Annotated in this window: 58 protein-coding genes, 1 other RNA gene and 1 pseudogene (2 of these 60 running past the window's edge); 18 read left to right on the plus strand and 42 right to left on the minus strand. The window is 62.1% G+C overall.

Translation table 11 applies throughout. The annotated features are described in order from the left end of the window. A protein-coding gene (zapD, locus tag ACLHZ1_RS03685; RefSeq protein WP_408793886.1) for a cell division protein ZapD crosses the window boundary here: on the plus strand, positions 1-31 show its 3' portion. The gene continues 692 nt to the left of window position 1, outside the view; 31 of the gene's 723 nt are visible here — the last part of the coding sequence; the start codon falls outside the window, past its left edge; the stop codon is at positions 29-31. A gap of 61 nt (positions 32-92) precedes the next feature. After that, a complete protein-coding gene (gene yacG / locus ACLHZ1_RS03690) occupies positions 93-287 on the plus strand; it encodes a DNA gyrase inhibitor YacG (protein ID WP_427261026.1) in 195 nt (64 codons plus the stop codon). A gap of 42 nt (positions 288-329) precedes the next feature. On the opposite strand, the gene mutT is transcribed toward yacG, so the two are convergent. The 21 genes from mutT to rsmI all read right to left on the minus strand — a co-directional run bounded on the left by mutT (position 330) and on the right by rsmI (position 24,483). After that, positions 330-737 (minus strand): 8-oxo-dGTP diphosphatase MutT, encoded by a 408-nt coding sequence (gene mutT, locus ACLHZ1_RS03695; RefSeq protein WP_042001705.1) that lies wholly within the window; start codon positions 735-737, stop codon positions 330-332. 8 nt (positions 738-745) lie between these two features. Then, positions 746-1,930, minus strand: coding sequence for a tetratricopeptide repeat protein (locus ACLHZ1_RS03700; protein ID WP_427261027.1), 1,185 nt, complete (start codon positions 1,928-1,930; stop codon positions 746-748). 74 nt (positions 1,931-2,004) lie between these two features. Further along, a complete protein-coding gene (secA, locus tag ACLHZ1_RS03705; protein ID WP_427261028.1) occupies positions 2,005-4,725 on the minus strand; it encodes a preprotein translocase subunit SecA in 2,721 nt (906 codons plus the stop codon). Positions 4,726-4,782: 57 nt separating this feature from the next. Beyond that, positions 4,783-5,688, minus strand: coding sequence for a M23 family metallopeptidase (locus ACLHZ1_RS03710; protein ID WP_427261029.1), 906 nt, complete (start codon positions 5,686-5,688; stop codon positions 4,783-4,785). A 140-nt stretch (positions 5,689-5,828) separates the two neighbouring features. Beyond that, on the minus strand, positions 5,829-6,752 hold the full coding sequence (lpxC, locus tag ACLHZ1_RS03715) for a UDP-3-O-acyl-N-acetylglucosamine deacetylase (RefSeq protein ID WP_427261030.1): 924 nt from the start codon (positions 6,750-6,752) through the stop codon (positions 5,829-5,831). Between the two features lie 95 nt (positions 6,753-6,847). After that, a complete protein-coding gene (gene ftsZ, locus ACLHZ1_RS03720; protein WP_042001693.1) occupies positions 6,848-7,999 on the minus strand; it encodes a cell division protein FtsZ in 1,152 nt (383 codons plus the stop codon). A 40-nt stretch (positions 8,000-8,039) separates the two neighbouring features. Next, complete coding sequence (gene ftsA, locus ACLHZ1_RS03725; RefSeq protein ID WP_042001690.1) at positions 8,040-9,299, minus strand: cell division protein FtsA; 1,260 nt, start codon at positions 9,297-9,299, stop codon at positions 8,040-8,042. Further along, a complete protein-coding gene (locus ACLHZ1_RS03730; RefSeq protein WP_427261031.1) occupies positions 9,280-10,032 on the minus strand; it encodes a cell division protein FtsQ/DivIB in 753 nt (250 codons plus the stop codon). Before ACLHZ1_RS03730 ends, ftsA begins: the two co-directional genes overlap by 20 nt. A gap of 96 nt (positions 10,033-10,128) precedes the next feature. Next, positions 10,129-11,583 (minus strand): UDP-N-acetylmuramate--L-alanine ligase, encoded by a 1,455-nt coding sequence (murC, locus tag ACLHZ1_RS03735; RefSeq protein ID WP_427261032.1) that lies wholly within the window; start codon positions 11,581-11,583, stop codon positions 10,129-10,131. Between the two features lie 106 nt (positions 11,584-11,689). Further along, on the minus strand, positions 11,690-12,778 hold the full coding sequence (gene murG / locus ACLHZ1_RS03740; protein WP_427261033.1) for an undecaprenyldiphospho-muramoylpentapeptide beta-N-acetylglucosaminyltransferase: 1,089 nt from the start codon (positions 12,776-12,778) through the stop codon (positions 11,690-11,692). After that, positions 12,775-13,959, minus strand: coding sequence for a cell division protein FtsW (ftsW, locus tag ACLHZ1_RS03745; protein WP_427261034.1), 1,185 nt, complete (start codon positions 13,957-13,959; stop codon positions 12,775-12,777). Before ftsW ends, murG begins: the two co-directional genes overlap by 4 nt. Beyond that, a complete protein-coding gene (gene murD / locus ACLHZ1_RS03750; protein WP_427261035.1) occupies positions 13,956-15,239 on the minus strand; it encodes a UDP-N-acetylmuramoyl-L-alanine--D-glutamate ligase in 1,284 nt (427 codons plus the stop codon). Before murD ends, ftsW begins: the two co-directional genes overlap by 4 nt. Before the next feature lie 2 nt (positions 15,240-15,241). After that, positions 15,242-16,324: a phospho-N-acetylmuramoyl-pentapeptide-transferase gene (mraY, locus tag ACLHZ1_RS03755; RefSeq protein WP_408793875.1), complete on the minus strand. Its 1,083-nt coding sequence runs from the start codon at positions 16,322-16,324 to the stop codon at positions 15,242-15,244. Further along, on the minus strand, positions 16,318-17,673 hold the full coding sequence (locus ACLHZ1_RS03760) for a UDP-N-acetylmuramoyl-tripeptide--D-alanyl-D-alanine ligase (protein WP_427261036.1): 1,356 nt from the start codon (positions 17,671-17,673) through the stop codon (positions 16,318-16,320). Before ACLHZ1_RS03760 ends, mraY begins: the two co-directional genes overlap by 7 nt. Further along, on the minus strand, positions 17,670-19,166 hold the full coding sequence (gene murE, locus ACLHZ1_RS03765) for a UDP-N-acetylmuramoyl-L-alanyl-D-glutamate--2,6-diaminopimelate ligase (protein WP_427261037.1): 1,497 nt from the start codon (positions 19,164-19,166) through the stop codon (positions 17,670-17,672). The genes ACLHZ1_RS03760 and murE overlap by 4 nt, the downstream gene beginning before the upstream one ends. Further along, entirely contained in the window at positions 19,150-20,895 is a 1,746-nt protein-coding gene (locus ACLHZ1_RS03770) for a penicillin-binding transpeptidase domain-containing protein (RefSeq protein WP_427261038.1), read from the minus strand. The genes murE and ACLHZ1_RS03770 overlap by 17 nt, the downstream gene beginning before the upstream one ends. Further along, the gene (gene ftsL / locus ACLHZ1_RS03775; RefSeq protein WP_042001660.1) at positions 20,892-21,206 is read right to left on the minus strand and encodes a cell division protein FtsL; all 315 of its coding nucleotides are present in this window, start codon (positions 21,204-21,206) and stop codon (positions 20,892-20,894) included. Before ftsL ends, ACLHZ1_RS03770 begins: the two co-directional genes overlap by 4 nt. Positions 21,207-21,209: 3 nt before the next feature. Further along, a complete protein-coding gene (gene rsmH, locus ACLHZ1_RS03780) occupies positions 21,210-22,148 on the minus strand; it encodes a 16S rRNA (cytosine(1402)-N(4))-methyltransferase RsmH (protein ID WP_408793867.1) in 939 nt (312 codons plus the stop codon). Next, the gene (gene mraZ, locus ACLHZ1_RS03785) at positions 22,149-22,607 is read right to left on the minus strand and encodes a division/cell wall cluster transcriptional repressor MraZ (RefSeq protein ID WP_042001653.1); all 459 of its coding nucleotides are present in this window, start codon (positions 22,605-22,607) and stop codon (positions 22,149-22,151) included. A gap of 469 nt (positions 22,608-23,076) precedes the next feature. Next, positions 23,077-23,462: RNase P RNA component class A (gene rnpB / locus ACLHZ1_RS03790), an RNA gene on the minus strand. A 187-nt stretch (positions 23,463-23,649) separates the two neighbouring features. Beyond that, positions 23,650-24,483 carry a 16S rRNA (cytidine(1402)-2'-O)-methyltransferase gene (gene rsmI, locus ACLHZ1_RS03795; RefSeq protein ID WP_427261039.1) on the minus strand — a complete coding sequence of 278 codons (834 nt, stop codon included), beginning with the start codon at positions 24,481-24,483 and terminating at the stop codon, positions 23,650-23,652. 85 nt (positions 24,484-24,568) lie between these two features. On the opposite strand from rsmI, the gene ACLHZ1_RS03800 reads away from it, so the two are divergent. Genes ACLHZ1_RS03800 through dolP form a run of 4 tightly spaced genes read left to right on the plus strand, consistent with a single transcriptional unit; the run spans position 24,569 to position 27,987 of the window. Further along, positions 24,569-26,497 carry a penicillin-binding protein activator gene (locus ACLHZ1_RS03800; protein WP_427261040.1) on the plus strand — a complete coding sequence of 643 codons (1,929 nt, stop codon included), beginning with the start codon at positions 24,569-24,571 and terminating at the stop codon, positions 26,495-26,497. Beyond that, positions 26,418-26,810, plus strand: a complete 393-nt coding sequence (locus ACLHZ1_RS03805; protein ID WP_408793861.1) for a YraN family protein — start codon at positions 26,418-26,420, stop codon at positions 26,808-26,810. The genes ACLHZ1_RS03800 and ACLHZ1_RS03805 overlap by 80 nt, the downstream gene beginning before the upstream one ends. 9 nt (positions 26,811-26,819) lie before the next feature. Then, positions 26,820-27,410, plus strand: coding sequence for a D-sedoheptulose-7-phosphate isomerase (locus tag ACLHZ1_RS03810; RefSeq protein WP_042001540.1), 591 nt, complete (start codon positions 26,820-26,822; stop codon positions 27,408-27,410). A gap of 16 nt (positions 27,411-27,426) precedes the next feature. Continuing rightward, entirely contained in the window at positions 27,427-27,987 is a 561-nt protein-coding gene (gene dolP / locus ACLHZ1_RS03815; protein WP_427261057.1) for a division/outer membrane stress-associated lipid-binding lipoprotein, read from the plus strand. Positions 27,988-28,044: 57 nt separating this feature from the next. Here dolP and ACLHZ1_RS03820 read toward each other — a convergent pair whose 3' ends face one another. The 8 genes from ACLHZ1_RS03820 to zapE all read right to left on the minus strand — a co-directional run bounded on the left by ACLHZ1_RS03820 (position 28,045) and on the right by zapE (position 34,212). Next, positions 28,045-28,470, minus strand: a complete 426-nt coding sequence (locus ACLHZ1_RS03820; protein WP_408793857.1) for a ClpXP protease specificity-enhancing factor — start codon at positions 28,468-28,470, stop codon at positions 28,045-28,047. Continuing rightward, complete coding sequence (sspA, locus tag ACLHZ1_RS03825; RefSeq protein WP_042001535.1) at positions 28,467-29,096, minus strand: stringent starvation protein SspA; 630 nt, start codon at positions 29,094-29,096, stop codon at positions 28,467-28,469. The genes ACLHZ1_RS03820 and sspA overlap by 4 nt, the downstream gene beginning before the upstream one ends. Before the next feature lie 87 nt (positions 29,097-29,183). After that, a complete protein-coding gene (locus ACLHZ1_RS03830) occupies positions 29,184-29,918 on the minus strand; it encodes a cytochrome c1 (RefSeq protein ID WP_408793855.1) in 735 nt (244 codons plus the stop codon). Then, on the minus strand, positions 29,915-31,132 hold the full coding sequence (locus ACLHZ1_RS03835; protein WP_042001529.1) for a cytochrome b: 1,218 nt from the start codon (positions 31,130-31,132) through the stop codon (positions 29,915-29,917). Before ACLHZ1_RS03835 ends, ACLHZ1_RS03830 begins: the two co-directional genes overlap by 4 nt. Positions 31,133-31,134: 2 nt before the next feature. Then, on the minus strand, positions 31,135-31,725 hold the full coding sequence (gene petA / locus ACLHZ1_RS03840) for a ubiquinol-cytochrome c reductase iron-sulfur subunit (protein WP_408793853.1): 591 nt from the start codon (positions 31,723-31,725) through the stop codon (positions 31,135-31,137). 288 nt (positions 31,726-32,013) lie between these two features. Further along, positions 32,014-32,406, minus strand: coding sequence for a 30S ribosomal protein S9 (gene rpsI, locus ACLHZ1_RS03845; RefSeq protein ID WP_005336286.1), 393 nt, complete (start codon positions 32,404-32,406; stop codon positions 32,014-32,016). A 15-nt stretch (positions 32,407-32,421) separates the two neighbouring features. Next, positions 32,422-32,850, minus strand: coding sequence for a 50S ribosomal protein L13 (gene rplM, locus ACLHZ1_RS03850; protein WP_005336289.1), 429 nt, complete (start codon positions 32,848-32,850; stop codon positions 32,422-32,424). Positions 32,851-33,117: 267 nt separating this feature from the next. Next, the gene (gene zapE, locus ACLHZ1_RS03855; protein WP_427261041.1) at positions 33,118-34,212 is read right to left on the minus strand and encodes a cell division protein ZapE; all 1,095 of its coding nucleotides are present in this window, start codon (positions 34,210-34,212) and stop codon (positions 33,118-33,120) included. A 139-nt stretch (positions 34,213-34,351) separates the two neighbouring features. Between zapE and ACLHZ1_RS03860 the strand changes: the two genes are divergently transcribed. The 4 genes and pseudogenes from ACLHZ1_RS03860 to ACLHZ1_RS03875 form a co-directional block, all read left to right on the plus strand. After that, positions 34,352-34,732 carry a YhcB family protein gene (locus ACLHZ1_RS03860; RefSeq protein WP_408793849.1) on the plus strand — a complete coding sequence of 127 codons (381 nt, stop codon included), beginning with the start codon at positions 34,352-34,354 and terminating at the stop codon, positions 34,730-34,732. Between the two features lie 81 nt (positions 34,733-34,813). After that, on the plus strand, positions 34,814-36,172 hold the full coding sequence (locus ACLHZ1_RS03865) for a DegQ family serine endoprotease (RefSeq protein WP_427261042.1): 1,359 nt from the start codon (positions 34,814-34,816) through the stop codon (positions 36,170-36,172). 109 nt (positions 36,173-36,281) lie between these two features. Next, positions 36,282-37,403 carry an outer membrane-stress sensor serine endopeptidase DegS gene (gene degS, locus ACLHZ1_RS03870; protein ID WP_427261043.1) on the plus strand — a complete coding sequence of 374 codons (1,122 nt, stop codon included), beginning with the start codon at positions 36,282-36,284 and terminating at the stop codon, positions 37,401-37,403. Positions 37,404-37,541: 138 nt separating this feature from the next. Next, a pseudogene (locus ACLHZ1_RS03875) lies at positions 37,542-38,233 on the plus strand (PTS sugar transporter subunit IIA); the annotation flags it as partial. 9 nt (positions 38,234-38,242) lie between these two features. On the opposite strand, the gene npr reads toward ACLHZ1_RS03875, so the two are convergent. The 10 genes from npr to ACLHZ1_RS03925 form a co-directional block, all read right to left on the minus strand. Further along, entirely contained in the window at positions 38,243-38,515 is a 273-nt protein-coding gene (gene npr / locus ACLHZ1_RS03880; RefSeq protein WP_042001480.1) for a PTS phosphocarrier protein NPr, read from the minus strand. 19 nt (positions 38,516-38,534) lie between these two features. Then, positions 38,535-39,401 (minus strand): RNase adapter RapZ, encoded by an 867-nt coding sequence (gene rapZ / locus ACLHZ1_RS03885; RefSeq protein WP_042001477.1) that lies wholly within the window; start codon positions 39,399-39,401, stop codon positions 38,535-38,537. A 47-nt stretch (positions 39,402-39,448) separates the two neighbouring features. Next, a complete protein-coding gene (ptsN, locus tag ACLHZ1_RS03890; protein WP_408793827.1) occupies positions 39,449-39,895 on the minus strand; it encodes a PTS IIA-like nitrogen regulatory protein PtsN in 447 nt (148 codons plus the stop codon). A 2-nt stretch (positions 39,896-39,897) separates the two neighbouring features. After that, entirely contained in the window at positions 39,898-40,185 is a 288-nt protein-coding gene (gene hpf, locus ACLHZ1_RS03895) for a ribosome hibernation promoting factor (RefSeq protein ID WP_042001473.1), read from the minus strand. 21 nt (positions 40,186-40,206) lie between these two features. Continuing rightward, the gene (locus ACLHZ1_RS03900; protein ID WP_427261044.1) at positions 40,207-41,646 is read right to left on the minus strand and encodes an RNA polymerase factor sigma-54; all 1,440 of its coding nucleotides are present in this window, start codon (positions 41,644-41,646) and stop codon (positions 40,207-40,209) included. A 64-nt stretch (positions 41,647-41,710) separates the two neighbouring features. After that, positions 41,711-42,436 (minus strand): LPS export ABC transporter ATP-binding protein, encoded by a 726-nt coding sequence (gene lptB / locus ACLHZ1_RS03905; protein ID WP_111873076.1) that lies wholly within the window; start codon positions 42,434-42,436, stop codon positions 41,711-41,713. Between the two features lie 3 nt (positions 42,437-42,439). Beyond that, on the minus strand, positions 42,440-42,964 hold the full coding sequence (lptA, locus tag ACLHZ1_RS03910; RefSeq protein ID WP_408793823.1) for a lipopolysaccharide transport periplasmic protein LptA: 525 nt from the start codon (positions 42,962-42,964) through the stop codon (positions 42,440-42,442). Next, positions 42,951-43,511, minus strand: a complete 561-nt coding sequence (lptC, locus tag ACLHZ1_RS03915; RefSeq protein ID WP_427261058.1) for an LPS export ABC transporter periplasmic protein LptC — start codon at positions 43,509-43,511, stop codon at positions 42,951-42,953. The genes lptA and lptC overlap by 14 nt, the downstream gene beginning before the upstream one ends. Beyond that, positions 43,511-44,065, minus strand: a complete 555-nt coding sequence (gene kdsC, locus ACLHZ1_RS03920) for a 3-deoxy-manno-octulosonate-8-phosphatase KdsC (protein ID WP_427261045.1) — start codon at positions 44,063-44,065, stop codon at positions 43,511-43,513. Before kdsC ends, lptC begins: the two co-directional genes overlap by 1 nt. Beyond that, on the minus strand, positions 44,065-45,060 hold the full coding sequence (locus ACLHZ1_RS03925) for a KpsF/GutQ family sugar-phosphate isomerase (RefSeq protein ID WP_427261046.1): 996 nt from the start codon (positions 45,058-45,060) through the stop codon (positions 44,065-44,067). Before ACLHZ1_RS03925 ends, kdsC begins: the two co-directional genes overlap by 1 nt. Positions 45,061-45,266: 206 nt before the next feature. On the opposite strand from ACLHZ1_RS03925, the gene mlaF reads away from it, so the two are divergent. The 7 genes from mlaF to murA are packed head-to-tail and all read left to right on the plus strand — an operon-like array spanning position 45,267 to position 49,788. Beyond that, positions 45,267-46,067, plus strand: coding sequence for a phospholipid ABC transporter ATP-binding protein MlaF (gene mlaF, locus ACLHZ1_RS03930; RefSeq protein ID WP_427261047.1), 801 nt, complete (start codon positions 45,267-45,269; stop codon positions 46,065-46,067). Then, the gene (gene mlaE / locus ACLHZ1_RS03935) at positions 46,067-46,846 is read left to right on the plus strand and encodes a lipid asymmetry maintenance ABC transporter permease subunit MlaE (RefSeq protein ID WP_408793817.1); all 780 of its coding nucleotides are present in this window, start codon (positions 46,067-46,069) and stop codon (positions 46,844-46,846) included. The genes mlaF and mlaE overlap by 1 nt, the downstream gene beginning before the upstream one ends. Positions 46,847-46,854: 8 nt before the next feature. Further along, positions 46,855-47,346 carry an outer membrane lipid asymmetry maintenance protein MlaD gene (gene mlaD / locus ACLHZ1_RS03940; RefSeq protein WP_408793815.1) on the plus strand — a complete coding sequence of 164 codons (492 nt, stop codon included), beginning with the start codon at positions 46,855-46,857 and terminating at the stop codon, positions 47,344-47,346. 9 nt (positions 47,347-47,355) lie between these two features. Next, on the plus strand, positions 47,356-47,988 hold the full coding sequence (gene mlaC / locus ACLHZ1_RS03945; RefSeq protein ID WP_427261048.1) for a phospholipid-binding protein MlaC: 633 nt from the start codon (positions 47,356-47,358) through the stop codon (positions 47,986-47,988). Continuing rightward, a complete protein-coding gene (locus ACLHZ1_RS03950; RefSeq protein ID WP_427261049.1) occupies positions 47,985-48,257 on the plus strand; it encodes an STAS domain-containing protein in 273 nt (90 codons plus the stop codon). Before mlaC ends, ACLHZ1_RS03950 begins: the two co-directional genes overlap by 4 nt. Further along, positions 48,257-48,514, plus strand: coding sequence for a BolA family iron metabolism protein IbaG (gene ibaG / locus ACLHZ1_RS03955; RefSeq protein ID WP_042001440.1), 258 nt, complete (start codon positions 48,257-48,259; stop codon positions 48,512-48,514). The genes ACLHZ1_RS03950 and ibaG overlap by 1 nt, the downstream gene beginning before the upstream one ends. A gap of 17 nt (positions 48,515-48,531) precedes the next feature. Continuing rightward, positions 48,532-49,788: a UDP-N-acetylglucosamine 1-carboxyvinyltransferase gene (murA, locus tag ACLHZ1_RS03960; protein WP_042001437.1), complete on the plus strand. Its 1,257-nt coding sequence runs from the start codon at positions 48,532-48,534 to the stop codon at positions 49,786-49,788. A gap of 87 nt (positions 49,789-49,875) precedes the next feature. Here murA and pmbA read toward each other — a convergent pair whose 3' ends face one another. Then, entirely contained in the window at positions 49,876-51,219 is a 1,344-nt protein-coding gene (gene pmbA / locus ACLHZ1_RS03965; protein ID WP_427261050.1) for a metalloprotease PmbA, read from the minus strand. 112 nt (positions 51,220-51,331) lie between these two features. On the opposite strand from pmbA, the gene yjgA reads away from it, so the two are divergent. Further along, on the plus strand, positions 51,332-51,856 hold the full coding sequence (gene yjgA / locus ACLHZ1_RS03970; protein ID WP_408793805.1) for a ribosome biogenesis factor YjgA: 525 nt from the start codon (positions 51,332-51,334) through the stop codon (positions 51,854-51,856). Positions 51,857-51,920: 64 nt separating this feature from the next. Here yjgA and ACLHZ1_RS03975 read toward each other — a convergent pair whose 3' ends face one another. Next, entirely contained in the window at positions 51,921-55,019 is a 3,099-nt protein-coding gene (locus tag ACLHZ1_RS03975; RefSeq protein WP_427261051.1) for a transglycosylase domain-containing protein, read from the minus strand. 201 nt (positions 55,020-55,220) lie between these two features. Beyond that, on the minus strand, positions 55,221-55,285 hold the 3' portion of the coding sequence (gene tmaR / locus ACLHZ1_RS03980; RefSeq protein WP_427261052.1) for a PTS system regulator TmaR. It continues 253 nt past the right edge of the window; 65 of the gene's 318 nt are visible here — the last part of the coding sequence; its start codon lies off the right edge, out of view; its stop codon occupies positions 55,221-55,223.

A 55,285-nucleotide genomic window follows, 5' to 3' on the forward strand; every position in this document is an offset into this window, starting at 1 on the left:
CGATGTGCCCTTCCAGCTCGCCTGCTGCTAAACCGCAGGCGGGAGCCCGGCTCCCGCCTGCTCTCCTTCATCTTTTGTCTGCCGAGGAGCCCATGGTCACCAAGGTCAACTGCCCAATCTGTCAAACTCAAGTGGAATGGGGGCCCCAGAGCCCGTTTCGTCCCTTCTGCAGCAAGCGCTGCCAGCTGATCGATCTCGGTGAGTGGGCCGATGAAGAGAAGCGGATCCCGGGGGAGATCAACCCGGATCTGCTGCCGGACCCGGATGCCGGAGAGGAGTGGCGCTAAGCACTGCCGACCACAAAAAAGGGCCCATGGCCCTTTTTTGTTTCACCCTCTCGCCGCGCCCTGCAGCCGCGCGACTATGGGGCCGTTGGCATCGGGGAACTGGTACTCGGCCAGTTCGGCCAGCGGTACCCAGCGGCACTCCTGACCCTCCTTGCCAAACGGCTCGCCGCGAAAGCGGGTCACCTTCCAGATATCCAGCAGCACCTGCTTCTCCGGGTAGTCGTGATGGAGCTCCATGAAGGGGGCGCAATCCTCGACCCGGATGCCGATCTCCTCCCACAGCTCCCTGTCCAGGGCCGCCAGCAGATCCTCTCCCGCCTCCACCTTGCCCCCCGGGAACTCCCAGCGATCCCCCTGGTGGCGATCCGAGGAGCGCTTGGCGATGAAGATGTCGCCCCGCTCGTTCTCGATGACGCCGACCGCCACCCATATCCGCTTCTTCTGTTCCATCTCAATCCTCAACCTAAGCACGACAACCTGGCGATCCAGGGGGCCAGGCGCCGGGCCTGGCGCTCCCTCTGCGCCGTGAACATATCCTGACCCACATGCTCGCTCCCCTCCGGGGCGGGCAGTGGCCATGGTTGGGCCCCCGGGGGGCTGAAGCAGCGATCCTGGATCAGGCTGCTCTGGCGCAGATAGCGCCACAGACAGTCCCGCAGGAACCACTGGTCGATATTGGGCGTCTCCATGACGCCGGGGCGATACGCCTCGAGCAGGGGCGCCAGGGGCGGCAACACCCCGGCCACCCCGCCCCACATGCCCGCCAGCACCAGATCGGTGTGGCTCCACCAGTCACGCATGATATGAAACCAGCGCCCCGATGCAAGCCAGCCATCGACGGCGACCCGCTCGCGCACGCTCGGCACCGAGTCCACGTCCCGCACCAGGAAGCGGCCAACCCCGGGATCATTGGCCACCTGAAAACGCCAGCACAGACGCTGGCGCAGGGACTGGCCATCGGGCTGCACCTTGATCTCGGCGCCCTGCTCCTGCAGGCAGCTCAGCAGCTCCGCCGGCACGCTCTCATCGACGTAGAAGCGCAGCCGCCAGCCGGGGTAGAGGTAGGGGGCGGCCAACACGTTGTCGAGCGCACCCCGCAAGTAACGGGCCTGCCTGCCCCACAGGGAGAAGGCGATGACCAAGGGCTTGTCGCCCTGCCCGGCCAGCCAGGCGTCCGGCCCCTCTGCCGGCAGCGCCCACCCCTCGACGGGCTGCGAGACGGCCTCATCCTTGAGACACAGTGCCCGGGTCCCCGCTTGCGCCGCCTCTTCATGGCGTCCGAGCTTGGCAAGGGAGGTGCAAAGCCCGTCATGGACCAGATAATCATCCGGTTCGCGCACCGCCAGTTCGGTCAGGTGCGCCACCGCCCTCTCATGCTGGCCCGAGCGCGACAGGCAGACACAGAAATTGTGCAGCACCTCGTCGTTGTCGGGGGCGGCCTGATGGGCCAGGGCCAGCACCTGGGCGGCCGAGGCCGGATCCCCGGACAGGAAGAGGTAATAGGCAAACTGCAGTTGCAGGGGAACCGGTTTGAGCGGCTCCTCGTTCAGCCGTGCCAATACCCGCTGGATCGCCTCCTGGCGATGGCCCCGCAGCCAGTCGGCCTGCGCCTCCCCGTCCCATCCCGTCGGCAGTTTGCTCATCCTCAGCCCTCCTCCTTGCTGACCCTCAAATGAATGCACCGCCCGGAGGCGGTGCATTCATCAGCATAGCGCGATCAGGTCAACTGACCGTGACAGTGCTTGTATTTTTTACCCGAACCACAGGGGCAGGGGTCGTTGCGACCTATCTTCTGCTCGTCGCGCACGAAGGTGGTCCTGGCATCCCCCTCCTCGGCCCCTTCCTCCGCCAGCGGATCCCCGGCGCTGGCATGGGTGTAGGTGCGGGGAGCGGCTTGTGCCTGCTGGCGCTGCTGCTCTTCCAGGGCTTCCACGTCGCGCTCCTGCACCTGGACTCGGCTCAGGATGCTGACCACGTCGCGCTTGAGGGTCTCCAGCATCTGGGTGAACAAGTCGAAGGACTCGCGCTTGTACTCCTGCTTGGGGTTCTTCTGGGCGTAGCCGCGCAGATGGATGCCCTGACGCAGGTGATCCATGGCCGCCAGATGCTCCTTCCACAGGCCATCCAGGGTCTGCAGCATCACCGCCTTCTCGAAGTTGCGCAGCACCTCGAAGCCGACCAGCTCTTCCTTGCGGGCGTAGAGCTTGGCCGCCTCTTCCAGGATGCGCTCGCGCAGCTTCTCTTCATACAGCTTGTCATCCGCCGCCAGCCACTGCTGGATGGGCAGGACCAGGCCAAAGTCAGAGGCCAGGCGGGTCTCCAGGCCCGGCACGTCCCACATCTCTTCCAGGGACTGGGGCGGGATGTATTCGTCGATGACGGCGCCATAGACGTCGTCACGGATGATGCGGATGGTCTCGGAGATGTCGTTGGTCTCCAGCAGTTCGTTGCGCTGCTCGTAGACCACCTTGCGCTGATCGTTGGCCACGTCATCGAATTCCAGCAGATTCTTGCGGATGTCGAAGTTGCGACCCTCCACCTTGCGCTGGGCGTTCTCGATGGCCTTGGTCACCCAGGGGTGCTCGATGGCCTCGCCCTCTTCCATGCCCAGCTTCTTCATCATGCCGGTGACGCGGTCGGAGGCGAAGATCCGCATCAGCTGATCTTCCATGGAGAGATAGAAACGGGAGGAGCCCGGGTCACCCTGACGACCGGAGCGGCCGCGCAGCTGGTTGTCGATCCGGCGCGATTCGTGACGCTCGGTGCCGATGATGTGCAGACCACCGGCCTCGAGCACGGCGTCATGACGCAGCTTCCAGGCGGCCTTGATCTCGTTGACCTGTGCCTCGCTCGGAGACTCCAGCGCGGCTATCTCCGCCTGCCAGTTGCCCCCCAGCACGATATCGGTACCCCGACCGGCCATGTTGGTGGCGATGGTGACGGCGCCGGTCTGGCCCGCCTGGGCGACGATCTCCGCCTCCATGGCGTGGAACTTGGCGTTCAGCACCTTGTGGGGGATCTTCTCCCTGGTCAGGATGCCGGACAGCAGCTCGGAGTTCTCGATGGAGACGGTCCCCACCAGCACCGGCTGGCCGCGCTCGACGCAGCCACGGATGTCTTCGACGATGGCGGCATACTTTTCTTGCGCCGTCAGATAGACCAGATCGCCCATGTCCTTGCGCACCATGGGACGGTTGGTCGGAATGACCACGGTATCCAGGCCATAGATCTGCTGGAATTCGAAGGCTTCGGTATCCGCCGTCCCCGTCATGCCCGCCAGCTTGTCGTACAGACGGAAGTAGTTCTGGAAGGTGATGGAGGCCAGGGTCTGGTTCTCGTTCTGGATCTTGACCCCTTCCTTCGCCTCCACCGCCTGGTGCAGGCCGTCGGACCAGCGACGACCCGGCATGGTACGGCCGGTATGCTCGTCGACGATGACGATCTCGTCCTTCTGGACGATGTAGTCGACGTTGCGCTCGAACAGGGTGTGGGCCCGCAGACCGGCGTTGACGTGGTGCAGCAGGCTGATGTTGGTGGCGGAGAACAGGGAGTCCTCCTCGGCCAGCAAGCCTTCCTTCTTGAGCAGCTCTTCCACGAAGATCTGGCCGTTCTCGGTCAGCAGCGCCTGGCGGTTCTTCTCGTCCACCGTGTAGTGGCCGTCGCCGGTGTACTCTTCCGAATCTTCCTTGTCCTGCTTGACCAGCAGCGGGATCAGCTTGTTGATCTGGATATACATGGCGGAGCTGTCCTCCGCCGGGCCGGAGATGATGAGCGGGGTGCGCGCCTCATCGATGAGCACGGAATCCACCTCATCCACCAGGGCGTAGTTGAGCGGACGCTGCACCCGCTGCTCGGGCGAGAACGCCATGTTGTCGCGCAGGTAGTCGAAGCCGAATTCGTTGTTGGTACCGTAGGTGATGTCGGCGGCATAGGCGTCGCGCTTCTGGGACGCATCCATGCCGGGCACGTTGCAGTCCACGGTCAGGCCGAGGAAGGTGAACAGGGGGCGGTTCGCCTCCGCATCACGCTTGGCCAGATAGTCGTTCACCGTCACCACGTGCACACCGCGACCGGTCAGGGCATTCAGGTAGGCCGGCAGGGTCGCGGTGAGGGTCTTGCCTTCACCCGTCTTCATCTCGGCGATGCGGTTGGAGTTGAGCACCATGCCACCGATCAGCTGGACATCGAAGTGACGCATGCCGAACACCCGGCGAGACGCCTCGCGCACCGTGGCGAAGGCTTCCGGCAACAGCTGCTCCAGGGTCTCACCCTGCTCCAGGCGCTGACGGTATTCGGCCGTCTTGGCCTGCAGCTCGGCATCGGACAGCGCCTCGAACTGAGGCTCCATCGCATTGATCTGTTTTACAATTTTGCGCAAAGCCTTGAGCGTTCTGTCGTTCCGGCTGCCGATAATCTTGGTAAGCAGTGTGCTAATCATGGGTACCAACTATTTCTGGTTATAAGGTTCCGTCACTGGAACTGGAGAGAAAAAAACCTAACCCCGTCTGGCATTGAGAAATCGACTGGGGTTGACCTGACGACCATCTTTCAACACTTCGTAATGCAAATGGACCCCGGTCGCGCGACCGGTGCGTCCCATCAGGGCTATCTTCTGGCCCTGATCGACTAGCGTGCCCACTTCCACCAGCAGCTTGGCGTTGTGGGCATAACGAGTCACCAGGCCGTTGCCGTGATTGACCTCGACCATGTTGCCAAATTCCGGGTGGCGTCCTGCCCAGCTGACGATCCCCTTGCCGGTCGCCAGTATGGGGGTGCCCGGCTTGCCACGAAAATCCACACCCTTGTGCATCTTGGCGCGGCCGTTGAACGGATCGACCCGGCCACCAAAGCCAGAGCTGATCCAGACCCGCTCCTGCTGCACCGGCGAGCCGGAGATGAAGCCCGCGTCAGTGATATGGTGATTGAGCACGAAGGATTCAAGTACCGACAGCTGTTCTTCGCGGCTGCTGAGCTGTTTGCTGAGGTGGGCCATGGAGCTTTGCAGCTCATCCAGGTTCACTTCGAGATCGGCATCATAGGAGGGGCCGCCCATGGGAGGCAGCTCTTTGAAATTGAATTCGTCCGGATCGAGATCCGCCTGTTCGGTCAGGCGCTCGCCGAGGGCATTGAGCCGGCCGAGCTGACCCTGCATGGTGCCGACCTGAGCCGCCAGCATGGCGAGTTGCTCGCGGGCCTGTTCGGTGGTCTGGGTCACCTGTTGCTGCTCGGCCTGGGCCAGTGCTAGCTCGAGGGCCGCCATCTTCTGGTGCCAGCTCTGCCACAGCAGCACGCCTGCCAGCATCAGGGTGGAAAAGAATAAACCGCCGACCCAGGCCAGACGCTGTTTGGGGAAGTGCAGCTTGCGCCGCTGCTTGCCATTGAGGATCAGGGTAATGCTCATAGAAATCTGTCTTCTCGGTCAGGTGAGGCCAGCAGCCTGCACGGGCAATAAAACCGGGAGATAATCGGTATTAAAGGATGGAATAAACAAATGACAGGACGTCGGCGCGGAGAGGAGACCGACGTCCTGTTGCACAGCTATCAGGCCAGAACCAGACCGTTGTCGTAGTAAGCGATGGGCGCTTTGTCGCCCTCCGCCTCGAAGGTCACCAGTTCCCATGCCTCCTGCTGGACCAGCAGGGCACGCAGCAGCTTGTTGTTCAGGGCATGGCCCGTCTTGTAGGCGCGAAATTCGCCGATGATGCTGCGGTTGCACATGTACAGATCACCGATGGCATCCAGCATCTTGTGTTTGACGAACTCGTCCTCGTAGCGCAGACCATCTTCGTTCAGCACCCGATAGTCATCCAGCACCACGGCGTTTTCCAGGCTGCCGCCCAGAGCCAGGTTCTGGGAACGCAGGTACTCGATGTCGCGCATGAAGCCGAAGGTACGGGCCCGGCTGATCTCTTTGACGAAAGAGGCGCCGGAGAAGTCCAGTACGCAACGCTGGTTGCGGCCTTCGAACACCGGATGCTGGAAGTCGATCTCGAGATCCATTTTGAAGCCGTTGCGATAGGGGTGGAATTCCGCCCACTTGTCGCCGTCTTCCACCCGGATGCTCTGCTTGATCCGCACGAACTGCTTGGGCGCATTCTGTTCACGGATCCCGACTTCCTGCAGCAGGTAGATGAAGGGGTGTGCACTGCCGTCCATCACCGGAATTTCGGGGGCATCAACCTCGACGTAGAGGTTGTCGATCCCCATCCCGGCCAGGGCAGCGGAGAGGTGCTCTATGGTGGAGACACGCACACCGGCCTCATTGACCAGAGCGGTACAGAGTACGGTATCACGCACCTGGTCGGCATTGGCTGGCAGCGCAACCACAGGATTCAGATCGGTACGCAAGTAAACGATCCCTGTGTTCACAGGTGCCGGACGGAACGTCATCGTGACTTTCCGGCCCGAATGCAGGCCTACACCAGTGGCCTGGACACTCGTTTTCAAGGTTCTTTGTCTAATCATGGGCGTATCCACAGCTAAATTCCGGACCAGATGGTCGTTGACGGGCCATCTTAGCACATTCCTTAAACAACAAACAAACCAGCCTCGTTAGAGGCTTAGTCTGCCTGCTTGCGCAGGAAAGCCGGAATATCCAGATAATCCGGTTCGCGACGAGCTTGCGGCTCGGCGTTCACCACCTTGGCCGGGGCCTCTTCCATCACGCGAGACTGCAGGGCTTCGCTGATCAGGGGCTGACGGGCCGGACGCTCTTGGACCATGTTGTTTTTTACGAGCGTGATGTCGCTCTTGCGCTCGGCACCGATACCGGTCGCCACCACGGTCACCCGCAGTTCGTCCTGCATTTCCGGGTCGATTACAGTACCCACCACCACGGTGGCGTTCTCGGAGGCGAAGGCCTTGACCGCGTTGCCCACGGTCTCGAACTCTTCGATGGTCATGTCCATGCCGGCGGTGATGTTGACCAGGATGCCACGGGCACCGGCCAGATCCACGTCTTCCAGCAGCGGGCTGGAGATGGCCTTCTCGGCCGCTTCCTCGGCGCGATCGTCACCGGAGGCGGAACCCGTCCCCATCATGGCGGTGCCCATCTCGCGCATCACGGTACGCACGTCCGCGAAGTCGACGTTGATGAGGCCAGGACGGGTGATCAGCTCCGCAATGCCCTGCACCGCGCCCAACAGCACGTCGTTGGCCGCCTTGAAGGCGTCCAGCAGGGAGATGCCGCGACCCAGCACCTTCAGCAGCTTGTCGTTGGGGATGGTGATCAGGGAGTCGACGTTCTTGGACAGCTCCTCGATACCGTGGGCGGCGAAGCCCATCCGCTTCTTCCCTTCGAAGGAGAACGGCTTGGTCACGACGGCAACGGTCAGTATGCCCATCTCGCGGGCCACCTCGGCCACGATGGGGGCGGCGCCGGTACCTGTACCGCCCCCCATGCCGGCGGCGATGAACACCATGTCTGAACCGGTCAGCAGCTCACGCAGCGCTTCCCTGTCTTCCATGGCGGCATCGCGACCCACTTCCGGGTTGGCCCCGGCACCCAGACCCTTGGTGATGCCACCGCCGATCTGCAATGTGGTGTTGGCACTGGAGTTGCGCAGTGCCTGGGCGTCGGTGTTGACGGTAATGAACTCAACACCCTCGATGTTTTGACGAACCATGTGTTCGACGGCGTTACCACCGCCGCCACCCACGCCAATCACCTTGATGACGGCTTCGTCCGTGTGGCTATCCATAAATTCAAACATGTTGTCTCTCCGCTTTATTTGCCTGACTCAGCAAAATCTTTTAGAACTCGCCGCGCAACCAGTTGCTGACCCGTTTGACCAGCCCACCGACGCTTGCCTTGGCGGTGTAATCGTTGCTACTGCCTGTGGATTGATGGGTACGGCCGTATTGCAGCAACCCGACCGCGGTCGAGTAGACTGGCGCCTGCACGTAATCGCTCAATCCGCGCACATTCATGGGTTCACCGACCCGGACCTGGCACTGGAACAACTGCTCTGCGCACTCCACTATGCCTTCGATCTGGGCAGCACCGCCTGTCAGTACTACGCCGGCGGCCAGCTGATGCTTGACCCCCTGCTGTTTCAATTCACTCTGCACCTTCACCAGCTCGTCATTGATCATGGAGAGCAGCTCGGTGTAGCGGGGCTCGATCACCTCGGCCAGGGTCTGCCGTTGCAGACTGCGGGCCGGGCGTCCGCCGACGCTGGGCACCTCTATGTTGTCTTCCTTGCTCACCAGACGGCCGAGGGCGCAGCCGTAGCGCACCTTGATGGCCTCGGCGTCCAGGGGCGGCGTGCCGAAGGCGTAGGCGATGTCGCTGGTGACAGTGCTGCCGGCGTATGGGATCACCTTGGTGTGACGCAGGGCACCGCCGGTAAACAGCGACATGTCCATGGTGCCGCCACCTATGTCCACCACGCAGACACCCAGCTCTTTCTCGTCTTCGGTCAGCACCGCATAGCTGGAGGCCAGGGCCGAGAAGATCAGCTGATCCACCCGCAAGCCCACCTTCTCCACACATTTCTCGATGTTGCGAGCCATGTCGTTGTGGCAGGTGATCAGGTGCACCTTGGCGGCCATCCGCACCCCGGACAGACCGACCGGGTTCTTGATACCCTCCTGATAGTCGATGGCGAACTCCTGGGGCAGCACGTGCAGCACCCGCAGTTCGTCAGACAGACGCACCGACTTGGCGGTATGGATGACGTTGTCCACGTCCTCCTGGGTCACCTCCTCGTCGGAGATGGGCACCATGCCGGTCTCGTTGCGGCAATCGATGTGCTTGCCGGACAGCCCCAGATAGACGGAGCTTATCTGGCAGTCTGCCATCATCTCGGCCTCTTCCACCGCACGGCGCAGGGACTTGACCACGGAATCCAGATCGTTGACCCCGCCCTTGTCCATGCCGCGGGAGGTATGGCTGCCCATGCCGATGACATTCAGCTCACCGTCCGGCAGCACTTCTCCCACCAGAACCGCCACCTTGGTAGTGCCGATATCCAGCCCAACAATCAGATTTCTATCTGCGGTTTTGGTCATGCGCTTTCTCTTCGTTCTTCTTCCAGCCAACCGCCATCCCGGTGTCGTATCGAAGGTCCACATAAGCCACTTGCTCACGGGGTTCGATGACAGGGAAGACATCGATAAATCGCTGCAGACGGAGCGCCATATCCGAGCGCCCCACAAACAGTTGAATATTGTTATCCAGCGTCAGCTCCCAGCCGTAACGGGGGGTCAGATTGACCGCCTCCAGCTGGTAGCCACGCTCTGCCAGCTGCGCCTCAAACTGACGGCTGGTCTCCAGTACCTTGGCCGCCTGGTCATCCGGACCGGACAGCTGCATCAAGGGGCTCTTCACCCTGTTGGGGGCGCTGAACACCTCCCCCTTGGCATTGACGAAGCGGTTGCCGTTCCAGCGGGCCGCCACCGCCTGCTCGGTGAGGTAGACCTTGATCTTGTCTGGCCACTTCTTGCGTACCGACACCTGGGCTACCCAGGGCAGGGCCGTCAAGCGCTCCTGCAGTTCATTCACATCCAGCTCGAAGAAGTTGCGCGGCGCATCGCCATCGAGCACGGCGCTGCGCAACTCCTCCGCCTTGATATATTGGTGTTGCCCCTGTACCAGCAAGGCACTGATGGGCAACCGGTTGGCATCTGTCAGCCACTCTTTAACATCCAGCGCACTCTGGTAGAGCCCCATCATCACCAGGAGGAAAAACATGACCCCTATGATGAAGCCACCCTTGGTGCGCCCTTGTGCCCTTGCCTCCACCCGTCATATCCCCGTAAAACGCGGCCAGGCCGCCTGCCGGGCCGGGTGCGCCATTATATAGGCCCCGGCTTGGCGGTCAAAATACTCATTAGGCCCTCAGGCGCCGGATTTCATGCTCTCTATGCTCAATTTCATCTCCCCCAGACGGCGGGCGAGGGCACCGACGTTGCCGGCGCCCTGGGTCAGCACCAGATCCCCCTCGCCGATGAGGTCCGCGAGCACGGCGGGCACATCCTCCGGGGTGGCGACAAACACCGGCTCCAGGCTGCCACGGGAGCGGATGGAGCGGCACAGGGCGCGGCCATCGGCCCCGGGGATCGGCTCCTCGCCGGCGGCATAGACCTCCAGCATCACCAGCACATCCACCTTGGAGAGCACGTCGGCGAAATCTTCGTAGAGATCCCGGGTACGGCTGTAGCGGTGGGGCTGGAACACCATCACCAGCCGTTTCTCGGGCCAACCGGCGCGGGCGGCATTGATGGTCACCTTCACCTCGCTCGGGTGATGGCCATAGTCGTCCACCAGCATGGCCTTGCCACGCCCGGTCTCGAATTCCCCATATTGCTGGAAGCGGCGCCCCACCCCTTCGAACTTGGCCAGGGCATTGATGATGGCCTCATCGCTGACGCCATCTTCGGTCGCGACCGCGATGGCGGCGGCGGCGTTGAGGGCGTTATGAACACCCGGCAGATTCAGGGTGACGGTCAGCTCGCCGGCCTCTTTGCGACGCACCCGGAAGCGGCTGCGATTGCTGGTCTGCACGAAGTCCAGCACCTGTACGTCGGCATCGTCGCACAGACCGTAGGTCAGGGTCGGGCGCGCGATCTCAGGCAGCATGCCACGGATCACGGGATCGTCAACACATACCACGGCCAAGCCGTAAAAAGGCAGGTTGTGGAGGAACTCGATGAAGGTGGCCTTCAACCTGGAGAAGTCGCCGCCATAGGTGTCCATGTGATCCGCTTCGATGTTGGTCACGATGGAGACCATGGGTTGCAGATGCAGGAAGGAGGCATCGCTCTCGTCCGCCTCGGCGATCAGATAACGGCTGCTGCCCAGGCGCGCATTGGTGCCTGCGCTGTTGAGCAGGCCGCCGATGACGAAGGTGGGATCCCGGTCCGCTTCGGCATAGATGCTGGCCACCAGACTGGTGGTGGTGGTCTTGCCATGGGTGCCGGCGATGGCGATGCCATGACGAAAACGCATCAGCTCCGCCAGCATCTCGGCGCGGCGCACCACGGGGATGCGCTGCTCCCGGGCGGCCAGCAGTTCGGGGTTGTCGGCCTTGATGGCGGTGGAGACCACCACCACGCTGGCACCATCCACATGCTCGGCGCTGTGGCCGATGCAGATCTGGGCCCCCAGGCTGGCGAGCCGCTCGGTCACCCCGTTGATGGCCAGATCCGAGCCGGAGACCTGATAGCCCTCGTTGGCCAGCACCTCGGCAATGCCCCCCATGCCCGCGCCACCTATGCCGATGAAGTGGATGCGGCGCACGCGGCGCATTTCGGGGATCACGGTACGCAGTTTTGCCAGTTCAACCTTGTTCATATTTCTCTCTTTACTCTGCCGTCAGTCCTGCGCGCATCTGCGACGGGGTCTGCGGCCTCAATACATTGAGGGGTAAGACGGCACGGCTTGGCCTGTGCTGTCTTGATCAGCATGCCTTGTCACCGCTGGCGAGCCGTTTGCACTCATCGGCAACCCGCTCTGCGGCATCGACGATGGCGACGCGCCGCGCCGCCTTGGCCATGTTCAACAATATGTCCCTGCGTCCGGCCAGCCAGGCGAGGCGCGCCGCCAGGGTCGACGGGCTCAGCTCGGACTGGGGCAGAAACTCTGCCGCCCCGCCATCGACCAGGGTCAGGGCGTTGCGGGTCTGGTGATCGTCCACCGCATGGGGCAGCGGCACGAAGATGGCGGCCACACCGGCGGCGGCCACCTCGGAGACGGTCAATGCGCCGGCGCGGCACACCACCAGGTCCGCCCAGGCGTAGGCATCGGCCATCTCCTTGATGAAGTCGCTCACCTCCGCCTCCTGACCCAGGGCAGCATAGGCAGCGGCGACGGCGTCCCGGTTGCCCTTGCCGGTCTGGTGACGCACCGCGATCGGTACGCCGGCGGCGGCGACCGCGGCGGGCACCTGTTCGTTGAGCACCCGGGCCCCCAGGCTGCCCCCGATGACGAGCAGGCGCAGTGGCGCGGCCCGGGTGCCGATGCGGCTGGCCGGATCCGGCAGGGTGACCACCTCGGGCCGTACCGGGTTGCCCACCACGGCGGTGCGACGACCGGGGGCAAAGGCCCCCGGGAAGGCCATCAGGACGCGACTGGCGATGCGGGCCAGCAGCTTGTTGGTCATGCCGGCGGCGGCGTTCTGCTCATGGAGCAGCAAGGGGATGCCAGACAGCCAGGCCGCCACACCGCCGGGACCGGAGGCGAAGCCCCCCATGCCGAGCACCACGTCCGGCTTGATCGTCTTCAAGACCTGACGGGCCTGCAGGATGGATTTCACGATGCGATAGGGGGCCACCAGCAGCCGCTTGAGGCCATTGCCACGCACCCCCTGAATATCGATGAAGGAGATGGGGTAGCCGTGGGCCGGCACCAGCTCGGCCTCCATCCGGTCGGCGGTACCGAGCCAATGGATGCGCCAGCCCTGGGCCCTGAGCCTGTCGGCCACCGCCAAGCCGGGGAACACATGGCCCCCGGTACCACCGGCCATCACCAACAACGTCTTGCTACTCACACAACCTCCCGCACGCGCGCCTGGGCACTGGCCTGACGCAATTCGAAATCGATCCGGATCAACATGCTCACCGCCACCGTCATGATGATGAGACTGGAGCCGCCATAGCTGACCAGGGGCAGGGTCAGCCCCTTGGTGGGCATCATGCCGCTGGCGGCGCCGACGTTGACGAAGGTCTGAAAGCTGAACCAGATGCCAATGCCGATGGCCAGATAACCCTCGTAGAGCTTGTCGGCCACCAGGGCCTGGTGACCCAGCTTGAGGGCCTTGATCGCCAGGGCAAAGATGAGGAAGAGGGCGCCGAGCACGCCGAGGTAGCCCAGCTCTTCCCCCAGGATGGCGAACACGAAGTCGGTGTGGGCCTCCGGCAGGTACTCCATCTTCTGGATGGAGTTGCCGAGCCCCTCTCCCAGCCAGCTGCCGCGGCCGAACGCCATCAGGGACTGGGTGAGCTGATAGCCGCTGCCGAAGGGATCGGCCCAGGGGTCGAGGAAGGAGGTGACCCGCCGCATCCGGTAGGGTTCGGCGATGATCAGGGTCACCACTGCGCTGATCCCCACTAGGATGAGGCCGATGAACTGCACCAGGCGCGCCCCGGCCAGGAACAGCATGCCCAGCGAGGTGACGAACATCACGATCACCGAGCCCAGATCGGGCTGGGCCAGCAGCAGCACGGCCACCAGGAACAGCACCGCCATGGGTTTCATGAAACCGATGAAGCGCTCGCGCACCTCGCTCTGGCGCCGCACCAGATAGCCCGCCAGGTAGACGAACAGGGCCAGCTTGCCGAACTCCGCCGGCTGCAGGTTGAAGGGGCCGAGCGGCAACCAGCGCACCGAGCCGTTGACGCTGCGCCCCACCAGCAGCACCAGCACCAGCATCAGGATGGCGAGCAGCAGCATGGGGCCGTTGTAGTGTTGCCAGCGGGCCATGGGCACCTGCAGCACGAACCAGGAGATACCCAGCGCCATCACCAGGAACATGCCGTGACGCTTGACGAACATGAAGGGATCCCCTGCCAGGGCGATCCCTTCCGGAATGGAGGCGGAGGCCACGATCACCAGCCCCACCGTCATCAGGGAGAGGGCCAGCACCACCAGCTGCCGATCGTAGAGCGCACCGGGCCTGGCGGGAAGCAGGAGCCGCTGCAGCAAGCCGAGGGTCGCGCGCAGGGCGTTCATAGGGCCATCACTCGTTCGGTGAAGCGATCGCCGCGGGCTTCGAAGGAGGCGAACTGATCCAGGCTGGCGCAGGCGGGGGCCAGCAGCACCCAGTCACCTGGTCTGGCGTCCAGCGCCGCCTTGGCGACGGCGGCATCCAGGTCCGCCACCTGCTCGGTCTGCTCGCCCAGGGCCAGCAGCCGCTCGGCATCCTGGCCGAAGCAGTACATGTGATCGATCTGGTGGCCGAGCAGCGCCTGGATGGGGCCGAAATCCTGTCCCTTGCCCTGGCCACCGGCCAGCAGCAGCAGACGCCCCTTGACGGCTTCACGCACCCCGGCCACGGCGGCCAGGGTCGCGCCCACGTTGGTGGCCTTGGAGTCGTTGATCCAGCGTACCCCGTTCACTTCGCGCACGAAGCGGGCACGGTGGGGCAGGCCCTCGAAGCGGCGCAGCACGGCGAGCTGGGGTTCACGGGGGATGCCGACCGCATCGCACAGGGCCATGGCCGCCAGGGCATTGGCCTGATTGTGGGCGCCGACTATCTTCATCTCGCTCACCGGGATGAGCGGTTCGCCGTGCAGGGTCAGCCACAGCTCGCCATCGAACTCGCCGCGGCCATAGGCATTGCCGTCGAGGCCGAAGCTGCTCCAGAGCGCTCCCACGTCGGGCAGGGTCAGGGCATCGTCCCGGTTCACCAGGATGTGCTGGGAGTGCTGATGGATCTCCTGCTTGGCGGCGCGGTAATCGGCCATGCCGGCATAGCGATCCATGTGATCCTCACTGAGATTGAGTACCACGGAGGCGGCGGCGCGCAGGCTGTGGGTGGTCTCGAGCTGGAAGCTGGAGAGCTCCAGCACGCAGAGATCCATGGGCTGCTTGAGCAGGCTCAGGGCCGGGGTGCCGATATTGCCGCCCACCCCCACCTTGAGGCCCGCCTCGGCGATCATCTCGCCCACTAGCGTGGTGACCGTGCTCTTGCCGTTGGAGCCTGTGATGGCGATGACGGGGGTACTGGTCTCGCGCACGAACAGCTCTATGTCACCGACGATGTCGATGCCGCGCTCGGCGGCGGCTTTCAGCGCCGGGGTCGCCAGGGCGATGCCCGGGCTCGCGACGATGAGGTGTGCCTGGGTGAGCAGGGCTTCATCCAGCCCCTCGCGCAGCTCGACCCCGGCCGGCAGCTGGTCGCGGCCGGGGGGATGCTGGCGGGTGTCCATCACCAGGGGCGTCACGCCACGGCCGAGGAAGTAATCGACGCAGGAGAGACCGGTTTTGCCCAAACCCAGGATGATGACCATGATCAACGCACCTTCAGGGTGGCGAGACCCAGCAGCACCAGCATCAGGGTGATGATCCAGAAGCGCACTATGACGCGCGGCTCGGGCCAGCCCTTCTTCTCGTAGTGGTGGTGGATGGGCGCCATGCGGAAGATACGCACCCCGCGTAGCTTGTAGGATCCCACCTGCAGGATCACCGAGACCGTCTCCATCACGAAGACACCGCCCATGATCACCAGCAGAAACTCCTGGCGTACCAGCACGGCGATGGTGCCGAGGGCTCCGCCGAGGGCCAGGGAACCCACGTCCCCCATGAACACCTGGGCCGGATAGGTGTTGAACCAGAGAAAGCCCAGGCCCGCCCCCACGATGGCGGTACAGACGATCACCAGCTCGGAGGTGTAGGGCACATAGGGAATGTGCAGGTAGTTGGCGAAGTTGACGTTGCCGGTGGCCCAGGCGATGAGGGCGAAGCCCCCCGCCACCATCACGGTGGGCATGATGGCCAGGCCATCCAGGCCATCGGTCAGATTGACCGCGTTGGAGGTACCGACGATGACGAAGTAGGTCAGTATGATGAACATCAGGCCGAGCTGGGGCATCACGTCCTTGAGGAAGGGCACCACCAGCTGGGTCTGGCCGTCGTGGGTCGCGGTGGCATAGAGGAAGACCGCCACGGCCAGGGCGACCGCCGACTGCCAGAAGTACTTCCAGCGGGCGATCAGGCCGTCGGTGTTCTTGCGCACCACCTTGAGGTAGTCGTCGGCAAAGCCGATGGCGCCGTAGGCGCCAAGCACGAACAGCACCAGCCAGACATAGGGGTTGTCGAGGCGGCTCCAGAGCAGCACCGAGATGAAGATGGCGGCGATGATCATCAGGCCGCCCATGGTCGGGGTGCCCCGCTTGCTGAGATGGGACTCTGGGCCGTCGTTGCGGATCACCTGGCCGAATTTCAGGATCTGCAGGCGGCGGATGAGGCGCGGCCCCATCCAGAGCGCCACCACCAGGCCGGTGATGATCGACAGGATGGCGCGAAACGTCAGGTAGGAGAAAACGTTGAAGAAGGTGAAGTGCGGGGTGAGCAGTTCTGCCAGCCAGACTAGCATGAGGCTTGCTCCTGATGGTCGGCGACCATGTTGACGATATCTTCCATGCGCGAACCCCGCGCCCCTTTCACCAGAATGGCGATGCTTTGTTCTGTCGTGATCATCTGTGCCAGCACGTCATAGAGAGACGCCTTGTTATCGAAATGTCGGCCGCCCGCGGCGTCTGCGGTATGGCGGCTCTCCTCGCCGACCGTGAGCACGGCATCCAGCCCGCACGCGCGGGCATGGCGGCCGACCCGGGCGTGCTGCTCGGCCGAGCCCTCGCCCAGTTCTCGCATGTCGCCGAACACCAGCACCTTGTAGCCGCCCATGGCGGTCAAGGCATCGATGCCCGCCAGCACGGACTCCACGCTGGCGTTGTAGGTGTCATCTATCAGGGTCAGGCCACCCCAGCGGCGCACGCAGAAGCGCCCCTTGACCGGTGCCATCTGCTCCAGCCCCGCCTTGACTGAGGCAAGCGAGGCCCCCAGCGCCAGACAGCCGGCCGCGGCGGCCAGGGCGTTGGCCACGTTGTGGCGACCGGGAATGGCCAGGGTCAGGCCCACTTCCCCCTGGGGGGTCACCATGACGAACTCGGCACACCCTTCCTGGTTGAGCACTATGTCGCGGGCGTGGAAGGGCTGGCTCGGGTCCTCGAGGGAGAAGGCGCAGCGGATGCCCTTTTCACGCCACTTCGGCCAGAACGCGTTGTCGGCATTGACGATGGCGCTGCCGCCCTCGCCGAGGCCCTCAAAAATTTCGCTCTTGGCGTGGAACACCCCTTCCAGGGAGCCGAAGCCTTCCAGATGGGCCGCCGCCACGTTGTTGATGATGGCGGCATCGGGCCGGGCCAGGGAGGTGGTCCAGGCGATCTCGCCCGGGTGGTTGGCCCCCAGCTCCATCACCGCAAACTGGTGCTGCGGCTCGAGGCGCAGCAGGGTGAGCGGCACCCCCACCTCGTTGTTGAAGTTGCCGGCGGTGGCCAGCACCTCCCCCTCACAGCGCAGGATGGCGGTCGCCATCTCCTTCACCGTGGTCTTGCCGCAGCTGCCGGTGATGGCGAGCACTTTCGGGTTGATGCGCTGGCGCACCAGCTTGCCGAGGCGCCCCAACCCCTTGAGGCTGTCGTTCACCACCAGCTGGGGAATGGCCAGGGGCAGTTCACGCTCCACCAGCAGGGCAGAGGCCCCCGCCAGCACCGCCTGATCGCAGAAATCGTGGGCGTCGAACCGCTCGCCGCGCAGGGCCACGAACAGGGCACCGGCGCCCAGGGTGCGGGTGTCGGTGCTGACGGCGGTGACCTCGCCGTCTTCACCGATCAGACGGGCATCGAGCGCCCGGGCCAGTTCGGCAAGCCTGAGGGTCATCATCTGAATGACTCCATTAATGTGTGCAACGCGGCCGCGACGGTTTCCCGGTCGCTGTAGTGCCGCTTGTCTTTGCCAATGATCTGATAATCCTCGTGGCCTTTGCCGGCCACCAGGATGATGTCCTCTTTGCTCGCCTGCACCAGCGCCAGCCCTATGGCCTTGACCCTGTCGTGCTCTATGGTCACGGCGCCAGGATCGGCAAGACCCGCCACCATGTCGGCCATGATGCAGGCCGGCGATTCGGTACGGGGATTGTCATCGGTCAGGATCACGCAGTCCGCATGCAGCTCGGCCACGGCGGCCATCATGGGACGCTTGCCGCGATCGCGGTCGCCACCGCAACCGACGATGCACCACAGCCGCCCCTCGCAGTGCACCCGCAGGGCCTGCAGCGCCTTCTCCAGCGCATCCGGGGTGTGGGCATAATCGACCACCGCCAGCGGCGCATCGCCGCCGCCGAAACACTCCATGCGACCCGTTACCCCCTGCAGGCGGGGGGCGGTGGCGATCAGCTGCTCGAACCCGTGGCCGAGCACCAGCATGACCCCCATGGCCGCCAGCACATTGCTGACGTTGAAGCGGCCGAGCAAGGGGGCGGATAATACACCATTCCCCCAGCTGGAGTTAATGGTTGAACTGAATCCCTGCTGATGAAATTGGGGATGCTGCGCCGTCAACTGTCGCCCTGGATGGTTTTCAATCGGGCCATTGGTGCCGAAGGCCACCGCCTGGGGATAACGGGCCAGCCATTCGCGGCCCAGCGGGTCGTCGTCATTGATGACGGCACAGTGCTCATCGACCTGCTTGAGCAGCAGCGCCTTGGCCTCGCCATAGGCGGCCATGGAGCCGTGATAGTCGAGATGATCCCGGCTCAGGTTGGTGAAGACGGTGGCGGCGAAGTGGAGATCCGCCACCCTGTGCTGCACCAGACCATGGCTGGAGACCTCCATGGCCACCAGGCTGGCGCCCTGGTCTCGCAGGGCGGCCAGATTGGCCTGCACCTCGAGGGCGCTGCCGGTGGTGTTGGCGGCTTCCACCAGCTCGCCGAACAGGCCATTGCCTATGGTGCCCATCACGGCCGCCTTGCCGGCCCCGCTCTGCTCGGCGAGCAGGCTGTGCCAGTTGGCCACCAGCAGCGCCGTAGTGCTCTTGCCATTGGTGCCCGTGATGCCGATCAGTTGCAGCGCCCTGGCCGGATCGCCGAAGAAGTGCCCGGCCAGGACACTGAGCCTGGCGGGCAGGTCGGCCATGCCGATGCAGGGGATCGCCAGCGCCGGGGGCAGGAAGGCGCCGTCGTCTTCGAACAGCACGGCGCTCGCCCCCCGGGCCGCCGCCTGCTCGATGAACTGCCTGCCGTCGGCCTGATGCCCCTTGAGTGCCACAAACAGGCAACCCGGGCCGACCCGTCGGCTGTCGAGCTGCATGTCGGTCAGGGGGAGCGCCTGGGCTTCGATGCCGAAGGGGCGCACCAGCGCATCAAGTGTGAGGGACAACGGCGGCCTCCAGTCGGGCGAGTGAGGGGGGCGGCGCATTGGGCACCGCATCGGGACGAATGTTGTAGAGCTGCAGCACGCCGCCCATGGCTTCGGCGAAGGGCGGGGTCGCCACGGCACCGCCGTAATAGGCACTGCCCTTGGGCTCGTTGACCACCACCACCATGACGAAGCGGGGGTTGCTGGCCGGGGCGAAGCCGGCAAACCAGGCCATGTAGTCCTTGCCATAGCCACCGGCGACGGCGACCTTGGCGGTGCCGCTCTTGCCGCCGACGCGGTAGCCGGGCACCTTGGCCTTGGGAATGGCGTTGTCGACCACGAACTCCAGGGCCTGCATCATGGCCTTGGCATTGTTGTGGTCGATGACCTGCTCACCCTGGGGCGCCTTGTCCAGCTTGATAGTGGAGATGGGCACCCGCTTGCCCTGGTTGGCCAAGGTGGCATAGGCGGAGGCCAGCTGCAGCGGGGTGACCCGCAGGCCGTAGCCGAACGACAGGGTGGCCCGCTCGATGTCGGACCAGCGCCGGCGCTGGGGCAACATCCCCAGGCTCTCGCCGATCAGGCCGCTGCCGGTGTCATTGCCAAAGCCGAACAGGCTGAGGGTGTTGATCATCTCCTGGGCCGGCATGCGCAGGGCGATGCGGGACATGCCGATGTTGGAGGAGTAACGCAGGATGTCGAACAGGTTGTTGGCGCTGTGGATGCTGACATCGCGGATCTGCTTGGCCCCGATATAGAGGGGGCCGCCCTGGATGTGATCCTTCCAGCTCGTCACCCCGGCCTGCAGGGCGCTGAGCAGGATCAGCGGCTTGACGGTGGAACCCGGCTCATAGGTGTCCGTCACCACCCGGTTGCGCACCCGGAAGCTCTGGTACTGGCCACGGTTGTTCGGGTTGTAGGAGGGGGTGTTGACCATGGCCAGCACCTCCCCTGTCTTCACATCCAGCATCACCAGGGAGCCGGACGTGGCCTTGTTCTCGTCGGTGGCCCGTTTCAGGGCGCGATAGGCCAGGGCCTGCACCCGCTGATCGATGCTCAGGGCCAGGTTGTTGGCGTTCTTGCCCTCCTTGACCACGCCGAGCCGCTCTATGACCCGGCCCTGTCTGTCCTTGCGCACCCGCTGCTCGCCCGGGGTCGCGCTCAGCCACTGATCGTAGCTGCGCTCGATCCCCTCTATGCCATGGCCATCTATGTTGGTCACCCCCACTAGGTGGGCGCTGATCTCCCCCGTGGGGTAGAAACGGCGCGACTCGGGACGCAGGAAGACGCCCCCCAGCTTGAGGCCCTTGATATACTCGGCCACGGCCGGGGTCACCTGACGCTGCAGATAGACGAAGCGCTTCTTGGGGTTGGAGATGCGGTGCTTGAGGGTGTTGATATCGACCTTGAGCACGGCGGAGAGGGCCAGCCAGGCCCGCTCGTTGTGGATGGAGCCGGACTCGTGCACCGTCTTGGGATCGGCCCAGACCGCCTCGACCGGCACCGAGACCGCCAGCTGCTCGCCGTTGCGATCCGTGATCATGCCGCGCACCGCCTGGGTCGAGGTGGTGCGCAGGGAGCGCATGTCTCCCTCCTGGCGCAACCGGTCCGGGCTTATGACCTGGATCCAGGCCAGACGCAGGATCAGGCCGACAAACGCTATCCCGATGAACAACACCAGGGTGCGAAAACGCCATGGGTAGAGTGACGGGGCTTTGACCTGCGCCTTGGCGGGCGTCTTGCGTTTCATGGTTGGCTGATTACCTTCTCGGTGGTCACCAGGGGGCGAGCCATCTGCAACTTGTCCATGGCCAGTGCCGCCACCCGGGAGTGCTCGGCCAGGGTGCCCTGCTCCAGCAAGAGGTGGCGCCACTCTATGTTGAGCCTGTCCTCCTCGGCCATGAGATCGTTCTGGGTCGAGGTCATCACCCGGGTCATGTTGGTCACCAGGATCACCGCGAAGCAGGTGACCAGCACGGCAATGGCCAGGGCCAGCTGCAGCTTGTGACGCCAGAGGTCCTGCACTATCTCCTTGCCGAGGTGGACGCGAAATTCACTCATGACTCACTCCGCCAGCCGCTCTGCGACCCGCAACACAGAGCTGCGGGACCGGGTGTTTTCGGTGATTTCGTGTTCCGACGGCTTGAGCGCCTTGCCCACCGATTTCAGCTTGCGGCCACCGGCCAGCTGGGCTTCGGTCAGGGGGATGCCCCGCGGCACCTCCGGCCCCTTCTCATGCTTGCGGATGAAGTGTTTGACCAGCCTGTCTTCCAGGGAGTGGAAGCTGATGACGGAGAGGCGCCCCTCGGGGGCCAGTGCCTGCAGGGCACCATCCAGCGCCGTTTCTATCTCGTCCAGCTCGCTGTTGATATAGATGCGGATGGCCTGGAAGCTGCGGGTGGCCGCGTGCTTGCCCTTCTCCTTGCTCGGGTTGACCCTGGCAATCATCTCCGCCAGCTGGCGGGTGCGCACATAGGGTTCGGTCGCCCGATCGTGGACGATGGCGCGGGCTATCTTCTTGGCGAAACGCTCCTCGCCGAAGGTCTTCAATACCCAGGCGATGTCATCCACGTCGGCCTTGGCCAGCCACTGCGCCGCGCTCTGGCCCGTGGTGGGGTCCATGCGCATGTCGAGGGGGCCGTCCTTCATGAAGCTGAAGCCGCGCTCGGCATCGTCCAGCTGGGGGGAAGAGACCCCCAGATCCAGCAGGAAGCCGTTGACCTTGCCCAGCAGACCGCGATCGGCCAGGTAGCCGGTGATCCCGGAGAAGGGACCGTGCACTATCTCGAAACGGGGATCCTGGATCTTGGCGGCTTCGGCGATGGCCTGAGGATCGCGGTCAATCGCGATCAGACGGCCATTGGGGCCGAGTTTTTGCAAGATGAGACGGGAGTGACCGCCACGGCCAAAGGTGCCGTCGACGTAGATGCCGTCCGGCTGGATGGCCAGACCTTCGACGGCTTCGTGCAACAGCACTGTGATATGTTCAGCGGCTTGGCTCATTTATAGCGAGAAATCCTGTAAGCGATCCGAGCCGGCCCAGTCATCCTCGGGCAGGCTCGCGATATCGGTATCGATCTGATGTTGCCAGCGGGCTTCGTCCCACAGCTCAAACTTGTTGAGCTGGCCCACCAGCATGATTCTCTTGTCCAGCCCGGCATGGGTGCGCAAGGGCTGGGAGAGCAGAAGACGGCCATTGCCGTCCAGTTCACATTCGGTCGCGTGCCCCAGCAACAGGCGCTGCAGACGGCGCTGCGCGGGATCCATGCTGGAGAGCGTCTTCAGCTTGCGTTCTATCTCCTCCCATTCATGCAGGGGGTAGAGCAGCAGGCAGGGGTGGGCAATATCTATGGTGCAGACCAGCTGGCCGTCGCATTCGTCGCGCAGCCAGTCACGGAACTTGGTCGGAATCGCCAATCGCCCTTTGACATCCAGGCTGATGGCGTGAGCGCCACGCAACAAATTTGCCATCCCCGATGAATAAATGGTGGGTCTCTGCCCAGAAAAACCACTTTGATCCACTTTTCTCCACTGTGAAGTTTAAGGACGAGTAAAGGGCTTTTCAAGCAAGGATCCTTGTGGCGGGGAACATATTGACGCAGCGTTTGGCAGGCTCGGATTAAGCGGGTTGATTTTCCACGAGTTATTTCAGGGAAAGCCGATGCGATTAATGTGAGTCCCCATGAAAGAGGCCCGCGATTCAGGGGGAAATAATAAAGCGATAGAGGATCAAGGTACACTCGAAGCCTATTTATACCCGGATGACGGGACGGGCAAGACGAGGGGACCAGTCGAGTTGAAGCGACCAAAATGGGCGGGAACTGTATTACAAAATCGAAAAAGGCGCCATCGGGCCGAACCGGGCCCATAAAGAAAAATCCCGGACCAGAAGGTACCGGGATTCTTGTGGGTAGCATCTACCCTGGAATAAGGTCGGAGTCGGCCTGTAAGCCGGGTTCTGTACCGGGTTGCCCCGGTGACAATCATTCCTCTAGGCCAGCAATCGCTCACTGGCTCCAGCAACCTACCCGCCCCCAACGCGGGCCGCGCCAATAGGGGCCTATTTGGTCTTGCTTCGGGTGGAGTTTACCGTGCCACGAACTGTTGCCAGTCGCGCGGTGCGCTCTTACCGCACCCTTTCACCCTTACCTGATCCCTTGCGGGCCATCGGCGGTTTGCTCTCTGTTGCACTGGTCGTAGGCTCACGCCCCCCAGGCGTTACCTGGCACCTTGCCCTATGAAGCCCGGACTTTCCTCCCCTCCGCCCGTCTGTCCCGAGGGACACAACGACGAAGCAGCGATTGTCCGGCCGACTCCGAGGCGCGGATTATAGCCCTGCCCCGCCGCCCGGGTAAACCGGCAATTGCCCTTTCGCCGGATTAATCGTGCCCGAGACCATATTGGCAGAGGAGATTCGCCTTCATCCTGTGGATGCCGGCGGTCAGGACTGCTCTCTTTGTGTTCGAATGATGTTCGGATGGAGCACCCCTGCCTTCAATCGGGCTCAATAATGCTCCAGGCCGTATTTGTAGAGGGCGTTCTTCTTCACGCCGTGGATGTCGGCGGTCAGGGCAGCCGCTTTTTTCAGGGGCAGCTCGGCTACCAGCAGTCCCAGGGTGCGGATCGCCTCGGCAGGCAATGCTTCATCCAGCTTGCTGGCACCGGCGACCACCAGCACGATTTCGCCGCGGCAACGGTTCTCGTCCTCCCCCAGCCAGGCCAGCATCTCGGAGGCGGGCAGGCCGTGAATGGACTCGAAGGTCTTGGTCAGCTCGCGGCACACCACCACCTGACGCTCCCCCAGGATGCGGGCGATGGCCTCCACCGTCTCCTGGACCCGACGCGGAGACTCATAAAACACCAGAGAACGGGTGTCTTCGATGACGGCCTGCAGCCTGTCATCGCGCCCCTTGGTTTTCGCCGGCAGGAACCCTTCGAAGGCGAAGCGGTCGGTGGGCAGACCGGCGGCGGAGAGCGCCGTGATGGCGGCGCAGGGACCCGGCAGCGGCACCACCTTGACCCCGGCCTCGCGACAGCGGGTGACCAGGTGGTAGCCGGGGTCGCTGATGAGGGGGGTACCCGCATCCGAGACCAGGGCGACGCTCTTGCCCTCCTTGATCTTCGCTATCAGGACGTCGGCCTTCTGCTGTTCGTTGTGGTCATGAAGGGGGAAGGTCGCCACCGAGATCTGGTAGTGATGCAGCAGTATGCCGGTGTGACGGGTATCTTCCGCCGCCACCAGATCGACACGGCGCAGGGTGTCCAGGGCACGCTGGGTGATATCCGCCAGATTGCCTATGGGGGTGGGGACTATATAGAGGGTTGGGGTATCACTCATGGGATCTCCGAGCGTCCCGACAATTGTGTCGCCATATTGGCCCGTTTACACTATGGGGAACTTCAACACTGGTCGGGGAATAAACTTGAACCGGGTTACAAAGCAGCTAAGTGTATCACGACTCTTCGGCATCCTACTCGCGGCCTTGCTGCTCGCGGGTTGTGCGTCGGAACCCAATCAACCGTCAGGGCAGGAAGGGGGCCTCTCCGCCTTCGCCAAACTGACCCAGACCCCGGATGCCTATCTCGCCAAGGTGGACCCGGCCAAGCCGGACGAAGCCTTCATCTGGCAGGCCCTGGCCGCTCGCAGTTATCTGGCCCAGGGCCAGATCAATCCGGCCCAGGCCCTGTTGCAGCAGTTGCAAAAGCAGGCAAAAACCCCGCAGCAGCAAGCTCAGGCCCAGCTGCTGGAGGCTCATCTGCTGCTGGCCCAGGGCAATGCCAACCAGGCCTTGATCCTGCTGGAGGCCAAGCCAGCGGTGGCGCTCGATGGCGATACCCAGCGTGACTGGTATCGTCAACGCACCGTGCTGCAGCTCGACATCAACAACAAGTTTGGCGCCGCCAAGTCATTGATCCTGCTCGAGCCCTACCTGAGCCAGGGGGACATCGCCACCAACCACAAGCAGATCTGGTCCCTGCTCAAAAGCATGACCCCCTCCACCCTGCTGGCGCTGGAAGAGGCGCCTGCCCCTGATGTGGTCACCGGCTGGCTGCGACTGGCGGCCCTGGTCAACGAGTTTGGCGCCCAGCCGAGCCAGCTGGCCCGCCAGCTCGATGGCTGGAAGCGTGACTTCCCGAACCACCCCGCCCAGCAGGACATGCCGGCCGGTCTCGGCGACCTGGCCAGCACGGCGGGGCTTGCTCCCCAGCAGATCGCCGTCCTGCTGCCCCTGTCCGGCAATCTGGAACAGCAGGGGTCGGCTATTCGCAACGGCATGCTGATGTCCTACAAGGAGCAGGGCGGACAATACAGCCTGAACTTCTACGACACTCAGACCAAGGCCGTCGGCGATCTCTACCGGCAAGCCCTCCAGGATGGCGCCGACATGATCATAGGCCCCCTGCTCAAGGACAGGGTCGACGAGCTGCTCAAGCTCAACCCGACCGTGCCCGTGCTCGCCCTGAACGAGCTGGACAAGCCAGTGGTCAATGACAATACCTTCTACTTCTCCCTCTCCGCCGCCGCCGATGCGAGCCAGGCCGCCAGCTACCTGTTTGGCCAGGGCTATCGCAAGCCCTTGCTCATCGCCGCCCAGGGCCGCATCGGCTATGGCAGCATCAAGGCGTTCGAGCAGACCTGGAACGGCCTGAGCCAGGACAAGCCGGTGGTCGCCACCTTTGGCTCGCGCAAGGAAGTACCCGGCATGGTGAAGAATGCCCTCAGTGGCCGCTCCACCGCCCGGGCCGGCGAGATAGTGCAGCTCAGCGATGAGACGCCCCGCAGCATAGACGTGGTTTACCTGGTCGCCAACAACCTGGAGACCCGGATGGTGAAGCCCTATGTGGATATCTCGGTCAATCCCATGGGCAGCCTGCCCATCTACACTGGGCCGCGCGGTTATGACAGCGGCGCCACCGAGGTCACCTCCGAGCTCAACGGCCTGCACATCGGCGACATGCCGCTGATGCTGGGCGAATTCAACGAGCTGCGCGGCAAGGCACAGCTGCTCTGGCCACAGACCCAGGGCGATCTGCTGCGCCTGTTCGCCCTCGGCTATGACGCCATCAGCCTGAGCCCCAACCTGATGCAAATGCGCAGCGTCGGCGCCATGAAGCAGGCGGGCCTGAGCGGCCAGCTCAGCGTCGGCCCGGACGGGGTGATACAGCGTGAACAGAGCTGGGCCACCTATCGGGATGGCTCCCTGCTCGACGCCGCCGGCAACCCCATCGGCATGGCGCAACCCCAGCTCCCCGACACCCCGGAGTCCAGCGATGAAGAACCGGCTCAAGCCCCTGATGCAGCGTTGCCTGAACCTGTTTCAGACGCCGCAGACACCGGGTCAACACTTTGAGTCAGCCGCGGCGGACTGGTTGCAGGCCCGGGGCCTGCAACTGATCAGCCGCAACTACCGCTGCCGGGGTGGTGAACTGGATCTCATCATGCGCCAGGGCGAAACCCTGGTGTTTGTCGAGGTCAGATACCGGGCCGATGGCGGCCATGGCGGCGCCGCCGCCTCGGTCACCCCTGCCAAACGGCGCAAGCTCATGCTGGCCGCGCGCCACTATTTGACGCACCATGGCATCAACGAGGCCAGCCAGGCCTGTCGATTCGATGTGCTGGCGTTCGAGGGCAACCAGCCTGACTGGATCCAGAACGCATTTTAAGAGGACCCTATGACAGATCGCATCAAAGAGAATTACACGGAAAGCATTCAAACCAAGATCGCCGCCGCCGAGGCGCTGCCGGATGCCATTCACACCGCCGCCCAGATGATCACCATCTGCCTGCTCAACGGCCACAAGGTGCTGGCCTGCGGCAATGGTCCCTCCGCCGCCTTGGCCCAGTTGTTTATCAGTGAGCTGGTCAACTGCTATGAGACCCAGCGCCCCTCCCTGCCCGGCATGGCCCTGACGGCAGACATGGCAACCATCAGCGCCGTCGCCACCGACCATGGCTTCGAGGAGGTCTATGCCAAGCAGATCCGCGCCCTGGGCCAACCCGGCGACATCCTGGTGGTCATCACCACCACGGGCAACAGCCGCAGCCTGATCAAGGCCGCCGAGGCCGCCCTCTCCCGCGACATGACCATAGTCGTGCTCGGGGGCGGCGATGGTGGCGAGATGGCCGGCCTGCTCGGCCCGAATGACGTGGAGATCCGGGTTCCCTCCTCCCGCCGGCCACGCATTCTGGAAGTCAACCTGTTGACCCTGCACTGCCTGTGTGATCTCATCGATCAGACGCTTTTCCCGCAACAAGAGGACTGACATCTTGAAAAAGACCATGATAATGGCCTTGGTGACCGGCACCCTGCTGCTGCAAGGCTGTGCGGCCGTGCTGGTCGGCGGCGCCGCCGGCACCGCAACGAGCGCGGGGGATCGCCGCACCCTGAGCACCCAGTGGGACGATCAGGCCATCGAGCTGAAAGCGGCCAACCTGCTGGCCGACAACAAGGCGCTCTCTGCGGCCAGCAAGATCAGTGTCTACAGCAACAACGGCCGCGTGCTGCTGGTCGGCCAGACGCCGACCGATGCCTACAAGCTGGCGGCGGGTCAGACGGTCGGCCGCATCGAGGGGGCGCGTCACGTCTACAACGAGCTGCGCCTGGGCAAGCCGGTGAGCATAGCCACCCGCAGCAACGACTCCTGGATCACCTCCAAGGTCCGTGCCGACATGCTGGCCACCAAGAACTTCGACAGCACCAAGGTCAAGGTGGTCACCGAAAATGGCGAGGTATTCCTGATAGGCCTGGTGACCCGCAAGGAGGGGGAGCAGTCGGTCGAGATTGCCCGCCACGTCAGTGGCGTCACCCGGGTCATCAAGGCATTCGAATACGCCCAGTGAGCCCCCTGAATAGAAAAACGCAGCCCATGGGCTGCGTTTTTTATTGGTTTCAGGCGATCACTTGATGACCTTGAGACTCGGTCTGCCGCTCGGCCGTGGCGGCTCGGGATCCGGCAGTTCCTGATCCTGTGCCTGCTCCAGCCAGAGATCATAGCCAGGCTCGGGCGGGAACAGGGTGCCCACACCGTTCTCCCTGGCATGGATGGCCAGGATGGCCGCCATCGGGATATAGACCTGCTGGGATACGCCACCGAAACGGGCGCTGAAGCTGACCGCATCATTGTCCATGTGGAACTGCATCACCGCCCGCGGCGCTATGTTCAGCACTATCTGCCCATCCTGGGCATACTGCAGGGGCACCTGCACATGGGGGATGTTGACGTTCACCACCAGGTGCGGGGTCAGGTCATTGTCCAGCAGCCAATCGAAGAACGCCCGCAACAGGTACGGGCGACTCGGCGTCATTGTCGGTTCCATGCTCATACGCCGGCGCGGATCTCGCGCTCGGCTTCGGTCAGGGAAGCCTGGAAGGATTCACGCTCGAACAGGCGAACCATGTAGGCTTTCAGCTCTTTCGCGCCACGGCCACCCAGATCGATGCCCAGGCTCGGCAGACGCCACAGCAAGGGGGCCATGTAGCAGTCGACCAGACCGAACTCTTCGCTCATGAAGTAAGGCATTTCGCCGAAGATGGGCGCGATGGCCAGCAGGTTGTCCCGCAGCTCGTTGCGTGCCGCCTCGACATCGTTACCCGCCAGGATCTTGTCTGCCAGCGAGTACCAGTCCAGCTCGATGCGATGCATCATCAGACGGCTGTTGCCACGGGCGACCGGGTAGACCGGCATCAGCGGCGGATGAGGGAAGCGCTCGTCCAGATACTCCATGATGATGCGCGAGGTGTAGAGCGCAAGCTCACGATCCACCAGGGTCGGAACGGAGTTGTAGGGGTTCAGCTCCGCCAGTTCATCCGGCAGGTTGCTCGGGTCAACCTGGCAGATATCTACGCTAACACCCTTCTCCGCCAGGACAATGCGCACCTGATGGCTGAACATATCGTTGGCACCGGAAAACAGCGTCATTACCGAACGCTTATTGGCAGCTACAGCCATTGAACCCTCCCGTCATTAAAAAGCAGAAACGGCAATGAAGTAGCTTGGACCTCATTGCCGTGCATTATATTACTCGGATCTGGTCGCTTAGTGAACGTCGCGCCAGAATTCCTTCTTCAACAGCACAGTGAAGATGAAGAAGATAGCGATAAAACCCAGCACCCAGAAGCCCATGCGTTCGCGCTCCAGTTTGACCGGCTCAGCCGAGTAGACCAAGAAGTTTACCAGATCCAGCACCGTCTGATCATACTCTTCGTTCGTCATTTCACCATTGCCGTCGGATTTGATGCCGACAACCTCGTGCACCTCCTGGCCATCGACCAGACGGGTCTCCTGTTCCAGACGCGGCGTGCCCTGGAGCGGCTCCAGCACGTGGGGCATGCCCACGGACGGGAACACCAGGTTGTTCACCCCGAACGGACGGGTCTCGTCCACGTAGAAGGAGCGCAGGTACGTGTAAATCCAGTCAGCGCCACGCACCCGGGCAACCAGGGTCAAGTCCGGCGGCGGAGCACCGAACCAGCGGGCCGCATCCTTCTCGGCGATGGAGCTCTTCATCAGATCTCCCACCTTGGCGCCGTTGAAGATGAGGTTGTCCCGCATCAGATCTTCGGGAATGTCTAGATCCGCGGCCACCCGGTTGTAACGCTGGTACTGGGTCGAGTGGCAGCCGGCGCAATAGTTCATGAAGGTGGTGGCGCCGCGCTGCAGGGATGCCTTGTCGCTCAGATCATAGTGAGCCGTGTCCAGTGGCACGCTGGTTCCCGCCGCCATGGCCAACCCGGGCAGCAGCGCGAGCACAGCAAAGATTATCCTTTTCATTTGAATGTGACCCTCTCCGGCAGCGGCTTGGTGTTTTCATTTTTGCTGTAGAAGAACAGCAGGACAAAGAACCCGAAGTAGCCGAGTGAACAGATCTGTGCGATCAGCGTCAGGGTCGGCGTGGAGGGCAGCACCCCCAACACCCCGAGGATGAAGAAGCAGACCACAAACTGAGCGATGTTCAGCTTGTGCAGCATGCTGCGGTAGCGCACCGAACGTACCTTGCAGCGATCCAGCCAGGGCAGCAGGAACAGCACCACGATGGAGAGCCCCATCATGATGACGCCGAGCAGCTTGTCCGGTACCGCCCGCAAGATGGCGTAGAAGGGGGTGAAGTACCAGACCGGGGCAATGTGCTCCGGGGTCTTCAGGCCATTGGCCACTTCAAAGTTCGGCTTCTCGAGGAAATAGCCCCACATGTCCGGTTTGAAGAAGATGATGGCGCAGAAGAAGAACAGGAAGCCGGCCACGCCGATCATGTCCTTGACCGTGAAGTAGGGATGGAAAGCGACGGCGTCCAGCGGCCAGCCGTTCTCATCCTTGTGCTTCTTGATGTCGATGCCATCCGGGTTGTTGGAGCCCACCTCGTGCAACGCCAGGATGTGCATGGCCACCAGCAGCACCAGCACCAGCGGCAAGGCGATGACATGGAGCGCAAAGAAGCGGTTCAGGGTAGCCCCCGAGATGACGTAGTCTCCGCGGATCCACAGGGTCAGATCGTCGCCGATGACCGGAATGGCACCAAACAGCGAGATGATGACCTGGGCACCCCAGAAGGACATCTGGCCCCAGGGCAGCAGGTAGCCCATGAAGGCTTCCGCCATCAGCACCAGGAAGATCAGCATGCCGAAGATCCACAGCAGCTCGCGGGGCTTCTGGTAAGAGCCGTAGATGAGACCACGGAACATGTGCAGATAGACCACCACGAAGAAGGCAGAGGCACCGGTACTGTGCATGTAGCGCAGCAACCAGCCGTAATCCACGTCGCGCATGATGTATTCGACGGAGGCAAAGGCGCCTTCCGCCGACGGGTTGTAGTTCATGGTCAGCCAGATGCCGGTGATGATCTGGTTGACCAGCACCAACATGGCAAGGGAACCGAAAAAGTACCAGAAGTTCAGGTTTTTCGGCGCTGGGTACTTGGCCATATGATCGTTGTACATGGCCGTGAGCGGGAAACGATAGTCAATCCAGCCCATCAATTTGGCAAACATGGTCAGGCCTCCTTGCCATCGGCACCGACCAGGATGGTGGTGTCGTTGAGATACTGGTACGGCGGGATCACCAGGTTCAGCGGAGCCGGAACTCCCTGGAACACGCGACCGGCCATGTCAAACTTGGAGCCATGACAAGGGCAGAAAAAGCCAGAGCTGACCCCCTCGACCTGCTCGCCGAAGCTGTCCGGCAGATAGGACGGGGAACAACCCAGATGGGTACAGATACCGACTGCCACGAAGATTTCAGGCTTGATGGAGCGATATTCGTTGTGAGCGTAATCTGGCTGCTGGGGTTCGTCAGAGTTGGGGTCACGCAACAGCTTGTCGTGGGTAGGCAGGCCATCCAGCGTCTGCTTGGTACGATTGACCACCCAGACCGGCTTGCCGCGCCATTCAACGCGAATGAGTTGACCCGGTTCCAACTTGCTGATGTCGACTTCAACCGGAGCACCTGCGGCCTTGGCCTTGGCACTCGGGTTCCATGATTTTATAAACGGCACTGCGGTAAAAGCAGCCCCTACCCCACCAACGGCGACCGTTGACCAGGTAAGAAATCTGCGGCGACCGGTATCAACTGGCGCATTGCTCATCCAAAAACTCTCCCATGTGGACTCCGCGCATTCTTATAATGTCCCTGTTCCCCTGTGACAACAGCGGCGGAAGCAGGAGTTACAATTGTCACAGAAAAATCGAGGAAATTTTAAAGAAAAGATAACAAGTTGACAAGAAAGACAAGCGGAGGGCAAAAACAATAAAGACACAAATTTTTGTCTTTTGTGACGTGAGGTTAGCAATGGCGTGCAAAATGTTACGCATAAAAAAAGCCTGGCGGTCGCCAGGCTTTTTTGACACTCGAAAGAGTGAGTACCAAAAGCGAATTAACGCTTGGAGTACTGCGGACGCTTACGAGCTTTGTGCAGACCGACTTTCTTACGCTCAACCTTACGGGCATCGCGAGTAACAAAGCCTGCTTTACGCAGTTCGGAACGCAGGGTTTCATCGTACTGCATCAGAGCACGAGTAATACCGTGGCGGATCGCACCAGCTTGACCGGAGATGCCACCACCGTTAACGGTGATGTACAGATCCAGTTTCTCGGTCATCTCAACCAGTTCCAGCGGCTGACGAACTACCATGCGGGCAGTCGGACGACCGAAGTACTGCTCCAGGGAGCGCTGGTTGATTACGATTTTACCGCTACCCGCTTTGATAAATACGCGAGCAGTGGAGCTTTTGCGACGGCCGGTACCGTAGTATTGATTTTCTGCCATGTTGCCAGTTCCCGATTAGATATCCAGTACTTGAGGTTGCTGAGCAGCATGAGCGTGCTCGGCGCCTGCGTAAACTTTCAGTTTACGGAACATGGCACGGCCCAGCGGGCCCTTCGGCAGCATGCCTTTAACAGCAGCTTCGATAACCATTTCCGGTTTACGCTGAATCAGCTTGTCAAAGCTGATTGACTTGATACCACCCGGGAAACCGGAGTGAGCGTGGTACATTTTGTCGGTAAATTTCTTACCGGTTACGTGTACCTTCTCGGCGTTTACCACGATGATATAATCACCGGTGTCAACGTGCGGAGTGTACTCGGCTTTGTGCTTACCACGCAGACGAGCAGCGATCTCGGTTGCGATACGACCCAGAGTTTTACCTTCTGCGTCCACAATGTACCAGTCACGTTTTACGGTTTCTGGCTTGGCAACGAAAGTTTTCATTAAGTTAAACCCAATTACCTGTTACAGACCCAATTGCTTATGGGGGCTCTCCCACAAACAACAAACGATGGCCTACCTGTACCCCTTCGAATACAAGTAAAGCTTTAAAGTATTGCTGTCTTATCGACAGCTGTAACGTGGGCCGGGCGATTATAAGTGAAGTTGCCTTAAATATCACCTGCTAATTTCACTGCCATGAAGCTAGCAAATGTCGCCCGGCCCTACCTGCCGCAGATACCCATCCGACTGGCAGGCGCGGTATTGTGACTAAGGAAGGTGCACTCTGGCAAGGTATTCGTGCGATTGCATCTCTTGCAGCCGTGAAAGACAGCGCCGGAACTCGAAGTTGAGCAAGCCGCTGCCATAGAGCTCGGCCATGGGAACCGCGGCCGAGACGATGAGTTTGACGTGCCGCTCGTAGAACTCGTCCACCATGGCGATGAAGCGGCGCGCCGCATCGTCTGAGCCCGCCCCCATGGGTTGGACTCCGGCCAGCAAGACGGTGTGGAACAGCCGCGACAACTCTATGTAGTCCCCCTGGGAGCGTGCGGTGCAGCAGAGCTCGTCGAAGCTGATGTAGAGCACGCCTTCCTCGGCACCCAGGCAGTTCAGTTGGCGGTGGTTGATCTCTATGGTGCCTGGCTGCGCCTGCTTCTTACCCGCCAACTGCTGAAAATAGCGATCCAGGTTGGTCCTCGCCTGGGTGTCGAGGGGATAATGATAGATCTCGGCCTGCTCCAGGGTTCGCAGCCGGTAATCGACCCCGCCATCGACGTTGAGGATCTCGCAATGCTGCTCGATGAGCGCGATGGCCGGCAGGAAGCGCGCCCGTTGCAGGCCATTGCGATAGAGATCCACGGGGGGGATGTTGGAGGTAGCCACCAGCACCACGCCATGGCCAAACAACGCCTGAAACAGGGTGCCAAGCAGCATGGCATCCGTGATGTCGGAGACAAAAAACTCGTCAAAACAGATGATGTCCGTCTCATCGGCCAGGCGACGCGCGATGATCAGCAGGGGATCGGCCTGCCCGGTCAGCCCCTTGAGTTCATCGTGCACCCTGTGCATGAAACGGTGGAAGTGGACTCGCAGCTTGCGCTCCCCCGGCAGGCTGTCGAAGAAGGTATCCATCAGCCAGGTCTTGCCTCTGCCCACGCCGCCCCACATATATAACCCCTGGATGGGTTGCCGCGCCCTGGGCTTTTGCCACCACCCCAACAGGCCGCGGGATCTGGTCGGAGTCGGGCGGGCGCAGAAATCCTGATAGAGTCGCTCCAGGTGTGCCACTGCCATCGCCTGGGCCGGATCGGCCTGAAAATCAGCGCGTTGCAGATCTTGCTGATATTTTTGCTGCGGGGTCATCCTGTCAAACGCCTCCAAGTCCCTGAATTGAGGACAAAAGGGTATCACGGCCTCGGGGCGCACGGTATAGTGCCCCCAGGTCTGACGGCCATCCTGAGCCGTCATCCACATGTTGAATCTGCTGTAACAAGGAGCATCTATGAGTCTGTTAAATGGGATACTGCTGGCCATCGCCGCCCTGATTATCGGAGTCCTGATCGGTCGTTTTACCGTGCGCAGCCGCGATGCCGGTCGCCTCGAGCGCGAACTCAACACCGCCCGCAAGGACATGGAGAACTACCAAGGCCAGATCAACAACCACTTTGCCGACAGTGCCGCCCTGATGGAACAGCTGGCCGAGCAGTATCAGACCCTGTATCGCCACATGGCCGAGCAGAGCAAGTTCCTGGCCAAGGCCGAGGAGCCACTGTTCCGCGAGCCGGAAGTGGAAGCCGCTCCCGCCGACGAGGAAGCGAATCAGGGCCTGCCCCCGCGGGACTACGCCGGCAGCGCCTCCGGTCTGCTGAAGCAATCCAGTTGACACGTTTCGGGAACTAATCCCTTGATCTGCGGTCAGATCCTTGGCGAAAGCACAGTCAATTAACTGGGAGCTGTTATTCATATGCGTAAACCTCTTTCTCTGCTCAGCGTGCTAGCCCTCAGCGTCGGTATCGCCCTCTCTGCGGCCCCCGCCCAGGCGGCACTGCCCTCCCTGATGGGCAATCAGGATATTCCGAGTCTGGCCCCGGTGCTGGAACAGGTGACCCCTGCCGTGGTCAACATCTCCGTCTCCGGCAAGAAGATCACCAGACAGCGTCTGCCCGAGCAGTTCCGCTTCTTCTTCGGCCCCAACATGCCCAATGAACAGGTGAGCGAGCAGCCCTTCCAGGCGCTCGGGTCCGGGGTCATCATCGATGCCAAGAAGGGTTACGTGATCACCAACGCCCACGTGATCCACGAGGCGGACGAGATCAAGGTCAGCCTGAAGGATGGCCGCGAGTTTACCGCCAAGAAGATCGGTGAAGACAAGCAGTCCGACATCGCCCTGCTGCAGATCAAGAGCGATGACCTGACCGCCATCAAGCTGGCGGACTCCGACGATCTGAGGGTCGGCGATTATGCCCTGGCCATCGGCAACCCGTTCGGTCTGGGCCAGACGGTCACCTCCGGCATCGTCTCCGCCCTGGGCCGCAGCGGCCTCAATATCGAGAACTTCGAGAATTTCATCCAGACCGATGCGGCCATCAACTCGGGCAACTCGGGCGGCGCCCTGCTCAACCTGCGTGGCGAGCTTATCGGCATCAACACCGCCATCCTTGGCCCCAATGGCGGCAACATCGGCATCGGCTTCGCCATCCCGTCCAACATGGTGCGCGACCTGTCCGAGCAGATCATCAAGTATGGCGAGGTGCGTCGCGGCCAGCTGGGCATCACGGGCGCCGAACTGACCTCTGATCTAGCCAAGACCTTTGGTTCCACCAAGCAGAATGGCGCCTTCGTCAACCAGGTCATGCCGGACTCGGCCGCCGACAAGGCTGGCATCAAGGCCGGTGACATCATCTCCAGCATCGATGGCAAGGCCATCCGCTCGTTCGGGGAGCTGCGTGCCAAGATCGCCACCATGGGCGCGGGCAAGCAGGTCACCCTCGGCATAGTGCGCGATGGCAAGGAGGAGAGCGTCAAGGTCACCCTGAAACAGGCCGATGACAGCGAGGTGCGCGCCAGCGCCCTGCATCCCGCCCTGGAAGGTGCCAAACTCAGCACCACCACGGATCCGGTGACCGGCGTCGCCGTGTCCGACATCGATGCCCGCTCCCCGGCGGCCGCGTCCGGCCTGCAGAAGGGGGACGTGATCATCGGGGTCAACCGGCTGAGGGTGAACACCCTGGCCGACCTGACCAAGGCGCTGAAGAACAAGCCGGATGTGCTGGCCCTCAACATCCAGCGGGGCGACTCCTCCCTCTATCTGGTGATCCGCTAGGGCCACATCCCTTACTTGTAGCCTCCATCACCCGCGACCCAGGTCGCGGGTGATTTTTATTCATCGTTAGTGTTATTCTCTGCTGGCAGCGACCAGCAATGAGAATGACATGAAAATCCCACCTCTGATCAGTTACTTGGGCAAGTCGATCGCCTTTGGCCTCATGGTCGCAGCCCTGTTGCTGTTATTCTTTCCCACCCTCAGAGGCGGCGCCCTGCTGCCCGACCTCATCAGCAACAGCCGGGAGATGAGTTTCTCCTATGCCGCCCACCGTGCCGGCCCTGCCGTGGTCAACATCTATACCCGCAGCTTTGCCGGCGCCCGCGGCGAGAAGGCGGAACTGAGACCTCAGGGGCTGGGCTCCGGGGTCATCATGAACCAGCGCGGCCATGTGCTGACCAACTACCATGTCATCGCCGACGCGGACCAGATCATCGTCGCGCTGCAAGATGGCCGCGTGTTCAGCGCCGAACTGGTGGGAACCGATCGCCTGACCGACCTCGCCGTGCTCTACATCGAATCGGACAACCTGCCGGTGATCCCACAGGATCCCGAACTGCGCCCGGACGTGGGGGACGTGGTGCTCGCCATCGGCAACCCCTACAACGTCGGCCAGACCATCACCCAGGGCATCATCAGCGCCACCGGCCGTCTCGGCCTCTCCAGCATGGGACCCGATAGCAACGGCCGCCAGGATCTGCTGCAGACCGACGCCGCCATCAACGAAGGCAACTCGGGTGGCGCTCTGGTCAATGCCAACGGTGATCTGGTCGGCATCAACACCGCCGCCTACCACCTCAACGGCAACCAGGAGAGCTACGGCATCAGCTTCGCCATTCCCTATCGCCTCGCCAAGCGCATCATGGACGAGCTGATCACCAACGGCCGGGTCATCCGCGGCTACCTCGGCATCTCCAGCGTCGAGATCAACCCCATAGTGGCGCGCATGATGAACCTCGGCGATCTGCGCGGTCTGGTGGTGGAGAGCCTGGATCCCGCCGGCCCCGCCGCCAAGGGCGGCCTGAGGCGCGGGGACGTCCTGCTCAAGATCAACGGCGAGGCCATCAGCGGGGTGCGGGCCGCCATGGACAAGATTGTCGAGAGTCGCCCGGGCACCCAGATGAAGATCTCCGTCATCCGCGACGGCAAGCCCTTCGAGCTGACCGTCATCATAGAGGAAGATCTGCGCTACCAGAATCAGCAGGCCGCCAGCGCGGCAGGGGCCAGCTGACCCCAGACTCCCGCGGGCGGCCCCTCGCCGTCCGCCCCGCCTCGCGCCGACAACATGATCCGGCTCACACTCTCACCCGGCTCCTGGTGCGCCCCCTCCCTTGCACCATCGATGAATCCCTCACAGATCCCCATGCGGCTGCTCGACGGGGGCAACGCCACCTTCCGGGTGCTGGAGGCCAGCATACGCCGGGAATACCCCCAACTGAGGCTCACCAGCCTGGACTCGGTGCGCGAGTATGAGGCCCTGATGCGGCTGGAGCAGGACTTCGTCATCAGCACAGTGAGGGTGAGCGATAAGGGGGTGCCCGTGGTCCAGGTCGCCCCCTTCCCGACCCAGTATCAGCTGGAGCGGCTCGGCAAGCTGGTGCTGATCGATCGCACTCGCCCCTACCTGCTCGACAAGTATCTCAGCGAGGAGCACTTCCTGATCCTGGATGCCCCCTGACCCAGCAGCAGCTGCTGGATCGGGTGTGCAGCCAGCTGGAGGCGGAGGAGAGGGTCGAACCCGGCTTTCGCGCCTCCCTGTTCGAACGTGAAGCCATCGTCTCCACCATGCTGGGGAACGGCATGGCCCTGCCCCACGCCCTCGGGCTGCTGGCCAAGCGCACTTGTGTCTATACGGTACTCGCGCCCCAGGGCATAGAGTGGGGCAATGGCGAGATCGCCAGCCTCAGCTTCGTGCTGGCCATCAGCAAGCGGGACCATGAGGAGGCCATGGGCCTGTACGATCGCTTCATCAGGCTGATGAACGAAAAGGCCAGCAAGAGTCAGCTGGCCTGTGGGGATTTTGCCAGTTTCAAGGCGCTGGCTCGCACCGGGCCTCACTAGCGGAGCCCATTACTCCTCATTGAACCCCGAGGTGAACAGGGCCACCACGGCGGCCAGGGCCGCCTCTTCCTGGGGCCCCTCGGCTTGCACCTCCACCCGCTTGCCCTGGGCCGAGTCCAGCATCAGCATGCCGATGACGCTGTCGGCATCGGCCTCGACCCCCTCTTCGTTACGCAGCAGCACATGGGCATCGAAACCCTGTACCAGTTCGAACAGCATCATGGCCGGGCGCGCATGCATGCCCAGCTTGTTCTTCACTTCTACCGAGGCGGAGACTGTCATCTGACCTCCCGTTGCGCCATCAATGTTGCGGATCCCGTTTGTCGAGGGTGCGATGGCGGATCTGCACGTTCTTGCCGAGCCCCTCGAAGGTCCGCGCCAGCTGTTCGGCGATGAACACGGATCTGTGCTGGCCGCCGGTGCAGCCAATCCCGACCGTGAGATAGCTGCGGTTGTTGCGCTCCAGGGCCGGCAACCAGGTCGCCAGCATGTTCTCGATCTGCAGGGTGAACTGCATCACGTCGGGCTGGCTCGCCAGATAGCGGGCCACCGGCTCATCCTTGCCGGTGAACGGCTTGAGCTCGGGGATCCAGTGGGGATTGGGCAGGAAGCGGGCATCGAACACGAAGTCGGCATCCTTGGGAATGCCGTACTTGAAGCCGAACGACTCGAACACCAGCACCAGCTCATTCTCCTTCTTGCCGAGCACCCGGGTCTTGATGAGCTCGCTGAGGTCATGAATGCTGAGGCTGGTGGTGTCGATGCGTAGGTCGGCGCTCGCCGAGATCGGCGCCAGCAGATGGGTCTCTTCGCGGATCGCCTCGTCCAAGGAGAGGCGCTTGCGAGAGAGGGGGTGCAGGCGACGGCTCTCGCCGTAACGCTTGAGCAGGGTGCTGTTCTCCGCATCGAAGAAGAAGCTGCTGTATTGCACCCGACCATCGCCGCGCACCTGGGCCAGCAGGGTCTCCAGCCGCTCCGGATCACCGGGCAGGTTGCGCACGTCTATGCTGACCGCCAGCTTGTCGTACTGGCGCTCGACCGAGACGATCAGCTGAGGCAGCAGATTGACCGGCAGATTGTCGACACAGTAATACCCGAGATCTTCCAGTACCCGCAACGCAACGGTCTTGCCGGAACCGGAGCGGCCACTGACTACGATAAGCTGCATCTTGCAACCTCCACAGCGACGAGTTGATTAGCGAGGGCGACTGCCCATCAGGCGGAGATCATGATCTGGTAGAGATCATCATCGCTGGCAGCCTGGCGCAGCTGGCGGCAGACCGCCTTGTCACCCAATTTGGCGGCCATCAGGGAGAGGGTCTTGAGATGCTGCTTGCACTCACTCTCCGGCACCAACAAGGCAAAGAGCAGATCGACGGGCTGATTGTCGATGGAATCGAAGGGGATGGGCTCGGCAAAGGTCATCAGCACCGCCGTCGGCGGGAACTCGTCGCCGATGCGGCCATGGGGAATGGCAATGCCGGCACCTATGCCGGTGCTGCCCATCTTCTCGCGGGCAAGCAGACATTCGAACAGGGCCTGGCGCGGGGTACCCAGCCGCTCGGCGGCCAGCTCGCTGATGATTTCCAGGGCGCGTTTCTTGCTGGTACAAGGGACCGCACTTTTGGTGCAGTCCCGACTCAGTATGTGTTCAAGTTGCATGGTTATTTTTGATTTAACTTGTCTTTGTGCTTGATGATCTGTCGATCAAGTTTGTCGAGCAGGGTATCTATCGCGGCGTACATATCCGCGTGTTCCGAGTTGGCGAACACTTCGCCCCCGCTGACGTGTAGCTTGGCTTCGGCAATCTGGTTCAGTTTTTCTACGCTCAACACCACATGAACATTGTTGATGTGGTCAAAGTGACGCTCGAGTTTGGCAAACTTGTTATTCACATAATCACGCAGCGCTTCGGTGATCTCTACGTGGTGTCCGGTCAAGTTAATTTGCATAACGTCTTCCTTCTGTGTTGCCTAAACCAGGCGTTTGCGCTGATTGGACGGTGGTATCAACAAGGATTCACGGTATTTGGCGATCGTGCGTCGAGCCACCATAATACCCTGTTCGGCCAGCAAATCCGCGATCTTGCTATCACTTAGCGGTTTCGCCGGGTTCTCCGCCGTCACCAGCTTCTTGATCAGGGCACGAATTGCGGTCGATGAGCACTCACCTCCTCCTTCTGTGTTGACGTGACTGGAGAAAAAGAACTTCAGCTCGAAGATGCCACGGTGGGTATGCATGTACTTCTGGGTCGTGACCCGGGAGATGGTCGATTCATGCATCTCCACCGCCTCGGCGATGTCGTTGAGTACCATGGGTTTCATGGCCTCCTCGCCGTATTCAAAGAACCCCTGCTGCTGCTCGACGATGCAGTTGGCCACCTTGAGCAGGGTCTCATTGCGGCTCTCCAGACTCTTGATGAACCACTTGGCATCTTGCAGATGGGAGCGAATGAACTGGGTGTCCTGGCTGGTGCGCGCCTGGCGAGCCATGGCGGCATAGGTTTCGTTGACGCGAATGCGGGGCGCCGAATCCGGGTTCAGCTCCACCACCCAGCGGTTCTGGCGCTTGACCACGGTGACATCCGGGATCACGTACTGGGAATCGCTCTGCACCACCCGGTTGCCGGGCCTGGGTTCGAGCTGCTGGATGAGATCGATGACCTCCTTGAGCTCCCCCTCCTTGAGCCGCGTCTTGCGCGCCAGGGTGCGATAGTCCCGATTGCCCAGCAAGTCCATGTGATCACGGACCACTTCACGCGCCTGGGTCAGCCAGGGTTGGCTCGGACTGAACTGACCCAGCTGGATCAGCAGACACTCCTGTACCGAGCGGGCCGCGATGCCGACCGGATCGAAATGCTGTACCCGCTTGAGCACGGCCTCGATCTCGTCGAGCTCCACCTCGACGTCGTCACTGCTCACCGCCTGCTGGATGTCTTCCAGGGTGCTGGTCAGGTAGCCGGACTCGTCGATGCCGTCGATGATGGCCAGGGCGATGGCGGCATCGAGATCGCTGAACGGGGTGAGCCGCATCTGCCACAGCAGATAATCCTGCAGGTTTTCCGTGGTCTCCCCCTGATAGACGCTATCTTCCCCCTCGAAGACGGGGCCGGCGCTCTGGCCGGTGCCGGCGGAGTAGACGTCATCCCAGCTGCTGTCGACCGGCAGCTCGTCAGGCAACTGCTCCTGAGCCATGGCCTCGCTGCTGTCGATCTGGCTCTCATCCTGCTTAATATCGGTATGAGTCTCCTGCTGCTCGACCTCTTCTTGCTCGAGCAGGGGGTTGCTATCGAGGGCTTGCTGGATCTCCTGCTGAAGTTCCAATGAAGAGAGCTGGAGCAGACGAATCGCTTGTTGTAACTGCGGCGTCATGGTCAATTGCTGACCGAGACGCAACTGGAGTGTCGGCTTCATCTACGTCGGGATATCCTTATTTCAGCGAGGCGATCATCAGGAAACGAAGGGCGATTTCCCCTTACTATAGACTGAATTGATCGCCCAAATAGACACGCTTGACCTGTTCGTCGGCCAGGATCTCGGCGGGGGTGCCTTCCGCTATCATCTTGCCATGACTGACGATATAGGCCTTCTCGCACACATCCAGCGTCTCGCGCACGTTGTGGTCCGTGATGAGCACGCCCAGCCCCCGATCCTTGAGATGCTGGATGATCTTCTTGATGTCGATGACAGAGATGGGATCGACCCCGGCGAACGGCTCGTCCAGCAGGATGAAGCGGGGTTCGGCCGCCAGGGCCCGGGCTATCTCGACCCGGCGGCGCTCGCCACCGGACAGGCTCTGGCCCAAGTTGTCCCGGATGTGGGTGATGCTGAACTCTTCCAGCAACTGCTCCACCTTGTCTTCCCGCTCTTCACGACTCAGCTCCTTGCGGGTCTGCATGACCCCCATCAGGTTGTCATAGACGGAGAGGCGGCGGAAGATGGAGGCTTCCTGGGGCAGATAGCCGATGCCATTGCGGGCACGTATGTGCATGGGTTGCAGGCTGATGTCCTGCTCGTCGATGGTGATGAGGCCCGCATCCCGCTGTACCAGGCCGACGATCATGTAAAAAGAGGTGGTCTTGCCGGCACCATTCGGACCGAGCAGGCCCACGATCTGGCCGGTGCCCACTTCCAGGCTGACGTCACTGACCACCATCCGCTTCTTGTAGCTCTTCTGCAGCCCGGCTGCCTTCAACACTGCCATGGCTTATTTATCCTGCTTTTTGTCGGCGGGTTTGTCGAAATTCTCGACCTGATCAGGCAGGAATACCGTCTTGACGCGATTGGTTTCACCCTTGCTCTCGGCGATCATCTTCTGTTTGACGATGTCATAGCGGATCAGATCGCCGTTCACCTGGCTGTCTTCCTGCTTGAGCTCGCCGTTGCCCGTGATGGTCACCAGACGATTCTTCAGCTCGTAGCGAATGCTGTCGCCATGGGCATTGACCGGCTTGCCGTTGTCCAGGATCTGGAAGAAGGTGGCGGGTTTGCCATAGGCGGTCATCACCTCGGCGCCCTTCTCGCCCGAGCGGATCACCACCACCTTGTCGGCCTTAATCTTGATGGTGCCCTGGGTGATGATGACATCCTCGCTGAAGGTGACGCGATTGTCCTGCATCTCGGCTATCTGTTTGACGGCGTCCACATACACCTTCTCGGCGAAGTCGGACTCCTTGGCGCTGACGCCCCCGCACAGCAGCAGGGCAAGCAGAGCCAGATTAACGTTTCTCATTGAAATAGATGGCATGGCCTTGGTCCAGTAATTCGAAATATTTGCGATCCAGATGCCCCTTCAGGCCAAGGCCCTCGGTCTGGAATTCTTTGGCGACGATGGCGACCTGACGATTACTTCTCACATCCTGGGTCACCAAGTCCAGCTCCAGGTAGGGAGTGTCCAGGGTGGAGATGAAGGAGGTGGGCAAGAGACCATCGAGATGGACCTTGTCCCTCAGGATCACGTTGTCGTCGGTGTTGAGCACCCCCGTCTCGGCGGTCACCTTCCATTCGGCATCCCCCTTGTCATCGAACAGATAGACGATGGGCTTGTCAAAAGTGGCCTGCTCGAGCAGCTGAAAATACTCGGCATAGACGGACTCCAGTCGCTCGCTGCGCTTGCCCGTCTCGTCGAAGCGGGTGGTCACCAGATCCTTGGCGATGAAGTCCGGCTGATAATGTTCCGTCTTGGGCGCGGCCGGCGGCGCCAGGGTCACATCCCCCAGTTGCCAGATGGCCAGAGCCACGATGAAGAGGGCGGCGAACAGCAGGGTCTGGCGACTGATCATGCCGATACCTCGGCCAGCTCATCGGCATGCCCCTGGGCCTGCAAGATGAGATCGCACAGCTCGCGCACCGCGCCCATGCCCCCACCCAGCCGGGTCACCAGATCGGCGCGGGCCACGACCAGCGGATGGGCATCGGCGACCGCCACCCCCAGGCCACAGGCCTGCATCACCGGCAGATCTATGGTGTCATCCCCCATGTAGGCCGCCTGGCTGGCGTCCAGTCCCAGTCGCTGCAGCAGGGCCTCGAAATGGGGCAGCTTCTGATCCGCCCCCTGGACCACATGCTTCACCCCCAGGCTCGCCATCCGGTTGCTGACGATGCGCGAGTTGCGCCCCGTGATGATGGCGATCTCGATGCCCGCCCTCATCAGCGCCTTCATGCCGGCGCCATCCCGGGTGCAGAAGGTCTTGAACTCCTCCCCCTCGTTGCCCATGTAGATGAGGCCGTTGGAGAGCACGCCATCCACGTCACACACCAGCAGGCGGATACGCGCCGCCTTGTCGTATTGGCTGGCGGTGACTGGACCGTAGGGCGTCGCCATCTGTTGCATCAAATCACTCCCGCCTTGAGCAGATCGTGCATGTTGAAGGCACCCAGGGGACGTTTGTCACCATCGACCACCAACAAGCCATTGATTTTCTTGGTTTCCATCAGTTTTACCGCCTCGGCGGCCATCATCTCCGGCCTTACGGTAACACAGTTGACCGTCATCACCTGCGCGATAGGCGTGCTGTGCACATCGACCCGCAGATCCAGGATGCGACGCAGGTCGCCATCGGTAAACAGACCCGCCAGCAGACCGTCGCCATCGACCACGGCCGTCATGCCGAGCCCCTTGCGGCTCACTTCCAGCAGGGCCTGGCTGATGGTGGCATCTATCCCCACCCGGGGCAACAGGTCGCCGCCGTGCATCAGGTCGCCGACTCGCAGCAGCAGACGCTTGCCCAGCGACCCGCCGGGGTGGGAGAGCGCGAAGTCATCGGCGGTGAAGCCGCGAGCCTCGAGCAGGGCGACGGCCAGGGCATCCCCCATCACCAGGGTGGCCGTGGTGCTGGAGGTCGGCGCCAACCCCAGGGGACAGGCTTCCTGCTCGACCCGGACGCAGAGGTGTACGTTGGCCTCCTTGGCCATGGTCGAGGCCGGATTGCCGGTCATGCAGATAAGCGGGATGCCGCGGCGCTTGAGCACCGGCAGCAGGGCCAGGATCTCGTCGCTCTCCCCCGAGTTGGAGATGGCGATGATGAGATCCCCCCCCGAGATCATTCCGAGATCCCCGTGGCTGGCTTCGCCCGGGTGCAGGAAGAAGGCGGGCGTCCCTGTGCTGGCCAGGGTGGCGGCAATCTTGTTGCCAATATGGCCGGACTTGCCCATGCCGGTGACCACTATCTTGCCACCGCAACCCAGTATCAGCTGGCAGGCGCGATCGAACGCCTCATCCAGGTACTGATGCAGGCCCTCGATGGCTTGTTTCTCTATGTCCAGTACCGCCTTGGCACTGCGACGAAAATCGAACATTTCAGACAGGTTTTCTGGTTTGACAGACATATGGGAACCGCTCCGGGCCGAAATTAGCTGCGGGATTATAAAAAAGTCTGCCCAGATAAGCGAATCCGATGGTTTCTGACGAGAGCAACGGGGGGCAGACGGCCGGAAACTGTCGCCTGCAAAGCGGGCCAGCCTGTTCAATAGTTGTCCCTTGTTGTTGCTTAGACCTAGACTAGCCCATAAAATTCGCTCTTCATTTGCACCCGATGGACAATTGTTTGAACAACGATCTGATCACCATCTCCGATCTCAGCTTCAGTCACGGCGACCGCCTGCTCTACGACAACATCAGCCTCACCATACCCCGTGGCAAGGTGACTGCCGTGATGGGGCCCAGCGGGATCGGCAAGACCACGCTGCTGCGGCTGATCGGCGGTCAACTCAAGCCCGATGCCGGCACCATATTGTTTGACGGCGAGGATGTCCCCCGCCTGTCCCGCAGCCGCCTCTACAGTCTGCGCAAGCGGATGAGCATGCTGTTCCAGAGTGGTGCCCTCTTCACCGGCATGACGGTGTTCGACAACGTGGCCTTTCCCCTGCGCGAGCACTCGGGCCTGCCCGAAGAGCTGATCCACACCATCGTCATGATGAAGCTGGAGGCCGTGGGCCTGCGCGGCGCGGCATCCCTGATGCCCTCGCAGCTCTCCGGCGGCATGGCCCGCCGGGCCGCCCTGGCCAGGGCCATCGCCCTGGACCCGGAGCTCATCATGTTCGACGAGCCCTTCGTCGGCCAGGATCCCATCACCATGGGGGTGCTGGTAAAGCTCATCCGCGAGCTCAACGATGCCCTCGGCATCACCTCCGTCATCGTCACCCATGACGTGACCGAGGTGATGAGCATCGCCGATTACGCCTATATCATCGCCAATCGCAAGATAGTGGCCCAGGGCACACCGCAACAGCTGCGGGAGGAACGCAACCCCGAGGTCGAACAGTTCCTGCAGGGGCTGCCCGATGGTCCCGTCCCGTTCCATTTCCCGGCTGGCGAGCTACTACAGGATCTATGATGTTGATAAGTCAAATAAACCAGTTGGGACGATCCGGCATTCAGACCCTCACGGCCCTGGGTCGTGCCACCATCATGCTGTTTCATGCCCTGGCCGGCCGGCCCCAGCCCCGCAAGCATTTCCCCCTGCTGCTTCAGCAGCTCTATGTGGTCGGGGTGCAGTCGGTCGCCATCATCCTGGTCTCGGGTCTCTTCATCGGCATGGTACTCTCGCTGCAGGGATACAATGTGCTCAAAGACTTCGGCGCGGAAGGGAGCCTGGGGCCCCTGGTCTCTCTCTCCCTGCTGCGCGAACTCGGCCCCGTGGTGACGGCCCTGCTGTTCGCAGGTCGCGCCGGTTCGGCCCTGACCGCCGAGATAGGCCTGATGAAGGCCACCGAGCAGCTCTCCAGCCTGGAGATGATGGCGGTGGATCCCTTGCGCCGCGTGGTGGCCCCCCGCTTCTGGGCCGGTGTCATCAGCATGCCACTGCTGGCCTTCATGTTCAGTCTGGTGGGCATCATGGGCGGCAAGCTGGTCGGCGTCGACTGGCTCGGCGTCGATGAGGGGGGGTTCTGGTCCGCCATGCAGGCCGCCGTCGACTGGCAGGATGACATCATGCAGGGCGCCATCAAGAGCCTGATCTTCGCCCTGGTGGTCACCTGGATTGCGCTCTTCAACGGCTATGATGCCAAGCCCACCTCGGCCGGGATAAGCCAGGCCACGACCCGCACCGTGGTCAACTCCTCCCTGGCCGTGCTCGGCCTGGATTTTATACTCACCGCAGTCATGTTTGGATAAGGTTAAAGATGAAGTTCAGCAAAGTAGAATTCCTGGTTGGCCTCTTCATGCTGGCAGGCATCGCGGCCATTCTCGCCTTGGCGCTGCAAGTTGCCGGTTTGAGCTTTAAACCGGAGGGAGAAACCTATACCCTGCGCGCCCATTTCGATAATATCGGCGGCCTGAAAGTGCGCTCGCCGGTCAAGGTCGGTGGCGTCGTCGTCGGTCGAGTCAGTGACATCAGCCTGGACGAGAAGAGCCAGGTGCCCGTTGTCACCCTTGAGATGCAAAAGAGTGCCGGCGAGTTCTCCGAGACCAGCAGCCTCTCCATCCTCACCTCTGGCCTGCTCGGTGAGCAATACATAGGTCTGGCGCCCGGTTTCTCCGACGAGGAGATGGGCACCGCCATGCTCAAGAGCGGCGACCTGATCGAAGATACCAAGTCAGCCATAGTGCTCGAGGATCTGATTGGCAAGTTCCTGTACAGCCAATCGTCTGACAGCAAAGAAGACACCAAGTAAGGAGTGACCATGTTGAAAAAAATGACCCTGCTGATCGGTCTGATGGCCAGCATACTGTTCTCCTTGACCGCCCGGGCAGCCGAGTATCCGAGCGACCCCTATGTACTGGTTGATACCGCCGCCAAGCAGACCTTCGCCCGCCTGAAGGCCGACCAGAGCCAGATCAAGCAGCAGCCGGATCACCTGAGGGTGATCATCCGCGAGGAGTTGCTGCCCTATATCGACAACCGCTTTGCCGCCTACAAGGTGCTGGGCAACCAGATCAAGCAGACTACCCCGGCCCAGCGCGATGCCTTCGTCAACGTGTTCACCGAATACATGGTGAGCTCCTACGCCGATGCCCTCGCCCATTTTGACCAGCAGGTGGTCAAGGTCGAACCGGGCAAGCCCGCGAGCGGCAACATCACCGCGGTCAGCGTCAGCGTCAAGGAGAGCGGCAAGCCCGATATCTTCCTGGAGTTCAAGCTGCGCAAGAACAACAAGACCGGCGAGTGGAAGGCGTTCGACATGGTGGCCGAAGGCATCAGCCTGCTCTCTGCCAAGCAGAGCGAACTCGGCGGCCTGATCCGCCAGAACGGCATCGACGCCGTCATCGCCCAGCTGCAGGCCCACAATGCCAAGCCGCTGGTGATCAAGTCATGATGTTTGGAACCGACCTGCAATCCGAACAGGTCATCGACCTGTGGCAGCGCCGCGATGAGTGGTGGCAGCAGGAGAGCCTGGATCTGAGCCGGACAAGCAGTCTGGACTCCGCCGGCCTGGCGCTGCTGGTCAAGTGGGCCAAGGCGGTTCTGGCCCGTGGCGGCCAACCGCAACTGGTCGGTGCCAGTGCAGACATCCATACCCTGGCGACCCTGTACGGGGTCGCCAGCCTTTTTCAGCCCATTGCGCAACAAACTGAGGACTCATAATGCAAGTCTCTGAAATTGAAGCACTACTCCTAGAGGCCTTGCCCCTGTCCGAAGTGCACGTCAAAGGGGATGGCAGTCACTACCAGGTGATCGCCGTCGGCGACATGTTCGACGGCATGAGCCGGGTCAAGAAGCAGCAGGCCATCTACGGGCCGCTGATGGACAAGATCGCCACCAACGCCATTCACGCCCTCTCCATCAAGGCCTTTACGCCGACCGAGTGGGCCCGTGAACGCAAATTTATCCTGCCCTCCTGATTTGGTATTTAAGTAACATGGACAAATTCAAGATCGATGGTCGTTGCACGCTCAATGGCGAAGTGACCATCTCGGGTGCCAAGAACGCCGCCCTGCCCATCCTGTTCGCCACCCTGCTGTGTGACGAAGAGATCCAGCTCTCCAACGTGCCGCGCCTCAAAGACGTGGGCACCACCCTCAAGCTGTTGGAGATGCTGGGGGCCAGCACCAAGGTCAACGGCAACGTGACCGTGCTGACCGGTGCGGTGAACAACCATGTCGCGCCCTACGAGCTGGTGAAGACCATGCGCGCCTCCATCCTGGCGCTCGGCCCCCTGGCCGCCCGTTTCGGTGCCGCGGACGTCTCCCTGCCCGGCGGCTGCGCCATCGGGGCCCGTCCGGTCAACCTGCACGTCCACGGCCTGGAGCTGATGGGCGCCAAGATCACCATCGAAGACGGTTACATCAAGGCCCGGGTCGATGGCCGCCTCAAGGGTGCCCACATCCTGATGGACATGATCTCGGTGACCGGTACCGAGAACCTGATGATGGCGGCTGCCCTGGCCGAGGGCCGCACCGTGATCGAGAACGCCGCCCGCGAACCCGAGGTGGTCGATCTCGCCAACTTCCTCAACGCCCTCGGCGCCAAGGTTCAGGGTGCCGGCACCGATACCCTGACCATCGACGGGGTCGAGCGTCTGCACGGTGGCAGCTACAGCGTCCAGCCAGACCGTATCGAAACCGGTACCTTCCTTGTCGGCGCCGCCGTCACCGGCGGCAAGATTGTCTGCCGCAAGACGGATCCCTCCCTGCTGGAAGCCGTGCTGGTCAAGCTGGAAGAGGCGGGCGCCCTCATCGAGAAAGGGGCCGACTGGATCAGCCTGGACATGACGGGTCGTACCCTCAAGCCGGTCACCATCAAGACCGCCCCCTACCCGGCCTTCCCGACCGACATGCAGGCCCAGTTCACCGTGCTCAACGCCGTGGCCAAGGGCACTGGCATGGTCACCGAGACCATCTTCGAGAACCGTTTCATGCACGTGCCCGAACTGGTGCGGATGGGGGCAGACATCGAACTGCAGGGCAATGTCGCCATCTGCCGTGACACCGAGCAGCTCAAGGGTGCCCAGGTGATGGCCACCGACCTGCGCGCCTCCGCCAGCCTGGTGCTGGCCGGCTTCGTGGCCGAAGGCACCACCCTGGTCGAGCGCATCTATCACATCGACCGTGGCTACGAAGACATAGAGCACAAGCTGCAAGCCCTGGGTGGTCGCATCGAACGCATCCCCGGCTGATGTCACTGCGGGACACCGCCATATGAAACGGCCCCCTCGCCTGGCGAGGGGGCCGTTCTGTTTGCGGCAAGGTCATCCTGATGATGGTCAGTGACCGGCCAGTTTCATGTTTTCGACCAGCACGGACCCCGTCTTGAGGCTGGAACGCTCATCCTGATCCGTGCCCACGGCCACTATCTGGCGGAACATCTCGTTGAGGTTGCCCGCTATGGTGATCTCCTCGACCGGATAGGCTATCTCGCCATTCTCGACCCAGAAACCGGCGGCGCCGCGGGAATAGTCGCCGTTGACGATGTTGACTCCCTGCCCCATCAGCTCGGTCACCAGCAGACCCGTGCCCATCTCCCTGAGCAGGGCGGGCAAGTCCTGACCCGTGTTCGACACCTGCCAGTTGTGGATGCCTCCGGCATGGCCCGTGGTGGTCAGCCCCAGCTTGCGCGCCGAGTAGGAGGTGAGCAGCCAGCTCATCAAGTGGCCGTCACGGATGATATCGAGATCCCGGGTACGCACCCCTTCCCCATCAAACGGGGAGCTGGCCAGGCCGCCCAGCAGGTGGGGAAACTCCTGGATGGTGAGCCAGTCGGGCAGGATCTGCTGTCCCAGTCGCTCTTGCAGGAAGCTGGACTTGCGATAGAGGTTGCCGCCGCTGATGGCCATGACCAGGTGACCCCACAGACCGGCGGCCGTGTCGGGATGAAACAGCACGGGCGCATGGCGGGTCGCTATCTTGCGGGCCCCGAGCCGGGCGACGGTGCGGCTCACCGCCTCCTCGGCGATCCGTGCCGGGCTCCACAGCCCGGCCAGATCGCGACTGGAGGAGTAGCCGTAATCCCGCTGCATGTCGCCATCCTGCTCGCCGATCAGCATGCAGCTCAACGAGTTGCGTGAGGCCGCATACCCCTTCAGAAAGCCGTGGCTGTTGCCATAGACCTTGATGCCGAGGTGGCTGGAGAAGCCGGCGCCGTCCGAGTGCTTGATCCGGCTGTCGCTGCCCAGCGCCAGCCGCTCGCACTCGATGGCGAGCGCGATGCCCTGCTGGGGATCCAGCAGGGTGGGATGGCAGAGTTGCAGATCGGGGGCATCCCAGGCCAGCAGCTCGGGATCGGCCAGGCCGGCGCAGGTATCGGCCGAGGTGTGACGGGCTATCTCGATGGCGGCCTCGACGGCGGCGCGGATCGCCGCGGGACCGAGGTCCGTGGTGGACGAGGACCCCTTGCAGCCATCGCGGTAGACGGCGATGCCGAGCGCCCCATCCTTGTTGAATTCGATGCTTTCCAGCTCGCAGCCGCGAGTATTGACCGACAATCCGGTCTGCTTGCTGATAGAGACTTCTGCCAGCGAGGCACCCAGCCCTTTGGCAATCTCAAGCGCCTCGGCTACCACGGCCTCCAGTTGCGCCTGATCCTGGCGGATTTGGTCTTGCTGATCCATAACTCAAGTCTGCATGAAGAAAGGAAAGGGGCTCAGCATATCAGACCCCTGCGCCCAGCGGGAGAAGCTGGTACCATATCGCCCAAATATGAATGACAGGACATAAAGACCAATGAGTCACTTTAACGACGAGCAAGAGTTCGAGGACTGGGGCCCCAGCAAGAGCCAGCTAAAACGCGAAGCCGAGATATTGCAGAAGATGGGCGATGAGCTCGTCGACCTCAGCCACAGCGAGCTGGAGAAGATCCCGCTGGATGAGGAGCTGGCCGAGGCGGTCGAGCTGGGCCGCCGACTCAAGCCCAAGAAAGATGAGTCTTTCCGCCGCCACCTGCAGTTCATCGGCCGACTGATGCGCAGCCGCGATATCGAGCCCATCGCCGAGGCCTTGTCGATCATCAAGAATCGCCACTCCACCATCAATGCGCGCCTGCACCGGCTGGAGCAGTGGCGGGAGAGGCTGATCGTCGACGGGGATGAGGCCCTCAACGAGCTCATGTCCCAGTTCCATGAACTGGATCGCCAGAAGCTGCGTCAACTGATCCGCAACGCCAAGAAAGAGCGCGAGCTGAACAAGCCGCCGGCGGCGTTTCGCGAGATCTACCAGTATCTGCGTGGCGAGATAGAAGACAAGCTGTGAGCCTGGCGTCTTGACACCATAACAAACGGGGCCTGTCGGCCCCGTTGTCGTTTCGGTGGCGGCCTCAGCCCGCCTCGGGTGCCAGACACTGGGTCTGGGTATGGGGCACCAGATAAGGAGTCAGCAGGGGGGCCATCCCCTTGAGCACCTGGACCGGCAATGCAGAGGTGAAGCGGAACTTGTCCGACTGACTGCCAGGCACATAGGCGGTCAGGGTACCGAAGTGATCCTCTCCGATGTAGAACACGAAGGTCGCGGTCCGGTTGCGGGCGAGCGAGCTGGTGACATTGCCATAGCGTCCCACCGTCTCGAGCCGGTTGTCCCCCGTCCCCGTCTTGCCCCCCAATGCCAGCACAGTGCCATCTGGCAGGGTGAAGGCCCCCGAGATGCGCCGGGCCGTGCCCCCTTCCACCACCTTGGAGAGGGCGCCACGCAGGGCCGTCGCCACCGCCGACGGCAGCACACGCACACCCTGACCATGGGCGGGTTCAAACGCCGTCTCAAACGGCGTGTCTTTTGCGAAGGAGAGGTGCTCGATGCGCAGGGTCGGCGTCCGGATGCCGTCATTCTGGATGATGCCCATCAGCTCGGCCAGGGCGGCGGGTCTGTCGCCCGAGCTGCCGAGGGCCGTCGCCAGGGAGGGCACCAGATGACCGAACGGATAGCCGAGCTTGGCCCAGCGCTGATGAATGTCGAGGAAGGCTTCCACCTCCAGCATGGTGCGCACCCGGGTGTCACGGGCGCTGCGATGGCGGGTCTTGAACAACCAGCTGTAGACCTCCTGACGCTCATCCCGGCTTGCCATGACCACGTCATTGAAGGTCGCCTTCTCATAGGCCTTGAGGTAGGAGATCAACCAGAGTTCGAGGGGGTGAACGCGGGCGATATAACCCTGATCCGGTAGTGAATACTTACCTGGCCCATAGGAGTCATACAGCTGGGCGATCCGCCGCTCGTTCAGTTGATTGCGCAGTACCTTGGGCAGCCGACCATCGAGGAAGGCGGTAAAGGTTGCCAAGTCCGCCTCCGGATAGAGATAGCGGTGCACCGCTGCCAACCGGATGGCACTGGGTCTGAGACCATCGAGGAAGGCATCGATCCGCTCGGCCGGCGTCTTGCCCTGATACTTGCGCCAGAAGCGCAGCAGGTAGGTCTGGCCCTCCTTGTCCGCGAACCGGACCAGGTACTCGGTGCGACGGGGATCCCTGTCATCCTTGAGCAACTGGCTGCGGTTGCCATCCTTGTAGAGGGTGTAACGCACCAGGTCCCGCATCAGCCGCACGAACGGCAGGTTGATGGACTCGCGCAGCGCGTCCCGCAGGGACGGATTGCGATTATTGTCGTACTTGTTGAAGTTGTTGAAGGTATGCATGCCGCCACCGGTGAAGAAGCCTTCATACGGGCTGGCCGAATACTTGCGATCCAGGGCCGCCTCCAGCATGGGGGGCAGGCTCTTGTCTCTGGCATTGATCAGGTAGGAGACGGCCCAGCGGCTGATGTTGTCCTGGGGGGAGATATCGAGTTTGCGCAGGCTCTCGGTTGGCATCTCGGCGTAGCTGTCATGGAGCTCAGCCACCATCTGCAAGTAGGTGGTCAGCACCCTCAGCTTGGCGGTAGAGCCCAGCTCCAGCTTGCTGCCTTCGTTGATGTCGAAGGGCTGATCCGTGTTGTCGGTCTGCACCCTGACCTTGAAGCCATCGGGCGATTTCTCGAATAGGGTGAAGCTGTAGCGTACATCGGCCGTTTTCTCCGGGGAGAGTAACCGCTCACCATACAATCCGATCTTTTCGGCGAATGCAGGGTCGGCAAGCTGCTGCAGATAGCCGGTGATCTCTTTTTGCAGCGGCATGTTGAGGCTGGTCTCCGCGGTCAGGTCCATCCGGTCCAGATCGTAGAGCTGAACCCCAAGATGACTGCTCAGGCGGGTGCGCGCCACCTGCAACCCCTTGTTGTTATTGACCCGGGTGATGGCGGGTGACTGCAGGAAATCACGATACTTGATCTGGGCCTTGAGGGCGGCGGCCATCAGATCCGGCGTGATCATTCCCTCCTGCACAAACAGGCGCAGATAGCTGTCGGTCAGCGCGGCCAGCGCATCCCGCCCCTGAGCGAGGTAGTAGGAGGGGCGACGATGGGCAATCATCAGGGAGACTACCTGACGCAGGGCCAAGCCCTTGTCATCCAAGGAGGCATCCTGATTGCGGGCGGGATCGAGCAGACGGTTGACCTCGGCCACATCGGCCCCAAACCATACCCAGAGCCCATCCCCCAACCCATGGACCTCACCATGACCCGGTGCCGCCGAGAGGGGCACTGAGTTGAGATAGGCCCAAGCCACCAACTTGCGTGCCTCCAGAGTCTCGGGGCCGAGGCGATAAGCCCGTACGCTGGCCGAGATCATCTGGCGGATCTTCTCGGTGGCCGACACAGTCAGGCCATCGGGGGAGTGACGGTACTTCTCGACCTGGGTCGCCAGCGTGCTGCCCCCCGCCGACTGGCCCTCCATGTCCAGCGCCTTGCCCAGCTGCGACACCGCCGCCTTGGCAAAGCGTGGCCAATCAACGGCCGGGTTGGCCAAGGGCTGTTCATCGCTGAGCAGATCCCGGTTCTCGATAAACAACAGGGATTGCACCACCAGGGGCGGAATAGAGGCAAAGTCCGGATAGTAATGGCTTGGATAATGGAAGTCATAGAAAGGGGCCGCCCGACAGTCATTCAGGGTCAGGCCGGCCTGGACCTTCTCGGTATAAGGCACGAAGAAGCCACGCTTGGCATAGTCATAGAGTGCATCGGAGAAGCGAACCTGCTGGCTCACCTCATAGCCACGCTTGAGCAAACGCTCCTGCATCATGGGCAGCAAGACATAACCGAGCCGTTTGTCGAAGGGGCCATCATCGGGAAAGATGATCTTGTCGCTCGGACCCGGCTCGACCTGATAAGTCAGCTTGGCGGCATAGTGAGAGATCTCCTGGGACTGCAGCTTGGAGGTCTTCATCTCATAGCCAACCAGCAGAGCCACCGCGATCAGACAGAGTAAGAAGAGCAGGCAAAGCAACCAGCGCCACCATGAGCGACGCTTACGCTTCTTGGGACCGTCCTCTGTGGGGACGGGAAACTCTTGAGGTGCCACTTTATCCAGATCCGTCCGTTGTAATGCGCCCATATCTGCCACCATGGTTACGCAATTTATTGTATTTCACTCAAGCTTAGTCTTTTCAAGTCAATGGCTTGAAAACAATTAGTGCTGAATGTCGATGGTAGCAGGGCTATCCGCAAAATGGGAGTCGATTGTCTCGGCTCAACACGCTATATGATGCAAAAACACCGGCCATAGGCCGGTGTCCGATATGTCCATCTTGATGGATTACTTGTGAGAGCTCATCGCCTTCAGCTTGGCGCTGAGCTCCTTGCGCTCCTTGGAGAGCTCGG

The sequence above is a fragment of the Aeromonas sobria genome (genome assembly GCF_050266975.1).
GTDB lineage: Bacteria > Pseudomonadota > Gammaproteobacteria > Enterobacterales > Aeromonadaceae > Aeromonas > Aeromonas sobria_B.

What these genes read in the sequence shown, in the direction of transcription:
- sspA (WP_042001535.1), bottom strand. Translation starts at nt 29,096, where the DNA reads ATGGCTGTAGCTGCCAATAAGCGTTCGGTAATGACGCTGTTTTCCGGT.
- rpsI (WP_005336286.1), bottom strand. Translation starts at nt 32,406, where the DNA reads ATGGCAGAAAATCAATACTACGGTACCGGCCGTCGCAAAAGCTCCACT.
- ACLHZ1_RS03900 (WP_427261044.1), bottom strand. Translation starts at nt 41,646, where the DNA reads ATGAAGCCGACACTCCAGTTGCGTCTCGGTCAGCAATTGACCATGACG.
- lptA (WP_408793823.1), bottom strand. Translation starts at nt 42,964, where the DNA reads ATGAGAAACGTTAATCTGGCTCTGCTTGCCCTGCTGCTGTGCGGGGGC.
- ACLHZ1_RS03830 (WP_408793855.1), bottom strand. Translation starts at nt 29,918, where the DNA reads ATGAAAAGGATAATCTTTGCTGTGCTCGCGCTGCTGCCCGGGTTGGCC.
- ACLHZ1_RS03950 (WP_427261049.1), top strand. Translation starts at nt 47,985, where the DNA reads ATGATGTTTGGAACCGACCTGCAATCCGAACAGGTCATCGACCTGTGG.
- mlaF (WP_427261047.1), top strand. Translation starts at nt 45,267, where the DNA reads ATGGACAATTGTTTGAACAACGATCTGATCACCATCTCCGATCTCAGC.
- mutT (WP_042001705.1), bottom strand. Translation starts at nt 737, where the DNA reads ATGGAACAGAAGAAGCGGATATGGGTGGCGGTCGGCGTCATCGAGAAC.
- rplM (WP_005336289.1), bottom strand. Translation starts at nt 32,850, where the DNA reads ATGAAAACTTTCGTTGCCAAGCCAGAAACCGTAAAACGTGACTGGTAC.
- mlaC (WP_427261048.1), top strand. Translation starts at nt 47,356, where the DNA reads ATGTTGAAAAAAATGACCCTGCTGATCGGTCTGATGGCCAGCATACTG.
- ACLHZ1_RS03820 (WP_408793857.1), bottom strand. Translation starts at nt 28,470, where the DNA reads ATGAGCATGGAACCGACAATGACGCCGAGTCGCCCGTACCTGTTGCGG.
- kdsC (WP_427261045.1), bottom strand. Translation starts at nt 44,065, where the DNA reads ATGCAACAGATGGCGACGCCCTACGGTCCAGTCACCGCCAGCCAATAC.
- murC (WP_427261032.1), bottom strand. Translation starts at nt 11,583, where the DNA reads ATGAACAAGGTTGAACTGGCAAAACTGCGTACCGTGATCCCCGAAATG.
- rapZ (WP_042001477.1), bottom strand. Translation starts at nt 39,401, where the DNA reads ATGCAGCTTATCGTAGTCAGTGGCCGCTCCGGTTCCGGCAAGACCGTT.
- ACLHZ1_RS03925 (WP_427261046.1), bottom strand. Translation starts at nt 45,060, where the DNA reads ATGTCTGTCAAACCAGAAAACCTGTCTGAAATGTTCGATTTTCGTCGC.
- ACLHZ1_RS03770 (WP_427261038.1), bottom strand. Translation starts at nt 20,895, where the DNA reads ATGAAACGCAAGACGCCCGCCAAGGCGCAGGTCAAAGCCCCGTCACTC.
- ACLHZ1_RS03860 (WP_408793849.1), top strand. Translation starts at nt 34,352, where the DNA reads ATGAGTCTGTTAAATGGGATACTGCTGGCCATCGCCGCCCTGATTATC.
- secA (WP_427261028.1), bottom strand. Translation starts at nt 4,725, where the DNA reads ATGATTAGCACACTGCTTACCAAGATTATCGGCAGCCGGAACGACAGA.
- ftsA (WP_042001690.1), bottom strand. Translation starts at nt 9,299, where the DNA reads ATGACCAAAACCGCAGATAGAAATCTGATTGTTGGGCTGGATATCGGC.
- ibaG (WP_042001440.1), top strand. Translation starts at nt 48,257, where the DNA reads ATGCAAGTCTCTGAAATTGAAGCACTACTCCTAGAGGCCTTGCCCCTG.
- murD (WP_427261035.1), bottom strand. Translation starts at nt 15,239, where the DNA reads ATGGTCATCATCCTGGGTTTGGGCAAAACCGGTCTCTCCTGCGTCGAT.
- dolP (WP_427261057.1), top strand. Translation starts at nt 27,427, where the DNA reads ATGATAATGGCCTTGGTGACCGGCACCCTGCTGCTGCAAGGCTGTGCG.
- mlaD (WP_408793815.1), top strand. Translation starts at nt 46,855, where the DNA reads ATGAAGTTCAGCAAAGTAGAATTCCTGGTTGGCCTCTTCATGCTGGCA.
- ACLHZ1_RS03805 (WP_408793861.1), top strand. Translation starts at nt 26,418, where the DNA reads ATGAAGAACCGGCTCAAGCCCCTGATGCAGCGTTGCCTGAACCTGTTT.
- degS (WP_427261043.1), top strand. Translation starts at nt 36,282, where the DNA reads ATGAAAATCCCACCTCTGATCAGTTACTTGGGCAAGTCGATCGCCTTT.
- yacG (WP_427261026.1), top strand. Translation starts at nt 93, where the DNA reads ATGGTCACCAAGGTCAACTGCCCAATCTGTCAAACTCAAGTGGAATGG.
- ACLHZ1_RS03865 (WP_427261042.1), top strand. Translation starts at nt 34,814, where the DNA reads ATGCGTAAACCTCTTTCTCTGCTCAGCGTGCTAGCCCTCAGCGTCGGT.
- ACLHZ1_RS03710 (WP_427261029.1), bottom strand. Translation starts at nt 5,688, where the DNA reads ATGAGCATTACCCTGATCCTCAATGGCAAGCAGCGGCGCAAGCTGCAC.
- murA (WP_042001437.1), top strand. Translation starts at nt 48,532, where the DNA reads ATGGACAAATTCAAGATCGATGGTCGTTGCACGCTCAATGGCGAAGTG.
- hpf (WP_042001473.1), bottom strand. Translation starts at nt 40,185, where the DNA reads ATGCAAATTAACTTGACCGGACACCACGTAGAGATCACCGAAGCGCTG.
- ACLHZ1_RS03975 (WP_427261051.1), bottom strand. Translation starts at nt 55,019, where the DNA reads ATGGGCGCATTACAACGGACGGATCTGGATAAAGTGGCACCTCAAGAG.
- ptsN (WP_408793827.1), bottom strand. Translation starts at nt 39,895, where the DNA reads ATGCAACTTGAACACATACTGAGTCGGGACTGCACCAAAAGTGCGGTC.
- ftsZ (WP_042001693.1), bottom strand. Translation starts at nt 7,999, where the DNA reads ATGTTTGAATTTATGGATAGCCACACGGACGAAGCCGTCATCAAGGTG.
- ACLHZ1_RS03760 (WP_427261036.1), bottom strand. Translation starts at nt 17,673, where the DNA reads ATGATGACCCTCAGGCTTGCCGAACTGGCCCGGGCGCTCGATGCCCGT.
- petA (WP_408793853.1), bottom strand. Translation starts at nt 31,725, where the DNA reads ATGAGCAATGCGCCAGTTGATACCGGTCGCCGCAGATTTCTTACCTGG.
- rsmI (WP_427261039.1), bottom strand. Translation starts at nt 24,483, where the DNA reads ATGAGTGATACCCCAACCCTCTATATAGTCCCCACCCCCATAGGCAAT.
- npr (WP_042001480.1), bottom strand. Translation starts at nt 38,515, where the DNA reads ATGACAGTCTCCGCCTCGGTAGAAGTGAAGAACAAGCTGGGCATGCAT.
- rsmH (WP_408793867.1), bottom strand. Translation starts at nt 22,148, where the DNA reads ATGAGCCAAGCCGCTGAACATATCACAGTGCTGTTGCACGAAGCCGTC.
- ftsW (WP_427261034.1), bottom strand. Translation starts at nt 13,959, where the DNA reads ATGAACGCCCTGCGCGCGACCCTCGGCTTGCTGCAGCGGCTCCTGCTT.
- ACLHZ1_RS03835 (WP_042001529.1), bottom strand. Translation starts at nt 31,132, where the DNA reads ATGTTTGCCAAATTGATGGGCTGGATTGACTATCGTTTCCCGCTCACG.
- pmbA (WP_427261050.1), bottom strand. Translation starts at nt 51,219, where the DNA reads ATGGATCAGCAAGACCAAATCCGCCAGGATCAGGCGCAACTGGAGGCC.
- mraY (WP_408793875.1), bottom strand. Translation starts at nt 16,324, where the DNA reads ATGCTAGTCTGGCTGGCAGAACTGCTCACCCCGCACTTCACCTTCTTC.
- ftsL (WP_042001660.1), bottom strand. Translation starts at nt 21,206, where the DNA reads ATGAGTGAATTTCGCGTCCACCTCGGCAAGGAGATAGTGCAGGACCTC.
- lptB (WP_111873076.1), bottom strand. Translation starts at nt 42,436, where the DNA reads ATGGCAGTGTTGAAGGCAGCCGGGCTGCAGAAGAGCTACAAGAAGCGG.
- yjgA (WP_408793805.1), top strand. Translation starts at nt 51,332, where the DNA reads ATGAGTCACTTTAACGACGAGCAAGAGTTCGAGGACTGGGGCCCCAGC.
- mlaE (WP_408793817.1), top strand. Translation starts at nt 46,067, where the DNA reads ATGTTGATAAGTCAAATAAACCAGTTGGGACGATCCGGCATTCAGACC.
- lpxC (WP_427261030.1), bottom strand. Translation starts at nt 6,752, where the DNA reads ATGATTAGACAAAGAACCTTGAAAACGAGTGTCCAGGCCACTGGTGTA.
- ACLHZ1_RS03810 (WP_042001540.1), top strand. Translation starts at nt 26,820, where the DNA reads ATGACAGATCGCATCAAAGAGAATTACACGGAAAGCATTCAAACCAAG.
- ACLHZ1_RS03700 (WP_427261027.1), bottom strand. Translation starts at nt 1,930, where the DNA reads ATGAGCAAACTGCCGACGGGATGGGACGGGGAGGCGCAGGCCGACTGG.
- zapE (WP_427261041.1), bottom strand. Translation starts at nt 34,212, where the DNA reads ATGACCCCGCAGCAAAAATATCAGCAAGATCTGCAACGCGCTGATTTT.